This window comes from Paenibacillus sp. FSL M7-0134 (genome assembly GCF_038007865.1).
GTDB lineage: Bacteria > Bacillota > Bacilli > Paenibacillales > Paenibacillaceae > Paenibacillus > Paenibacillus polymyxa_B.
In genome coordinates this window covers 690858-748528 of record NZ_JBBOXV010000001.1, presented here as the reverse complement: position 1 = coordinate 748528, position 57671 = coordinate 690858, and the positions used below count along the sequence as shown (strand labels likewise).

The window sequence follows — 57671 nt, the reverse complement described above, 5'->3', positions numbered from 1 at the left end:
CAGAGCACGACGAAGGATTGTTGGTCCTGGTAGATGATCGTTTTGCCAAGGAACCGTATGCTTCTTTGCTGCCAGACGAATGGAAAAGCTACCGTCTGACGGAACAAGCGGGATTAAGGAAGGAATGGATAGACTATGAACTTTAATTTTCATAATGACTCCATACGCGGGGTGCTGCGTAGCTTTGGACATGAAGATGCCGAAGTGGATAATATAGAGACTTTTGTGACATTTGCGCGCTTGGCTAACGGTATTTTCAGAGAAATGGATACCGATTTTAGCAAGTTGGGGGCTTCTCAGGGCCGGATTATTGTTCTTAGCCTGTTGCATTGCCATTCGCCGCATCGCATGACACCATCAGAGTTGGCGGAAAAAGCTGATGTGACGCGTGGAACCATGACGGGGCTGATCGACGGATTAGAGCGAGATGGCATGATTGAACGTGTGGCTCATGAGAGTGACGGGCGGATGGTGACTGTCGGATTAAAAGAGGCGGGACGAGAACTGTTAAGTAAGATAGTCCCTTATTATACGAAGTTGATTCGGTCGTGTATGTCTGAGTTTACGCCGCAGGATCATAAGATGATGAAGGGTTTACTGGGAAAAATGAAAGGCGGTTTTGAGCGGTCCTTGCCGAAATGCTGAGTTCCTAATATAAGGAATAAGGAATAGGAGAGAGAACATGTTCTTTTATACAGATGAGGTCTATGAAGCCCGTGATTTTGGATCAATGGATGCCAGAGAAGGCGAGTGGAGAAATTGCGAGTTTACCCGATGTCGCTTTCGGGGTGTGGAGATGAATGAGTCCCTCGTGGAGGGCTGTACTTTTGTGGACTGTGATTTTACCGGAGCCATTCTGAATGCATCTCACTACAAGGAGTCGGCTTTTACCAATTGTTTGTTCACCAGCGCCAATCTGTTTGTAGTCCGGTTTGATAACTGCAAGCTAGTAGGTTCAGATTTTGCGGGGGCGAATATGGATGGTATCACAATTACGGGCGGAGACTGGTCTTATACGAATTTGCGTCATGCAGATTTAAGAAAACAAGATTTGCGAAAAATACGATTCAAGGAAGCTGACTTATCCGAATGCAATTTGGAAAAAGCAGATTTGCGGGAGGCGGATCTTACCCGAGTAAGACTGCACAAAGCCCATCTTCAAGGAACAGACCTGCGCGGTGCGAAAATGGATGGTGTGAATTTTAAAGATCTGGACATCACTGGATCCAAGCTGGATATCGAGCAGGCAGTAGCGGTAGCTCGCTCCTATGGAGCCAAGGTGGAAGGCTAAAAAGCACGGGATACAGGAGCTGTCTCGATCTGCAGTACCCCGTGTGGGTGAAATGGATGGTTGACTTGAATTTGAAGGACTTAATCTTTAGTGGATGCTGGCAGTAGTGGAATTGCTGCTTCCGGGTCCCGGTTTGGCAAATGATCAACTCCCACAGGCTCTAGCGGCTGCTGTGGAACCGTCCAGTTGCGCGCGATATCTGCCGCAGTTCGCTGCTCCAGCAAGCGCTTGGCCACTTCATAACATTGATCGACATGCCGATTACCAATGGTTCGCATAGCAGTAAAGCCAATTGCCGCGGCTAGCCCTTGCCCCAGAAGGGGGACAAACTTGCTAACCTGCTTGGTAGCGATACGAATGCCCATTTTTTTCAAAATCTGCACGATGACTTCACGGGTAATGAGTCGCCCGATCAGCTTGCTGCCAATTGAGGTGATAAAACCATACACCATGGATTTTGTTTCTGCGTCCAGACCTTCCAGCTGCTTCTCAGATAATCCGAATTTTCCATTAATAGCTGGCAGTAGCTGCATCAAAATGCCAACATCAGCAAGAACGTCAGCCCCTGGAACTGGAACTAATACCGCCCCACCTGAAGCCGCAGCCCTTTTCGTCACCATGGATTTACATTCTTTACGGATCTGCTCCAACTCTTCTATTGTTCGGGCTGTCATATGCATCTCTCCTTCATACGCTTCCGATTAGGACCCATGATTCTACCCTGTTATTACACACATTTCTACCTTTCTTAAGCATGGAGTAAGCAAAAAATCGCTGATTCACGCACTATCCCACATTTACTCCTGTGAAGCGATCAGGCATAATGAAGGATGGTTGCCGATAAGAACAAGCCTGTTTTACGGGGATAAAGGAAGGAAGAGACAGATGAGTCAGACAAACGTTTATTTTAATCATGATGGTGGAGTGGATGATCTAGTATCCCTTTTTATGCTGCTTCAGATGGAGCAGGTTCATTTGACCGGAGTATCGGTGATTCCAGCAGATGGTTACCTGGAGCCTGCGACGGATGCCAGTCGTAAAATTATTGATCGTTTTGGACAAAATAAAGGGCCTGTGGAAGTCGCAAAGTCTAATTCACGCGGTAAAAATCCGTTTCCTGCCGCTTGGCGTTTACATTCCTTCTATGTGGATGCATTACCCGTACTGAATGAATCGGGGCGTATGGAAGCACCGCTTTCATCCCTGCCAGCTCATCAGCATCTGATCGAAAAGGTACGCGGAGCTGAAGGTAAGACGCTGTTGCTATTCACTGGACCGCTAACCGATCTGGCGCGAGCGCTGGATGAAGCACCGGATATTGAAGCAAAGATTGAAAAGCTGGTATGGATGGGTGGCACCTTTGAAAAAGGGAATGTAGAAGAGCCGGAGCATGACGGTACAGCAGAGTGGAATGTGTTCTGGGACCCGGAAGCGGCATATCGGGTGTGGCAAAGCGGCATTACGATTGATCTGGTAGCGCTGGAAAGCACAAGCAAAGTGCCATTAACTCCAGCAGTACGCAATCGTTGGGCTGCGGAGCGCCGATATGAAGGCGTGGATTTCTTGGGCAATTGCTATGCAGGATGTCCTCCGCTTGTTTATAGCGAAACGAACTCAACCTATTACTTGTGGGATGTACTGACCACTGCATCCGTAGGACGCCCGGACATTGTCAAGAAAAAGACGGTGCATTGCAGCGTTATCGCAGAAGGACCAAGTCAGGGCAGAACGGTGGAACAGGCAGATGGACGTCCTGTGAACCTGGTATATGATACAGATCCAGAGGCCTTTTTTACGTATATGGCGGATTTGGCTAAGCTGGCTGCTCCCAAACGTTACTAAGTCTGGCTATGCACAAACGTGCGGCATAGGGTGATAATACTGCCTAGTGACACGTACCCATAACATAAAGCCCGTGACGTTATGCGTCACGGGCTTCTATTATAGGATATGCCATATCATCACAAGCTAATCTCTGTTTTAGGCAGACTCCTGGTATATTTTCAGGGTGAACTGGAGCGTTATCTCCGTCCCGCTACCAGGTTCACTGCTCCCTATCATCTTACCGTTCATTCGTTTTAATAGATGTTTGGTAATCTGCCAACCCAAGCCTGGATTTCCATATGAGAGAGAGTACCCACGGTCATGTTCAAGCAACAAATTCAATTTATTCGGAGATATACCGATTCCGGTATCCTTCACCTTTAATTCCAGTTCAATCTCAGGTGCATCGGTCACGGATTGGGTGGTTGCAGATAAAGTGACAGCTCCTGTGCTTGTAAACTTCACTGCATTATCTACCAAATTAATCAGCATACGGCGAATTTTAGCTTCATCCCCGATAAAAATAGGCGAGCTGGTGAGATTCCAGTCGAGCTTCAACTCGAGATTCCGCTGCGCGGCTACCTCTGTATACAGGCTCAATACATTTTCCATCATCGTTCTCAGATCAAACGGGTCTTCAATATCATCAATCTGCCTGGATTCCATAGTGCTGTAATCCAAAATATTACTCAATAACGTCATGAGCGAGCGACTGCTCGACTCCATGATGCTCATATATTGCTGTTGTTCCTCTGTTAACTCCGTCGTCAGCATGAGATCGGTGGCTCCCCATATTTCGGTTAGCGAAAACCGAATTTTATTACTCAGGGAAGATATCAAATCCAGCTTGCTCATAGAAGAGATTTCAGCATCTATCTTGTCTTTCTCCAGTTCTACCACATAACCCAGAAACACAGCCATAGCCTGAAGGGCCTTCAGTTCGGATTCTGTCAAATGTACAGATGGCGCGTCCAAGATACAAATGGTTCCGTAAGCCTGACCATTTTTCATGCGAATAGGGATTCCTGTAAATGAGTGGTTTCCAATGGTTTTAGTCACATCTAAATCACATGTGTGCGGGTGAATAGTTGTTTCTGAAATCGTGAGGTGATCGGCAGGATGGTCCAACACCAGACTACAATAGCTAAGCTCAAAAGGGAGCACATCCCCTTCCTTAACGAGCACCTCTTCCCGGTTAAATGAATCTACAATCACATTCGTAATGCCGTCATTAGCGGCAATAAAAATGGTGTTTACATATAAAATACCACTTAGCACATCAATGACATGCGCGGTAGCCTCTTGAATACTATTATAAAAACCTGTAGGTGAAGTAATCATGTATCTCCAATCCTGATGCAAAGTGGTGGTTATCCAAAACTCTAGCAGTTTGTGTATCCCATTCCCGATCCTCTGAATGTGTTTTTGGAGCGTATCATTAATTATACATGATTATTTCATTATAAACCGATCTTTCTACTTCCATTTACCTATTCACTTGCGCAAACCTTCATTTCTTAGGTCTAATGCTAGCCTTTCTTGGAGAGTTTTTGTTTATATCATTACATATTCACGAAAAAATGTGATTATTTTCATTCTATTTTCATAAATTCATATGTAATCTCATGATATGAAAATTGTGTAATAAAATAGGAGGATAGGACCAGTAATATCATGTAAATATTCTATATAATAGGTTCAGAGGTGGAATTATGAATAGACTGGAAGCCCTAGAACACTTCCATAAGACCTATGCGGAAGATGTATTGAACCAGAAATTACATCAAGCAGCGTATTTGTATGAACAAAGAAAAGATGAGCTCATTTTTTCTTTTATTCAATCCTTTCAATCGATCTGTCTGCAAGCCCATTCCGGAGAAGTGGCCAAGACAAGGATCGGATACATTACTTATTCTATGAGGCGCACGTATCTGATGGATCGCAACTATAACTATGTCGTCGAAGCCTATGATAAAAATTGGTTCTTTGATCCTCAACCTTGTTATGGAATCTATGATGCAGGCTGGGTATTCCGCTTTTTAGCAGAAGTGGAGGATGAATTGAATCAGCTTCGAAAACCCTATATGAATAAGATTTTTCAGCCTGATGTCGAGCGATTTGTACTCCAGGCTACAGGGGGATTTCATCAATATATTCTGAAATTAGCGAAAGATGCTATTCAGCAAGCTGTACATTTACCTGAATTCAAGGCGTTGAAATGCGAGGACGATTTGGAAGTAAGAATAGGGGAGTATAAAGGAATCAGTGAGGTGGTGTATTCAACAGCTTATGGAGTACTACATGATTCAACAGGATAATCGTATTACGGAGTATATGTATCCAGTAGAGACGAATCGCAGGCAGTTATTGGAATGGGCAGAAAGCTCATTATGTGCTGATGAAGAATCCATTTTACAATTTTATGTATCAGGTGATGCGGACTATATTGATTTTATAGAGCATCCGGTATCCATCGTTTCTGAACAACTAAAGGAAATATTTGATATATATCAGGCCGGATTAAGCTGGAAGTTGGTTGTTTTTGCCGATATGCAGCGAATGCAGCAAACAAGGTATTGGCTGGTAAATCCGCCTAGCCTGATGTGTTTATCACCATGTAGTGAATATCATAGGGACGGTACACTGAAGAAAATCATTTTAGATGAATATGCAGTGGAGAATCATAAAATATTCAGGGTTCAGGATGCCAATCATCATATCATTGTAGACCTCGATGTGGCTGAATGTATTTTGAAGTTCAATCTGGCAGGCTTGAAATTACAAAAGGTCGATACAGAGGGGCCATCTATACAAAGGAGAGTCTAAGAATGAGTGAGAGCTATGTAGTGGATGGGGCACAGATACATTGCAGCTATGGAAGTCATACGGGAAGATTTAGTGTTTCAGCTAACAGGGGGATTAGTATTGGCGACAAACTGCAAGGGAATATTCAGGATTTTCACCCGCAGACGCATATCCCTTCTTTCGGAATGTGCCGTAGTATGCATAATCCTACAGTCTCTTCTGCTAACAAAGGAAATTCCGGAAAAATCATTCCGCTGCCCTGCAAACCGAGCGTTTCTATGCCTTGGTTGAATGGGAAAAAGGATGTATACGTAGATCAATCTCCGGCTCTTATGAGCTGCTCCACGAACTTATGCATGTGGTGTGGAAAAATCTCGTTCACCACAGACGGGCAGGAATAGTTAACAGATTGTAGGATTTGCATCATATGAAAAGCAAACGGGGGGAGTAAGATGGGACTGGCAGGAACTATGCTGACTTATGGAAATATTAGAGTGAATGCACCGTATGAAATTATCAGGCTGCTTGATTTTGAATTGACACAGAAGATAAATGAGCACGGCAAGGTGTACATCACTGCTCTCATACCGGATGAGGATCATGCAAAGTATGATGGATTAGCTTACGATGAAGATGTGCTAGAGGTATATGAGACGGATAAAGAGCGAGGGACAGTTAGCATCTTTAAAGGAATTGTCACCAATATTAGAATTGCATTCAAAAATGGCGTATATCACATGTACATAGAGGCTGCCTCTTTTACATATCTGATGGATCAACAACGGAAAAATCGTTCGTTTCAAAATAGCAACTTGACGTATTATCAACTGTTCCGCGAACTTATAGATGCCTATCCACACGGGGATTTTATTGACCTGACGGACAGCGATCAAAAGCTGGGCGGCTTTACTATCCAGTATGGGGAGAGTGATTGGGAGTTTCTAAAAAGAATGGCCTCTCATCAGCAAACTGGACTCATTGCCGAGATTACATCCGTATTCCCGAGATTATGGTTAGGTACCTCAAAAGAACAGGTGAAAGGTGAACTGCGTAGCATTAACTTTTCCCTCCAAAAAACAAAGTCAGGTCCAGAATATACATATGCTGAAGTGGAGGATACGAAGCGTTTTGAACTTGGAGATGTCGTCGTGTTTCAACGAAAGCATTGGGTTATTAATCAGATTCATGCAGAGATGAAGCAAGGCATCATGACATATGGCTACGTTCTCGTTCCGGAAGCAGGTATTCCGAGGGAGGTTATACATAACCCGTTAATCAAAGGTACCTCTATTGAAGGGAAAGTCATAGAGTTAGATGGTGAAAACGAATCCGTTAAACTGCACTTGTCCGTGGACTATGTGCAGTCCAAAGTTGAGGGGTGCTGGTTTTCTTACCCCACCATGTATACCAGTGATGGAATCGGTTGGCATTGCATGCCCGAGCTAGGGGACCATGTTCATTTGTATTTTCCATCTAACAAAGAAAAGGAAGCTCGTGTAGTTCAATCCCTGCGTAAGAGAGACTACAAAGAAGATGAAATCAGCAAGCCGTCAAGAAAGCTGTTTCATACCAAAACTCAAAAAGTGGCGAGATTCGACGACAAAGAAGTGGCACTTTCCACCCAAAAAGAAAAGATACTTGTACGCTTAAATCCTGCTTCCGGTATTCACGTGTATAGTCATCACGATCTTACCTTTCACGCTGATACAGACTTGGTGCTGCACGGCAAAAAGGTACAGATGACCGCTACTCGCGAAATAACTCTGACGTGCAAAACCAGCTATATCCGAACCGATGGAACGCTTCATATCAAGGCTAGTAAGCTCATGAAAAATCAGGTGCCTGATGCAGAGCTGAAAGCCTATAAATCCCTAGTTCAAGAATTGAAAGGGAAGGGATATCCGCAATGGGTACAGGACTTGCTGCTTCAATATAAAACGGACTACTACAAGGCCGTGGCAGCCGGGGACAAAAAGGGGGCCAAGGAAGCAGCGGCCAAGGCCAAGCAATTGCGTCAGCAGGTGGCAGAAATAGATCGTATGCCTGCCTGGGCCAGAGCGCAAATGCATGAATACACGTCCCAGTGGTGGGAAGCGCATGGAGCCAACGACAAAGCCAAGCAAAAGCAGATGCATCTTCTCGCGAACCAACTGCGTGACAACGTGCTGATCAACGAGCTGATTCGTGGGCATTCTGCCAACTCCTATCTCGATGCGAATCGGTTGGAGGAGCTGTCCGGACAATACGCAGATGCGGCCCATAAGCTGACCGTTGCTGATCAAAAGGCTCTAGCCAAGGAAGCTGCCGCCTTGCGGAGTAAGTATGGCGTGAACAGCCTGCTTGCCAGAGATAATTTGAACAAGCTTGCCAAGAAGTATCCAGACAGCTTCTCGTACAAGCTACCAACTACAGGCGATTGGGATAAGGAGCTTAACGCCGCTTTGCATGATTTTGCGAAAAAATACGGCCTGGACAATAAGGGCTATGGTCGTGATGTGCTCGCAGTGTACCTGCATCAAGTAGCCAATGGCATTCTTCCATGGCCTAAGGCTAGCAAGGCCGCAACGCCGACTGTTCCAACGACGACAACAACGAAAACGGAACCGGGCAAGAAGCCGCCGACTACTCCTGAAAAACCGACGAAGGAGGAGCCAAAGCCATTAGATCCTAAGGATTATAAAGATGGATTGGTAGCGGTGAAAAAGATTGAAAGCTATATAAGTAGTAAGGGCATAAAAGGTAATCAGGCTCGAGCTCTGTATAGAATAAACGATTACACGAATAACAGTATTGTTCAAAAGAAACTGTCATCGAACCGTAAGGCACCCCTTGTGTTTTTCTTTGAAGGAGACGGTTCGTATAGTTATGCACAAGACGATCATCAGGAAGGACGATATGGGGCAACGGCTATTGTGGTGATAGATGGCGAAATTAAATATACAAGCAATAATGCGAGTACACTTCCAGATTATGAAAATGAGGCTGCCACGGTAAACGAGGGGGTATATGAATTTAAAAGTGGACGTCACCGTGGAACATATCCAGCATTACGCATTAGGAACGGAGGGGGCGTTCCGTCAATTATGCAAAATAAAAAGCATACAGCTACTGGTATCAACATCCATAAGGGTTTCAATAAGGACAGTTCTCAGCCTAAGCACGAGTCTTCAACTGGTTGTATAACGATTCATAAATATGAGTTCACTCAATTTCTTATTGCAGTAGGAGTGGTAAAACACTCATTAGAAGACAAATACATCAACGAAGAAATTTACGGACTTGCTATCATTGACAGAAAAGATAGGACGAAAAAAAGTATAACGAAAAAAAGATAACGAGGAGTTTGACTATTGAAAGGAATATTAATATGCATTGTTGCATTGTTGATTTTATCCGCGTGTTATCAATCTGAAGAAAGTAGTCAAATACAAAGTACGGCATATAAGAGTGAAGTAGTTCAGACAACAAATGATAATAAAAATGTAATGCCAACAAACTGGATACTATTACGGGGTGAAAATGATAACGAACCTATAGAATATTTGGAAAACATGGACGATTTAAGTGGTGATGATATCATTAACACAGATAGTATTATCGATAAGCTGTATGTGAGTGAAAAAGGAGATTATCCAAAAGATGAGCTGTATATAAATAGTATTTCGCATAATGGTAGCCATATTATCTTATGCAGAGAATCACACGATTCGAATTATTTAATGATTAAAATTTTTAATTTATCGACACTCCAGAAGACATTCGAATTTAATATACCAATAACTACTGATTATTTTTTGATTTCTCCTGACCTAAAAAGATGTGTTTACGCAGAAAATGGGGTTTTATATCAATATATTATAAAGGAGAAGTCTGCTAAAAAACTCGCTGATTTGTACAATCGTGTAACAGGCTTTGCTAATCTTAAAAATCCAAAATTTTCTTCTGATAGTATGAAGCTATGTCTTCAGAGTAATAGTGACCTAGTCTTTTATGATTTGATGAATAATAAAAAAACTAAACAAGTCAGCATGGGTACAGAGAGGATTTGGATTGAACAATGGCTTTATAATGATCTACTGCTGTATTCTTCTTCCAGTAATAATAAAACATATCTATTGGATTTGAAGAATGGAAATAAAAGAGTACTGGCAGATGTGACTGGAAGCCTTGCTTTAACTATGGATGGCAAACGAATGGTCTATTTGAACTCTCAAAAAGAGATAGAACAACACCATATCAACACTGGCCAAAGTGTTAAATACTTTGATGTAATGCAGAGGATAGGGTATTCTGTGGCTCCTGTGCAATGGATACAGACTACAACAGACTTGATGAAATATAGAAAAAGCATCCCGGCACAAAAAATCGTTGCTTCTTCTGCACTTCCAGATCAAGCTGGGAATTCCTATGCTGCTAGAAACATTATGGATGGAGATGCGAGTACAGCTTGGTGTGAAGGAGTCAAGGGAGACGGGATTGGGGAGTGGGTCAAGATTGATTTTGGTTCTATGCAAGAACTGAAGGGGTTTGAGCTCATCAATGGCTTGGCAAAGTCATCTGATACTTTCCAAGCAAATAATAGAGTTAAACGAATGAAACTGGAATTCTCGAATGGACAGACCATGATGGTAGATAATGATTTTTTAAATAATGAATTTCCTGATGGCGCCGTTCACACTTCATTTGTGAAAATAACGGTTGAGGCAGTAGAGAAAGGAAGCAAGTACCAAGATACATGTATGTCGGAGATACGATTCTTCTAAGCATCTCTAACAAAGGAGAAGACATATGAAGTGGAAAGAGCCAACGTTTGGTACAACACCTATGTTGAAAGCTTTAGCAACCGCTAATGCGCACAGGAAAGCAAAGGCTTTTGACTTGGTAGCAGAGCAGAAGAAACAGAAACTGAATTACCCCGACTGGGCCCAGTCTTGGCTGCGTAAATACAAAGAGGATTGGTACATCGCTCAAGCCAATGGTGACGAGGTCGGTATGCGTAAAGCGCAAAAGCTGGCAGAGGGACTGCGAAGCAAACTACGCGAAATGGCTACGTTCCCCAAATGGGCTCAAGAGCAAATGCAAAAAGAAACAATTCGTTGGATGGCTGCTGAGGCAAGCGGGAATATCAAAGAAAAGTTAGCTGCTGAGAAGGCAGGACGAGCCATTCGCGAGAAGCTGGGTCTGATTGATACTACTGATAAGATATCACCAGAAATACCCGTTACCAATGAATCGAAAGATGAACCTGCAAAAACGAACGTAAAGACTCCGGCTGGAAAATGGATACCTGCTGAATTCCAGTATAACGGTAATTCTGAAGCTGAGAAATATTTCAAAAAGCGTTCGAAAAAATTTATTAAACAAAAATGGAATCAGGAAAAGCTGCACAGTTTGTGGGAAGCTACAAAAAGCATACAAGAAACATATAATATTCAGATTGATCCACGTCTTTTGTTAGCTATTATTATTCAGGAAGGAACGGGGAGCTTTAATACGAGCAGTACAAATCGAGCAGCCGATGGTCAGCATGGTGTCGAGACTAATTATGCAAAGGATTTGGTGAAGGCACATAATTTAATATTTGGTAAAATGTTGGGATACATTTACTATGGTAAGGAATTTAGACAAGTTGTAGCTAAAAACAACAATTTGGAGGGGATTAAAGGTAAAGGTGATATATATCAATACTGCAATTGGATAACTCCGATTGTAAGAATGAATTCGAAAAGAGTAGATTATGGGCCGTATGCAGGTCATGGTACATGGGGTGAAGATGTAAAATCCATTTATGACAAACTAAGTAATAAAGAGTCCGATAATTATGACTTATATTTATCAAGTATTAGTAAAAGCACAGCTCAAAATATTGCTAGCGCAGAAGGTATAAAACTTCCTGCTATTACCTTCAAGGCACTCCGAAATGCCCAAGATAGTAATGGTCATGAAAATAGAAAGTGGACGGTAACGGGCGAACGATAAGCTGAAATTCGAAAAGAGGAAAAGAATTGTACAAGCCAAGTTACGGATATTTTATTATATTGATTTTTTTGGCTTTAGGAGTAACCGCATGTAGTCTTTCAGACATCAATACTTATAACAATGAGAAAACAGCTACTGCTAAAGCTAAGCAAGAAAGCACTGGCTACTATCCAGAGAAAAGAACAGATAAAGCCAAAAATGTTGTATCTACCGATCCAAAGCTCCTTCAGGAAGAGGACTTTGAAATTTCATATCGATCACACAAGATTGATAAAATAACAGACATTAAAGAACTTATTCATAAGTTGGGTTATGGTGAGGGATATGATAGTTCCAATCGAGGATTTATTAGTGGAAACGGGGCTTACAGAAGGTGGAACTTGTCTTATCCTAACTACGTGGACCCAGAAATAAGATTTGTAGTGTTATCTAAGATTGAGCTTGAAGGTGAGGAATTGGTGGATGGTGAAAGTTATCTAGTAGCTGTGAGCTTGGAAAGTCCCAAGTTTAAAACAAAAAGAGGATTGAAGATCGGTGATACCCTTGGCAAAGTACTACAGCTCTACGGCAAACCGAGTATTGTAACAAATGGGAGTCTGCTCTACTCCAAAAACGGCTTGCATTTGAGGATTCTGTGGGACACTAAAAAGGAAAATGTATATAATATTACCATTGATTACAACATGGAGAAATCCATAAAACAGCAACGTAGCGCAGATTATGTAGAAGAAGATGCTCAGCCCGACCCTAATCTGGAACCATATACTATTCAAGAAGGACAATCTTTTATCACTTCTCTCAATGGCTGGGGAAAAGTAAGGTTTGTATCTACATTAAAAGATGAGGAAACAAATGATCTGATACACGCAAAGTTTTTTTTGGAAGTTAACAGTGACAAATATGTGGAAAAGAAGATACTATACGAATTCCCCGAATTTTTTGGTAACAACGGTAGGATGATTGACAGGATCAAGGCAGTAAGCTTTAAGGATTTAAATCAGGATGGTCGTACGGATATTGTCATAATTGCGGATTATATCACCGGGGTTAATGCACACGGAATAGAAACTCTACCTATCGCGGGGATTTACTTTCAGAAAAAGGACAAAACGTACACTACCCTGCCTGAGTTGGATAAGAGTATCAATCAAACTGGACATAACCGAACACTTCAAAATGTCATTCAATACGTAAGCAAACAACGTATAAACGTTCAATGAACAACGTGAAAAGGGAGTTTTTTGAAATCAACTTTATAAAACAAAATAAAATACTATTTTTAATATTGTTATTTAGTCTGCTATTGAATGGATGTTCTGAACAACCTACGAATGAGAAGCAGCAAGCAGTTGATCCCATCAAACCTAGCACTCAAATGATAGAGAAAAAAGCTGTGACTGAACCAGGGTCTGCTGCTCAAAAACAAGATCGGAATAGCAATATTGTGAATCCGATTAATAAAAGAAATGAAAATTACGCCATAGATTCTAACACATTAGATCAGTTTATAAAGAAAATCCAACCCCCAAATGAGCAGCTTCAGAAAATATTAAAAGAAGATTTGGACCATGATGGAAAGCCGGATTACGTGCTTGCTTTTGGATTAGAAAAAGAGAAAATTGACGCCATATTTGTAGTCCGGGAGGATGCTGGTTATCACATCATTGATAAATTAAAGGACCCAGTTATGGTTGTGCATCTTAATAAAGATGTGAAGATCATGAAGTTGGATCAAACAGAACAAAAATTTATCGTGGTATATTCCACTAGCGAAGTGAATGAGGCAGAAGGCTTCTCTATATTTGCTTTGTACCATAACCAAATTAATAACCTGAATTACAGTTATCCAGAAGCAACAGGGCAAGGGAGCAGGAAGCTAGAGGACATTAATAAAGATGGTGTTTTTGAGGATGTGAGTTACTACCGCTTTCAGGATACTCAGCAACATACGATAATGACTTATCAAGAATTCAACAGGACCGGACCAGAAAAAACAAAAGTACTATATGAGAATGAAAACGAAAAATTTGCATACCCCACGGTTCCCAAAGATATTATTCAAAATTATTTGGAAGATCATTATCTTATGAATCGCTTCTTGATACACTTGCCTGAAATGGCGGAATTCACAGCTTTGTCAGAAAACCCGAAAAATAATTTTTTTGAAGATATCATAGATTTTTCCGCTATGGACTATACGGGATTAGATCTGAATATAAAAGAGATTGCTAATAAGGCTGATCAGCGGGCATTTTTGGTAAAGAGTAACTCAGAAGAAGAGGAATCAAACCAAGGACTTGTATTTACATTAGAAAAACAGTCAGGCAAGTGGAAGATTATGAGCATAGAATTAAACGATAAATTGTAGAAAGCGTGATATCTAGCATGAGTTACTTGAAGCATGGGCGAATTTGTTGCGTCTTGTTACTACTAATTTCCTGTGTAGTACTGAATGGATGTGCGAAGGGAAATGATTCTTCAAAAGTAGCAACAAATCATACGCTTTCTCACCAAAATGAAGCCAAAACGATTTCCTATTCGAAAAAGTTGGAGGCGTTAGTTCAAAAACTTCGAATAATCAACGATGAAAATATGGATTCTGATATCAGACAAAACAAGCTTAAGGAGTTCACACAGGAATTTAATTTGTTGTTAAACGAGCCAAAAAGTGTAGAGATGAAGGATGGAGAATTAGTAGAAAAGTTCGATAACAATCTCACTATCTTAACAAAATCGTTTCAGTTAAAAAGTGGGCAGCTAAACGTTAGGGTTATGAATTATAGAGCACCTAAAACGGTGACAGGTACGATCGGAGATAAATACACATTTATTCAGTGGTGGAGTTCGAGGCAACTTGTACACGCCCAGATAATTGAGGATGGCGGGCCAGAATTGACTACAGACTTTGTGGTTCGAGATTCAGACCAAGGAATACAGTTGTGGTTAGGGGGGCATGTCTCCATATATCACCCAGACCCTGTATTTGTTGATTTGTGGGAGTTGTCTGGACAAAAGTGGACGGAGAAAAGCATAAATGTAGGTAAGATGAAGCTTCCGGATGCGTGGGAACTGAACAAGGATATGAATGAGCCTATTATTTTAGAGAGTCGACAACATGATAGCATGAGTATCGGAGTTTTAGACCACGGCGATGGCTTCTTCATAAACAGTGATGATTCTGAACAGAACATTATCATTGAGTTCTATAAAAGTGGAGAAGTCCGTATTAATTCTGAAGATAGCATCAACTCAAATACTCATATTGAACAGCAAAGCTATGAACTCATTCAAGAGAAATATTCAGAAAATGGGATCGTGATTAAATACCCTCAAATTACAAAACTCAAGGATATTGCAAAGCAAAAATCTTTAAACCAAATTCTTAAGACCGAAGCTTTAGAAGGATTACACGACTATGCGGATTCCAATTCTGGAGTCCATGTTGAAATTGATTATGAGATCAAACAACAAAGTGAACGATTCTTGAGTGTTCAATATACGGGTATTCATTATGTGAAGGACGCAGCCTATCCTAGTCATATGTTTTATACGACGAATCTGGATATGAAGCAGGCTTCAAGAATAAGATTGAGGGATCTGGTAAAGGTCGAGAAACCTTTTATTGAGCTTATAAAAAGCGGGAAGATTACAGCTGTTCAGCCAGAGCAACAAGGGTTAATCGGTGATTTCACAAAAGATGATTTGATTAAACTGTTAGCAAACGCGGATGTAACCAAAGGTTCGCTTGCGGAAGTAGAAATGGAATCGTTTAGTTATCTCACAAATGATTCGGTGGGGATGAGTGTACCTATGGCACATGTGGTAGGGGACCATGCGGAGTATGAAATTCGTTTTGCACAAATTCCAGAGAATATCAGGCAGAATGAGGAACTATGGAGTGAGTTAAGTTCAGTTGTGGATCAGTCTGTTTCCGATGTTGGTGGTAGGAAATTGGATACTGACCAATATGAAGTCGAAGAGTCACAGTCTTTTCAAACTACTCTTGAAGGCTTTGGGAAAGTACGGTTTGTATCCACATATGGTTATCCGGAAGGTCTTCGTAAATTCTTTTTCTTCCTATTGGATGACCAAGGACATATTCTATATCCATTCCCTGATTTCTACGGGAACCGTGAGTGGGTTGCACGTTACGGAGGAGTAGAAGCAGTGGCCTTCAAGGATGTGAATAAGGATGGATTGAAGGATGTTATCCTCATTGCTGATGTCGATAACGGGATTCATGGACCTGGTAGAATTGATGAATTCCCTATAGCGGACATATATTTTCAGAAGAAAAATAAAACCTTTATCAAGCTCCCTGAATTAGATGAGACTCTTAACGATCAGGGACATAATCAAACCATTAAAGATGTCGTTCAATACGTTAGCAAACAACGGATAAACGTAAATTAACCGACAAAAGGGAGCGGTAACATGGGATATCCAATCATAAAGTATAACGGAACGGTTTTATCTCTTAAAAATCCGAAAGTTAAAGTTGTACAGAAAATGAATGAGCATGTGAAAGTCTTTTTGACAGGTGTGTTAACGGGTGCCCAAATGGAAGAGTACACAGATCATATGGAGGCAGGGGCTAAGTTAGTCGTTTCTTATGTGAATGATGATCAAAAGCAGATTGTATTATTTAGGGGATTAGTTACGCAGTTCAGAATCAAGTTGGTGTCCAATGTAGCCCATTTGGTCGTCGAAGCACTCTCCTATACAAGCCAGCTGGATGAAGTGCTTCATAGACAATCTTTTCAAAATGTGAAGATGAAGGTGCAGGCATTACTTGAACATGTACTTAAATCATATCCCAAAGCCAATTGTACGAGCCGCTTAAAAGATCAGCTTTTACAGGAATTTACGATGCAATTCGACGAAACGGACTGGTGGTTTCTGAAACGTATAGCGTCTCGGCTTGGTTGGGGACTAATACCTGATCCGATTGGAGACAAACCTCAGTTTTATTTTGGATTACCGGATGGTGTCAATCAAGGTGAGCTCAAACAGTATAACTACTCGATGACCAGAAAAACCAAGCCAGGGGCCAGCAAGGACGACAATCTTTTGTATTACAAAGTACAAACGACAGGGGCCAAAGATGTTCTGCTGCATATTGGCGCAGAGGTCAAATTCAAAGGAAAAACCTTATATGTCCTGCAGTCTGTTGCGTTTATACGGCATAGTGTCTTGTGGCATGAATATGTGCTGACTACATCGGATGGAATGAAACAGGATTTGATTTTAAATGAGAGCATTCGTGGCATATCATTGAAGTCCAAGGTCATTGGAATCGAGCAGGATCATGTAAAGGTTTTCTTTTATGAAATGGATAAGGTCAAGCCTAACGTCAAGGAAACCTTCGCTTTTCCAACGGCTACATTCTATACATCGGAAGGGAATACGGGATGGTACTGCATGCCAGAGTTGTTTGACTTTGTAGATATCTACTTTCCGACCTCTAAAGAAAAAGACGCCATTGTAACTCACTCGATCCGAAAGAGATCCAAAGGCGGTGACTTTATTAAGGACCCGTCGACGAAAATCTTTATGACCAAGTACCGCAAAGCCATTATATTTGAGAAAAATGAAATTTTAATTACGGGGAACGACGATGAAGTGGTGATTCGACTGCTGGATGACCATGGAATTGAACTGCGAAGCAAAAAGGATATCCGTGTAAAAGCTGACGGGAACCTGGTGTTCAATGCGGGTAACACAATACAGGTCACCGCGAAGGATGCCATCGGCCTAAAATGTAAAACGAGTTTGGTAGAAATGGATGGTAACATCAAAATGACTGGAGAAAAGATAAAGACGCAATAACTAAATCCACCGTGAGAGGATAAAGAGTATGGCTAAAGAAACCACAGGAGCAATCGTAAACGAGAAACCGCCTACCCAAGAAGATATGATTCAAGAATGGAAACGTAAAATAAGCAAAGGCGAATATCCTTTTATTCATGTAACTAAGCATAGCACCAAAGGTGAAGAGCGTTAAATGTGTCAGGCAACGAGTAAATAAGGCTCCTTAGGAGCCTTATTGCTATATCCTTTTGGTCATGTTACATAGTCGTAAAGGTGAACTCTATTAAATGCGTTTTTCTCATTGTCATAATCTTTAGTACCACAATTAAAGATTATTGTCTATCTGCGCAATCTTCCACTAACATACAGTTATAAAGACCTACTCTATAGAAACTATATACTATGACCAGATATACTGTCTCCAATGACTTTATACTTATTTTTCCTCTCGGCTATATCCCTCGTAAATAGGATGCACTATAATGATACTACTTCTTAATCTGGGAAAAATTAGACGTTAATATTTATAATAGTCCTTCTCAGGAAGAAGGGGTCTTGAATTTGGGAACTTCGCTGTCGATAAACCAATCCGGCCCAGAGACGTCGATTACTTCTTTGGTTTTATAATTATAGTAGATGGTAATTTTGCTGTCTTCGTAGCCTTTAATGTACCCATACAGATATATTCTAGAGTGGACAGCAGGATCATCTACAACATAATCCTTTAATATGAAATCGGCATTATAGTGTTCTTTAATGAACTCCACGCCGATAGGGGTGGCAACGTCTACTAATTCTTTTTTATCTTTGTCCGACAAACTGGAACAACCTCCTAAATACATAACAATTAAAATAAGCGCCAGAATCAGCGGGATTTTTCTATTCAAGTTACAATTCTCCTTTTCTGGTAATTACCTTTTTCATAACTCTATAATATATTTACACAATAGACAAGGTGGGAATAACTTGACCTACATTAACGACAAAACATATTGGACCATTGCAGATAAAGTGTATGACCGGGATTTGACTGCTAAAGATTCTAAAAGCAGGATTCTTCCTGACTGGAGGGTTGTTGATTTAGACGAGAAACTATTACATGACACGAATGGTTCTGGATTCGATGCGACCGTTTTTCACAATGAGAATAGCAATCAGGTGATCATAGGGTATAGGGGGACAGAACCAGGAGGAAGACCACTATGGAGTAGAATGATGGACATAGGAACAGACATCAACGACGTCGTGGGCGGACGAGCAAAAACTTTAAATCAAGTTCACGATTATTATGTAAATAATCAAGAAGAGATAAAAAAGCTCCCCCCACAGGTACAAAGCTCATTTCAACATTATGAAGCCCAGTATCAAGATAATCAGTTTACAAAAGCCCAAACACTGTATGAAGAAGTGAAGAAGAAGTACCCCGCTGCCGAAATATCTACGACAGGCCACTCTTTAGGCGGTGCAGAAGCAGAATATATTGCAGTGAAAAATGGTTTATCATCCGTGAGTTTTGCCGCTCCGGACATTGTACATTTATTGCCTGAAGATCTTCAAAAGAGGGTGAAAGCAGGAGAATTCAAGAAGACTAATGTGGCTTTTGCCCATCCCGGAGATAGCGTTGGTGGGGGAGCTACTAAAGCTAATCAACATGTGGGGGAAACGTATCATATTGGGAGTGATTATAAGACTGCCAATGCGGCCAAGTTTACTATTCCTGTTTCAGTTCCACTTAAAAAAAATAATGAATTGAGAGATCTTATTTTTGGTCCTCAATGGTCCCCAATTGTTTTTGTCCCGGTTACGCTGCCTATGATACAGCAAGATGCATTCACCAAATTCTATAATTCTGTATTAGGTGGAGAGCACACTCATAGCATGGAAAACTTTACATTTGATGAAAATGGCAATATCAGCAATCCACTGTACACCATGGACGGTCAATTGGTGGAAGGCAATCCACGGGTGCAGGCGTACGAGCAAATGCTGGCCGCGCGAGCAGAACTCAAGGAAGTCATGGGCGACCTGGTTGAACGCTACGGTGGACAAATGGGTGCTTTCGGGCAGTTTGCTGCTACTACACTGGGAGTGAATCTGATGGGAGAAGGACAGCAAAATGGTCGCACCCATGGTGGGGCATATTTTGTGGGCAACAAAAATGGGGGCACAATTCAATTAACACCTGAGGAGCTAAAGCATGCGGCTAACCAGATGCGTTCCAGCCTGCATGGGTTCTCTAGCGATACCCGAGCATCCATCCAGTTATTTCAGGCTCATATCGGGACAAGTGAAAGTCAGTCTTTGACCCCAATTGCGCATAGTGCAACGGCAACGCTAGATCGGATTAATCGCTGGTATCAAGAATCAATTACGGAGATAGCAGAATATATAGATCGCAAGGGTCAGGAATTCACGATGGTGGATCAGTAAAAGATCAGCTGTAAGAACACAACAGGGGGCAAAAGAGATGGGCAGAATATCTTTGAGTCTGGGGGATCTGCGAAGGGCTGTACAGCAATGCGAACAGCTAAAGCAAAGACTTCAGCATCAGGAGCAGCAGATGAGAAATATATATGGTCGTCTGCAAGACTGGAGGGGCGAATCGGCTGCTGAATTAACACGTAAAATGGAGACGTTTCTCCAAGGCACAACTGTACGAATACAGGAATTGGACGATCATAAAGAGCAGTTGAAACGTTATATTCGGAAAATGGAAGAAGCTGATCGACGTGAGGAGAGACGCAAACGGGCTGCACAATGGTGATACAGGCGGACTGCAATAGTTAGGAGAACATCATGAAAGATCAAAACGCATTTGTCATTTTACTTATATTGAATATCGTTTATGGCTTAACGTTATTTGCCTATCCGGTCATGCTGATGGTGGTCGCATTTTCTTTCGATGCACCAACAGCTGGAGATTATCTCATCAGTTATATTTTTGCCTATGTCATAATGAGCTACCCGATAGGAGTATTTATCTCATGGAGCTGTTGGTATTTTTATCATCGTTATGCTTTTAAGAAGGCGTATATCATAGCTAACTTTATGCTGCTGTGGCCAGCTACTCTTGTCGTGTCCTCGTGGATTCAATCGGCTTTTTCTTGAAGGGTTCCCATCTGGCCAGTCAGCTATATAACATAAAAAAACCGTACAATCGCTAGGGGACTCCCGCGGGGTACGGTTAAATGCGTTTAAATAAAACTACATATATAGTAGTAGAAAAAAATATTCTCCCAGAGTGATGACGATAACGACTTTGTAGTCTACTTTAATTTTCCTGCGGAGAATATAGCAGTGTTCGGAAACTTAAGGGTTAGACGAAAAAGTGTAAAAATGTTGAAAAGCTACAAAGTTCGACATATTGTTCGCTTTTTCGCATCATATGTTATTAGATTAGGGATTTTTGTTTGCTATTTATCGTATATTTATGTATAATCTATCGTGTTGAAAGATTGATTGTACGTAATATGCTGATGAGGGTGGGTTCATTGACGCTGCTCGACAGTAACGAAAGCAAGAAGCGGATGTGCCAGATTTACAATGAAGTTTCAAAGGAACTGTTCGGCTTCGGGACCACGCTGCTGCGGGCCACCGTTGAGAACAACATTGTTACCTTTGTGGCGAAGCACCGGCGTTCTCCACGCTCGGCGGCATTGGAAGTGGAAGCCCCCGGCTTGAAGCTGGAAGTGGATTTCCGAATGTCCATGCTGTACAAGAAGAGACTTCGCGAGAAGCTGATTGAGGATATGGAGCTCGATATAGAAGCTTTACTGCGCGATTATGATGCAGCAACGCAGTGGGCAATTACGAACATCATACTGAAAGAATCCTAATAAAATTGGATATTCGGCTTTTCGCTTCGGATCTATCTGAGGGGAGAACCTGTTATAACGCGCAGCGGGATCAACTTATTCTTTGTTTACGAAGAAAAGTATTCTTGTTTTACAAGAGTACTTTTCTTTTTTGTGTCATAAGGTGTGCAGAATAAAAAAACAGGGGGAGTTTCATATGAAAAAATGGTTTAAAGGATTTATGGCTGTGACCTTGGCATCTGTGGTACTGGCAGGTTGCGGCAGCAATGCTACTGGCGGTCAGACAGATGGAAAAGATGGTTCAGCTGATGGGAAAAAGAAACTAGTTATTTCAACATGGGGCTTTTCCGAGGACTTTTTTAACAAAGAAGTGTACGAGCCTTTTGAAAAGGAACATAACGTTGACATCGTGGTCGAAATTGGGAATAACGCAGAACGGCTGAACAAAATCAGTCAAGGTAGTACAGACGTCGATCTGATTTATCTGTCTGATTATTATGCTCAACAGGGAATTCAACAGGGATTGTTTGAGAAGCTGGATCGCAGCAAGGTGCCGAACCTGAACCAAATTTATGACATTGCCAAAGCACCGCTGGGTGAGGAGTATGGTCCTGCTTATACAGTTGGGCGTCTCGGTATTGCCTATAATCCGGAGCTGGTGAAAAAGAATGTGACCTCTTGGGCTGACCTGTGGGGCAATGAGTTCAAAGGAAACGTGACTCTGCCGAACATTACGGCGACTGCCGGACCAATGATGGTAGATGCAGCCTCCAAAGTAGCGGGTAGTAAGGAGTTTAATGAAGACCAAGCCTTCGGAAAACTGAAAGAGCTGAGTCCGAATATCGTTAAGTTTTATAGTAAAACGTCCGAGTTCGTGAACATGTTTAGTCAACAAGAAATTGCGGGCGGTCCGATCATGGAAATGTACTTCAAAGATTTGCAGGCGGCTGTGCCAGGAGCGAAATTTGTAGCTCCTAATGAAGGTGCTTACGCAGTAATGAACACGATTAATGTAGTGAAAGGCTCCGACCAGAAGGAGCTGGCTGAGGAATTTATCAACTGGCAGCTGAGCAAGGAAGTTCAAGAAAAATCTGCCAAGGCAAAGGTTGATTCCCCGGTGAATACGCAGGTGGTACTATCCGGTGCGGATACAGAGGGAATTACGTACGGTGCGGATGTAGTGAACAAGCTGACCAAGCTGGATATGAAGTTCGTTAACGATCATATCAAGGCATGGACAGATCGCTGGAACCGGGAAGTTGCACAATAATGAAAAAGGTCATATTAGATGTAGATACGGGCATTGATGATGCGTTGGGTATTTTACTAGCGGCCAAAAGTGGTCAGCTGGATATCCAAGCGATTACTACAGTATGCGGTAATGTTTCACTTAAACAAGCAACATTGAACACATGCAAAATCCTCGACCTTTTGGATAGACCGGATATTCCGGTTTATCGGGGGGCAGAGGCTCCCTTAATACGTAAAGGTCTGCACGAGCACCGTGTCCATGGAGAAGACGGCATTGGAGGTGCATTGAGTGGAGTAGTACCAGCCATGTCTGCGTCCGAAGGTTTTGCACCGGATATCATCATTGATACCGTGATGGCTCACCCGGGGGAAGTGACGCTCATTTGCACCGGCCCACTCACCAATCTGGCACTGGCGCTGCTCAAGTGTCCCGAGCTGACGGATCACGTCAATGAGGTCATTTTTATGGGCGGTGTTATTCACGGATGCGGCAATATTACACCTGTAGCGGAGTACAACATGTATGCTGACCCTGAAGCCGCACGAATCGTATTTCATGCAGGATTTGGTCGATTGATACAGGTGGGACTGGATGTAACACGGAAGGCTCTGCTGACTGCGGATCATATTGCTCGTCTGACCCGCCCAGCAATTCGTAATTATGTAGCTGAAAGCACGGCCGTTTATACCAAGCGTTATGAAGAACGCAACGGGGTAAAAGCGTGTGCGCTTCATGACCCGCTTGCCGTGGGTGTCGCGTTGAATTCGAGGTTAGTAGATACCTCGCTGTTGTATGTCGACGTGGAAACCTCGAGTCGCATATGTGATGGACAAACAGTGGGCGATGTACAGAACCGCCTCAATCATAGCCCCAATATGAATGTGTGCGAACAGGTGGACAGCGAAGCTTTTCTGGAGCTGTTTATCCAGGTGCTGAATAAGGAATAACATTTTGATAACCGCAAGGAGCTACCCATGAAGAAAACATACTTGTATTGGCTGCTGCTGCCAGGTCTGCTCTTTCTGGCGGTGTTCATGGTCATTCCGATTGTGTTGACGATCGGTTCGACCTTCGTACAGAACAGCTCATTCACCCTAGAAGGCTATCTCCATTTCTTCAAGGACCCTTATTTTTTGAAAATATTGCTGACTACGCTGGAAGTCAGTGTCGTAACGACACTTGTGTGCGTATTACTCGGCTTCCCGACGGCTTATTATATTTCGCAAAAGGCCCCGCGTCGTAAAGGGATTTTGCTAGCGCTGGCTATCTTTCCCTTGTTGACGAGTCCGGTGGTGCGGTCATTCAGCTGGATGGTCATTCTGGGTCGCAAGGGGCTGTTAAATAACGTGCTCATCGGTTTAGGACTCGTGGATGAACCGCTGAATATTTTATACACCCCGGCAGCGATGATTATTGGTCTGGTTCATTTGTTTTTACCACTGATGATTATTTCACTGATTGGTGTACTCGAAAATATCGACGGTGATCTTGTTCATGCTGCTCAGAGCCTCGGGGCCTCCAGATTCAGCGCATTTCGTAAAATCGTATTTCCGCTGTCTGTGCCGGGCCTGATCATTGGAAGCATTCTCGTTTTCGTGGGCAGTCTGACTGCATATACGACACCAGCACTACTTGGAGGAAAACAGCGGGTTATCGCTACATTTTTGTATCAGAACGCGATGACGCTAAACGACTGGTTTTTAGCTTCTGTTATTGCAACAATTATGATTGTTATTACATTTATCGTGGTCGGTCTCTTAAATAAGGCGGCCCATAAACTCAATCCGAAGGGGTAGGTGGATATGCGGGAGAAACATTACGGACTAGGCTTCTTTAGCCTGCTGGTCTTCATCTTTCTGCTCGGTCCGCTGTTGATCATATCGGTCACTTCTTTCGAGCCGGGCACGGTGTTAAAATTTCCTCCGCAGGGCTTTTCTTTGCGCTGGTATGAAAATATTTTTGAAGTGGATTTGTTTATGTCCACGTTCAAAACGTCCATTGTCGTTTCTCTGCTAGGCAACATCTTGGCACTGTTGATCGGTATGCCTGCCGCCTATGCGCTTAGTCGTTTTTCGTTTCGCGGGAAGGATGCGCTGAATGCTTTGTTCCTTTCCCCGTTGCTTATACCAGGTATTGTTCTTGGTTTTACACTGTTGCGCTATCTGATCATTGTTTACCATTTACCAGTATATGCTGGACTATTGATCGGACATACGGTGATTATGCTGCCGTTCATTATTAGAGTCATTGCATCCAGTTTGTCTAACTTTGATTTCGCAATTGAGGAAGCAGCGCTTAGTTTGGGGGCTGGACGGCTGGAAACCTTTTTCAAGGTGGTTCTGCCCAACATCCGCTCAGGTATTATTGCGGCTATCCTGATTGCCTTTCTGGAATCATTCAACAATGTCGACATTTCCGTCTTTATGACAGGACCGGGCTTCAGCACCCTGCCCATTCAAATGCTGACTTACGTCGAAAATTATTTTGACCCGACGATTGCGGCGATTTCGGTTATGCTGATGATTTTGACCGGTATCCTGATGTTCTTGATTGAACGACTGATGGGATTGTCTTACTTCACTAAAAGGTAATGGAGGCTTCAACCTTATGGCACTGCTTACTCTGGATCGCGTATCGGTCGCTTATGACAACCAACTGATCTTGCAGGATTTCGATTTGCAGCTCGAACGGGGGCAATTGCTCTCGCTACTCGGACCGAGTGGTTGTGGCAAAACGACCACACTTCGTCTCATTGCAGGATTTCTCGAAGCTAAACAAGGAACATTTTTGTTTGACGATAAGGATTATACTCGGGTTCCGGTAAATAAACGGAACTTCGGCTTTGTATTCCAAAGTTATGCACTCTTCCCGCATTTGTCCGTTTTTGATAATGTTGCCTTTGGTCTGCGGTTACGCAAGGTAAAGGAAGATGATGTAAAGCGCCGCGTTATGACCATGCTGGATACGGTTAGCCTAGGGGGATTTGAAAAACGTTTCCCCGGTGAATTGTCAGGCGGACAGCGTCAACGTGTTGCGATTGCGCGAGCGCTTGTGATTGAACCCGATCTGCTGTTGTTTGATGAACCTCTGAGTAACTTGGATGCTAACCTGCGTGTAAATATGCGTGTGGAAATCCGCCGTATTCAACAGGAACTGGGCATCACTACCGTATATGTATCGCATGATCAGGAGGAATGTTTTTCGATTTCTGACCAGGTTGCGATTATGAATAAGGGGAACATCGAACAATTAGATGCTCCATCGACCATTTTTAAATATCCGACGACCGAATTTGTCGCCCGTTTTATTGGGTTTAATAATTTTCTGAGTTTTGACGAGCGTACTGAAGAAGGGGATCGTATTCGACTAAATACAGGCGATCTTTCGTTCGGTGTAGCGCGTAATCAGGGTACTGCCCAGCCAGGTGCTCGTCAGGGCGCTATTCGCCCGGATGATTTGGTCATTCGAACAGAAGGCAACGAGACAGGGGAAAATGAGCTTCCCGGTATTATTAAGGTAAGTACTTACCTGGGGCGTAGCTATCAGTATGTGGTAGAAACGGCGAAAGGCAACTTTACGGCTAATCAGGAAATGGATACGCCTTACCTGAGTGGTCAGCGGGTTACCCTGCATTTTCCGGCAGATAAAATGGTGCTGGTCCAATAATCAGCGGGTTCGATGAAGGAGATACATCATGCGTGCAGACAAAATGATTTTACAAGTTAAGGTGTATAACAGTTACTATAAGACGTTCGAAGAAGGTAATGTAGCTATACTTGACGGTAAGTTTATGTATATCGGTCAGCGTGGTCTGGAGTCTTTTGAGGTGGCTGAGATTGTAGAGGGGCATGGGAAATATATGATTCCCGGCCTGATTGACATCCATCTGCATATCGAAAGCACAATGGTGACACCGGCAACCTTTTCCTATGGGCTGATTCGCAATGGGGTAACGACGATTGTACCGGAACCGCACGAAATGGCGAATGTTTTCGGATTGGAAGGCATTCAGGAAATGATGGAAGCCAGCAAAGATTGCGTGGCTGATATGTTCTACGGTATTCCAAGCTCTGTCCCGGCAACGCCGCTCGAAACCTCAGGAGGCGAGATCGGTATTCCCGAGATTGATGCGCTACTGCAAACCGGCGAAATGATCTGCCTGGGTGAAATTATGAACTATGTGGATGTCATTCGTGATCCGGAAAGCAAGACGAATCGCATCTTACGCCATGTTCGTGAGCATTACCCGGAGCTGATCATTGAAGGCCATACGCCGCAGCTGCTTGATCTGGACCTGCATCAGTTGATCTATGCGGGAATAGGCTCGGACCATACTCACCAAAGTATTGAAGGTATGAAGGCGCGAATGGCTGCCGGAATGTTTATTGAAATCCAGGAAAAATCGATGACCCCTGAAGTGATGGACTATCTTATTCAGGAAGATGTGGCACAACATTTTTGCTTCGTAACGGATGATGTGATGCCAGACTCTTTCGTAGAACGAGGGCATCTGAACCATATTGTAAGTAAAGCTATCGGAATGGGCATGAAGCCTGAGGATGCCATTTATGCAGCTACGTTTACTCCTGCTGCACGGATGCGAATGCATGACCGCGGAACAATTGCACCGGGAAAAATAGCTGACTTTGTACTGCTATCCGATCTTGGTCAGTTTGATGTGGAGCAAGTCTATAAGGACGGACTCAAGGTATTCGATAAGTTCGAGGAATACCATCAAGCACCGATAAAAAGCCGCTTCCCCGCCCATTTTTATCAAAGTGTGAAGCTCAATCCGCTCACGGAGCAGGATTTTACGGTAAAGATGGATGTAGCTGATGGCACACATCAATGTCGTATTATGATGGTCAAGGATGGCTCAACTTTTACGAGCGAACGGATTGCACCTGCACATGTGGAGCAGGGTGAACTGGTATGGGAACATGGTGAACATGGACTCATCGCTACGTTTGAACGGTATGGAAAGAATGGCAACCGTGCTTACGGTTTGATCGGGGGAGATACGATTAAACGTGGGGCAGTGGCAACCACCTATTCGCACGATAACCATAACTTGCTGGTCGTAGGGCATAACAAGCAAGATATGATATTGGCTGCGAATACGGTTTTATCCAGCCAAGGTGGCTTTTGCGTAGTTGAAAATGGCAAGGTGCTGTCCCATTTGCCGTTAACCGTAGGCGGGATTTTAACAGAAGGACCGCTGGAAATGGTTGCAGCCCATGTGAAGGAGCTGCGTTCAGCCTTGTTGTCGCTGGGTTACCGCCATTACAATCCAATCATGTCGCTGAGTACGCATTCTTTGCCGGTCAGCCCGGCCCTGAAAATTACCGATCATGGTCTGATTGATGTAAATGCTGGCAAGGTTGTATCCTTAATCGTGGAACCTTCAGAGATGCAAGAATAATAAAAGAGCCGACCCTCTTACGGGCCGGCTCTTTTTTGTCGTGGCTAGGTATGAGGTAGTAGGTTATGGACTTTGGACTTTGTCTACAATACAGATACTTTAGCAGACAAAATTAACATCTTCTTTACTCCTATTGATGTAACCTATGTATAAAAGATAAATAAGTCTTGATTGTGGATGTCCTATTGCATATAGAGTTTGATTTACAATCAATTCACGTAATCTTCATGATTAAAACCGAATAAAGACTTGAAAAACATCGACACAGTGTTATAATTAAAACAGGATTTAGATTAAGTCTAAATTAATTAATAAATATTTATTGGATTCACGCATGGGATTTTGAAGAAAATCAGACACTACTGTTAACGAGTATCCAAGCTTTACACCAACTATATTTTGAATGAAAACGAGAGGGGATTTTAACATGAGTACATTAAATCATACGAACGCACCTACACAAGAGGCCATTCAAGAATTGCACAAGGCATTGAATCGTCAGGTAGCTACCTGGTCTGTATTGTACACGAAATTGCATTATTTTCACTGGTATGTGAAAGGACCTAAATTCTTCACACTGCATGCTAAATTTGAAGAACTTTACAATGAAGCAACAGCTAATCTAGATACGATTGCTGAACGTTTGTTGGCTATTGGTGGTCGTCCGGCTGCGACCTTGAAGGAGCATTTGCAACTTTCAGCTATTCAGGAGTCCGCAGGTGAGCAGACAGCTGACGATATGGTGAAGTCCGTTGTTGCTGATTTTAAAACCATCACTGTTGAACTGGCTAATGGGATGGAAGCAGCGGAAGCAGCACAGGATAAAGCGACAGAGGATCTTCTTAACGGCTTGAGAGAAGCAATGGATAAACATATCTGGATGCTGAGTGCGTATTTGGGATAAGATATTGGGATATATTTCCACGTATATGGAGATCAGGTGAACAAGATACACATCCCGTTGGTTCCACTCTGCCACTGGAGTATAATAACGTGAAGGCGTGGAAGACCACAGGCTCTTGAGTCATAGAGTTGCCGGGATGGGGTGTGTGTTATGGAAGTGAAACAACAGCTTTTGCATGAAGCGGAGCAGTTTATATATACATGTTATGAGGAGCTGGGCCGAAGCCGCGATGAAGCGGAAGCCCGGCTTCTTCATATTCGTCACGACATAGAGACAACTGGAACGTATGATCATACGTACGAAGAGCTGGAGCACGGAGCACTCATGGCTTGGCGCAATAGCAATCGTTGCATCGGGCGCTTATTTTGGGACAAGCTTTTGGTCAGGGATGCGCGGGGCGCGTCAGATGCGACGGAGGTGGTCTGCGAGCTCCTGGAGCATATGCGCATAGGAACGAATGGCGGTAAAATTAAGCCAACGCTTACTGTATTTCGCGCCTCCAAGCCGGGGCAGCCGAATATCCGCATCTGGAACCATCAACTCATTCGTTACGCTGGATATGAAACCGATCAAGGGATCATCGGGGACCCGATCTCGGTGGATTTTACCAATGTTTGTAAAGATATGGGCTGGCAAGGAGCGATGACTCCTTTTGATATTTTGCCACTGGTTGTGGAAGCAGGCGGGCGGCCTCCCGAGCTATTTGATATTCCTGAGCATTTGGTGATGGAGGTAGCCATTGAGCATCCAGAACTTTCGGGTTTCGCTTCCTTGGGATTACGTTGGTATGCCGTGCCTATGATTTCGGACATGACGCTGGAAATTGGCGGTATCATCTATACGGCGGCTCCCTTTAACGGCTGGTATATGGGAACAGAAATCGGCGCCCGTAATTTTGCGGATACCTTCCGCTATAATATGTTGCCACAGGTGGCTAAGCTGATGGGGCTGGATACGACGAGTGAAACAACGCTTTGGCGTGATCGGGCGCTGGTGGAATTGAATATTGCTGTGCTGCATTCTTTTAAAAAAGCGGGAGTCAGCATTGTCGACCACCATACCGCAGCGGCACAATTCAAGCTGTTTGAGGAACGGGAGGCCAAGGCTGGGCGCGCACTGACAGGCAATTGGACATGGCTGATCCCTCCGCTATCCCCGGCGACAACGCATATTTTTCATAGTTCCTACGATAATCGGCTTGTGAAGCCGAATTTCGGAGTTCAAGAGAAGCCGTATATGTCGAGACAGGCTAATACAGCATCAGATGCAGTGCTTCAGCAGAAGCGCCAAGGTTGCCCTTTTCATTCCGGATAATGATGGGAATGACCTAATGGCTGGATTAGGATTCCAGCTTATCCCATGCAACGATAAAAAGGGTAGCCAGTGGCCCTATTAATAGGGAGAGCAGAAACCAATTTAGCCCGCTCCGATTTTTGGATTGTGCCAAACCGGCATTAATAAGGGCAAGCGTTCCCCAGCCTATATAATAATCTTCTGACATGGTATTCTCCTTTGTAAAAAGGTATAATATCGTACTGTGTATGGTATGAACACATCCATGATTTCATAAGTTTAAAGTAAATATAACTTTATATATCCTGGTTTGAGGAGCGAAGCTAAGTTGGAAAGATATCAGGCAGAGCGCGTTGTCGCTGAGCTTTTGGAACGGGCTGCTATAGGTGTGACAGTTAAGCTGGAGAAACGTTTTCCTGGTGGAAGGCTGATTGGGGGCAAATATGCCATGAATGCTCACGCCATTACCATGTATACGGACGTTATTGAAACACAGTGTTTACAAATGTTCGGCAGCGTTGATCAAGTTGAGGAGTATTTTACGGTTGTGCTTGCACATGAGATCGGGCACGCCGCCGATACGGAATTAGTGGACCTCTCCGATGCTTTGGAGCAAGAGAGCGGGATAGGGACCCGGCAACGACTTGCGCTGCAAATTGAAGAAAACGCATGGAATTATGCGCTTAGATTGGTGCCTGAAATAGAAGCAACGTTTATTTCTGCCGTAATAGACGAGTCCTTGCTGGCCTATCGAGTCCCGGTTATGGAGCATTCTGACATTGCGTAACGATGATGATCCGAGAGCCGTCAGGCTCTTTTTTTTGTTGATAATAACAGACGGATCGGCAGGATCATTTAAAGGAGTAGCTTTTTAAGCTGTGACACGCGTCCCTGGGATAGTTCGAGCATTTCGGCTAATTCTTTTTGAGATACATTAGGATGCTCCTGCATGAGCTGTTTTAGTTTATTCAGGAGATCATTCTGATTTCTGTAACTCCTTCTTTTCTTGGGCTGGACAGGACGGGATTCACTCAAATGACTGGAAGGATTATCGCTCTTCAGATTTTCAATACAACTTTTACATATCAGATGATCCCTAAAATAGCTCAAATGATCTACGGCACCACAAAAATAGCAAGAAACCCCCGTATACTTGCGAATCATCAGTCCCTCTGGGGTAATAAAAAAATCGAGGGCATCTCCAATATTAATATTCATAGAATTGCGCAGCTCCTTGGGCAGCACAATGCGGCCCAAATGGTCTAATGGCCGTGTCATTCCTGTGTTCTTCATCATTTTTCCCCTTTCCTGAAATGCGCTTATAGTTGTAGGAATTGTATGTATATATGCTGGAAGTAAAAAGCGCTTATATTACAGTTTGTTTTGGTATAGCTATGCTGAAAAAAAGCTCCGGCATGACGAACAATTACGTCTGCCGGAGCATTGTACAGCCAATGAATCTAAGATGTCATGTCGAATTACTGTGGGTTGGTTGTCCAAATACCGGCTACTTTTAATTGAACCCGTGGAGGCAGTTTCAATGCGGCTAATGTCAGATCGGCCAAATCCTGCGGTTGAAGCATGCGATCCTCATCACCAATAGGCAATCCTGCGTTTGCCGCCAGTTCTGTATTGACAGTACTTGGAGTCAGCGCGGTGACGCGAATGTTAGATTTGCGAACTTCCTGCATCAGTGCTTCCGTGAAGCCCATCAAAGCAAACTTGGATGCGCAATATGCCGAGCCTGTTGCAAAACCTCGTTCTCCTGCCGTCGAGGAAATATTAATAATGTTCCCGCTCTTTTGTGCCAGCATGCTTGGAAGAACAGCATGTGTGACATAATAGGTTCCCATCAGGTTTACGCGAATAATACGTTCCCACTCTTCGGGGTCCATATCTGCGACTGTGCCAAAGGTAGCAATGCCTGCATTATTGATCAAAATATCGACAGCGCTCAACTCGTGTTCCAGTGAAGCTACAGCGGCAGCGGCCTGTGCGCGATCCGATATATCTGCAACAGCACTCACCACTTTCACACCGTATGTACTCCCCAGCGAATCCTGCAGCTTTTGCAGGTCAGTCAATGTTCGTGAGATTAATCCCAGGTTGACGCCTTCCTTAGCTAAAGTTTCGGCAATTGCTTTACCGATTCCTTTGCTGGCTCCTGTAATAATGGCTGTTTTATTCTTAAGTTCCATCCAGTCTCCTCCTTTTCACTCCATAACGTGGTTGTGCATGTGAGCACATGGTTACATTATACAAGGTTAAACTCATTGAACCAAACTTCGCCTCTGATGAGGTATTCATCTAGAGGTCTCCTATTTGGAAATATTAATATCCCCTGAGGTGGTTTCTGCCTTTATCACGTTCACACTACCGGGAACAGATTCGGGAGTATCTATACTCCCAGAGTCAGAGTGGACATTATAAACACCTTTAAAATCGGGAGCTTGTTTAATCTTCACGTCACCAGAATCAGCATTCACTTCCAAGTTGGCTACGGCACGTTGCGTAATATTTGTCTCCCCTGAGGTTAGGGAAATAAGGCCATTACCGCTATAATCGCGGATGGTAACATCGCCAGAAGTAAGCTTCAACTCCATATCTGCTGCAAGCTGACTGGCTGTAAAATTGCCGGATGTTAAATTTGCGATCAGGTGGGTACTTTGGAGGTTTGTAATCTCGGCAGTGCCTGAAGTAGCGGTGATGGAAGTATTCTGCACGGAGGCATCTTGAAGTTTTACATTCCCTGAATGTGCATCTATCTGTAGGTCAGTTAGTGTTTCGCCGGAGGGCATCTCTACGGTAATCGTTTGATCCACATCAGGGGTGATCGAAAGAAATGACAAGGAAGCGGCCGGCTCCGATTGAATCGTAAGCTTACCGTTCTCAATTCGGGCATTATGAATTTGGTCGGCTACCTTTGTCTGAACTTCTCCACTAATGCGTATCGTACCTTGGTCGCCAGAGCCGGGAGTAAACAAAATAGAGACATCATCAGAACTGTCCACTTTCAGCTTCTGTAGCTGACCACGTGTGAACGTCCATTTTTTGTTAATCGCAGTTGTTTCCTTCATGACTTGTTGACTCCATGGGGCACCGTAAGCCACCATTCCGGCTACACCGATCACAATGCACAGACCTGCTGCAATAAACCACTTTTTATTCATGTTGTTAGTAAGCTCCCCTCAGGGTAGTCTGATTCCATTTCCAGTATCGTACTGTGCCTTTGACCATAAGGAGTAAGAGATAACGTACTCCAGGCAGCAGCAATAGACCTATACCCGTCATCGTGATAGAGAAAAAGAATTTGGCCGGGTAAAAGGTGCTGTTTAGTGCATAATCAGTAACGGCGAGAAGGGGGGCTGCAATGAAGCTGACCGATACCACGGTCAATGAAGCCCATACTGCCCATAGGGTAGCCATAATAGGGATGGAGATTAGCAAATTGAGAAACAGCAGCCCTAAGAAAGTAAAAAGATTGCGTGCGAAGCTTCCCTGACGAAGCGGAGGAGAATCGTTCCAGGCTGCATTGGGATCATCCAACGCTTCTCGGGCAATATCCTCCGGGTTACCCAGCTCATTGGCAATCTCACTTTCGCTTTTGCCATTGACCAACCCGTAGTCAAAATGCTGGCTCAAATCACTAAGCAGCTCATTGCGTACCTCTGCAGGGAGAGGAGAAAGACGCTGCTCTACCTCTGTAAGAAACTGTTTTCTATTCATCGGAATTCCCTTCCTCCAGTAGGCTTGCGACATGATGGACAAAATCATTCCATTCCCGCGTAAGTATTCTTGTATAATGGCTTCCAGTATCAGTCAGCCGATAATATTTGCGGGGAGGCCCCTCGGTCGATTCCTGTAAATACGTTGTGCAGTATCCTTCTGATACCAGACGGCGGAGCAATGGATATAGGGCTCCCTCAGCTACTTCAATATGACGGGAGACGGCTTGAGCCAACTCGTAGCCATAACGGTCTCTGCGTCCAATTAGAACTAGAACGCACAGTTCCAGTACCCCTTTTTTGAATTGGATGTTCACATTCACGAGCGGTGCTCCCTTCCTGGATGTTATCAATAATTCATAGGTGTCGTTCGGAATAAGGGGAAGAAACGTGTGTTTGTGCATAATTTGTCACGGGTACTAATTATAGAACAGTAGTCAGGTATAATTTAACATCATGTACTGATTAATGCAAGGTACTAAATTTTTAATAATAAAATATTTGTGCCAAAATGGGCAGATTTTCTTTCTTGAAGGCTTTATTGAATAGCGAATGTTGTAGAAAAAAGTATTTTTATTTGGAAATTACTCGAAATATGGCTGGAAGCACAAATAGGATGCTACTTTAATTTCATTCATTAAAATGATAGATTGTAAAGTATTCAATAGGGTTAAATATTACTTTTTATGAAGAGGTGGGTAAAGGGTGGATTGGAAAAATTGGTATATGGAACTGGAACAGGATGATGAGTCTTGGGATGTATCTGAGGAGATTGTTCTGCGTGGTGTAGTACATCTTAATTTTTGCGGGCAGCCCTCGGAAGTAGAAGTCGAATTTATCGTGGGGGCTGACTCCGAAGAACAGGCACAGACTATAGAAGAACCTACACAGTTGCAAAAAAACACATGGGAGCAGTATATGGAATATTCGTCAGCTATTCATCCTCAAGTGTTGGAGTCCATACACCATCATTATGCTGGCATAGTGGAAAAGTACCGGAATGCTTACAGTATATGGGGAGAGGACCCAGATGAATATGCGCCTTATGTGGAGCGGCCGGAACAATTGCTGGATCGAATACAGCTTGTGTCTATACTGATTTCCGACTCATCGGCAAAGGATGAACTGTATTTGAATTTTAGTTGCTCCTGGGATCAAGAACATGGCTTAGGCGTACATATGAAGCAGATGAAAATGGAGCATATTCAAGGCGTTTATACATTATATGACCTAGAATAAATCCCCCTTCCCGGCTTTTACCAAAAAGGGCCGGAAAGGGGAATAGGATATGGTGAAAATGATGGTGCGATTCGATACGATAAAAAGATTAGTTGGATACAGCCAATGCAGCCCGGGCTGCTTGAGCCGCTTGTACCATTAGTCGCAAGGCGGCGATAGATTCCTCCTTGGTGCGGGTTTTCAGACCACAGTCCGGATTAACCCAGAACAAATCTGATGGCAGTACGCGCAGAGCACGCTGGATCATGCTTAGCATTTCAGATACATCGGGGATGCGCGGACTGTGGATATCGTACACGCCCAGACCGATGCCCTTGTCGTATACCTGATCTTCAAAGCTGACAATCAGTTCTCCGTGACTTCGCGAAGTTTCAATAGATATAACGTCGGCATCCATATCGGAGATGGACTGAATCATATGCTGAAATTCGGAATAGCACATGTGCGTATGGATTTGGGTCGCAGGCTCAACGGTGGCCGTGGTCACAAGGAAGGCTTGAACCGCCCAGTCCAGATAGGCTTGCTGTTGTTCTTTTTTCAGTGGAAGCCCTTCACGAATTGCAGGCTCATCGACCTGAATCATGCCGATGCCCGCTTGTTCCAGTGCCTCTACCTCTGCCCGTAATGCCAGAGCCAACTGTAAAGCAACTTGACTACGAGGAATATCGTTACGTTCAAAAGACCAGTTCAAAATGGTCACAGGGCCTGTAAGCATTCCCTTAACAGGCTTGGAAGTTAACGATTGGGCGAATGCCGTTTCTTCCACGGTCATGGGCTGATCAAAGGAAACGTCTCCGTATATAATCGGCGGTTTGACACAGCGGGAGCCGTAGGACTGCACCCATCCGTTTTGCGTAAAAGCAAAGCCGTTCAGCTTTTCGCCAAAAAATTCAACCATATCGGTCCGCTCAAATTCCCCATGAACAAGCACGTCAATGCCAATGTCCTCTTGAATATCAATCCATTCCTTAATTTGCTGTTGGATGAACGCCCGGTATTGCTCGGCTGACCATTCTCCTTTGCGATAGTGCAGGCGGGCCTTGCGGATCTCGGCGGTTTGCGGGAAGCTACCAATGGTCGTCGTAGGCAGTGGAGGCAACTTCAGCTTATTTTGCTGAATCTCACGACGCTCGGCGAAAGGAACGCTGCGTGACAGAGGCTCTTTTGCCAACAGGTCGGCCAGATCGGCAGCTGTCTGTACGCGTGCCGCTGAACTGTTGAAACGGGCTACCGCATCCGCACTTTGCTCAAGCTTGGCGAGTGCGGAAGGATCGTGTTTGCCAAGTGCAGCCGTCAGGACGGCGATTTCCTCCAGCTTTTCATCGGCAAAGGCCAGCGCTTGCACCAGCTCCTTGTCCAGCTTGTGCTCTGCCTCCAGACTGACTGGCACATGCAGCAGACTGCATGATGGCTGTACGATAAGCTGTGCGGCAGTGGTTTGTTCTGCTAACTGACCCAGCAGGGCAGCCACAGCGTTCAGGTCGCTTCGCCATATATTGCGCCCGTCAATAACCCCAGCGCCCAGCGTTTTTCCTTTAGGGAAGCCATGCTGCAATATATGCTGAAGATTTTCGCCATCATCATACACAAAATCAAGACCCAATCCCTGTACCGGAAGTGCGGACAGACGCTCATAATGGTCCAGGCTGCCAAAGTAGGTTTGCAGCATTATATTCAAGGAGGGCGCAGCTTGAGTCAAAGCTTCATAGACTTCCTGAATAATGTCCAAATCCTCTGCCGGGAATGAGGTGGTTAGGACAGGTTCATCGATTTGGACCCACTGAACGCCTTCTGCCGCTAGTTCAGACAGGATACGGGTGTACAGTGGCAGGAAGCTTCGTACGATGGTGGCCAAATCCTTACGATCATAGCCTTTGGATAAGGTAACGAATGAATAGGGGCCGATGAGGACCGGTTTCCCATCAATGCCTAGTTCTCGTTTTGCTTCACGATAAGCCTGTAAGGGTTTATTTTCAGTGAACACCGGGACTGCGTTTGCCAATTCAGGAACGATGTAGTGATAATTGGTATTCATCCATTTGGTCATTTCACTGGCGGTTGCTCCCTTCTGTCCACGAGCGATCCCAAAATACACGGACAGAGGAACCGGACCTGCGGGACGATGGTTGAACCGTTCGGGTACCAGACCGAACATTACAGATGTATCCAGCATGTGATCGTAATAGGAGAAGTCTCCGACAGGAATGCGATCAATCCCCTTGTCACGCTGCTTGCTCAGATGCTCCAACCGTAATCTTTTCATCTCCGTCTGCAGTTCGCTTTCGTTAATGCTGCCGTTCCAGAAGCGTTCCAGTGCTTTCTTCCATTCCCGGTTTTCGCCGATACGCGGATATCCCAGATTACTGCTAATCAAGCCGGACAATTCAGGCCATTCAATAATGGACATGTACTTTTCCTCCTAGTGGGTAGCTGTTTTATTTTTACGTACCAAAAAAGGCATTCTTCCCCCAGAGTTAAAAATAAGTAGGGGAAAGAATGCCTCCGTGATTAAAAAATCAAAAATACGGCGACTGCTCTTAACACCTCCCTATCTTCCGTAGGTACTTGCGATGTTGTTAAAATAGGCAGGTCTCCTGACTTACGGATCATGACTCTCAGCATTCCTTCCCGGTCTGTGGACCAGTGGATATATGAACAGCTGAAAGTTCCCCGTTTACAGTGGCGGGACCGTGCCGGATTTGCACCGGCTTCCCTTTTAAGCCTGATCTGAATAGAACAGACACCTATCTCCAAGCTATGCGGTTAAGGTATGACGAATAATTATGCACTCGTATACTTGTTCACCATCATAAGTGAAACTTACAGGATGCGCAATAGAAACTCCAATGGAAACAGTTAGCTATATGAAAAAAAGACAAGCCTTACCCATGATGGGGACTTGTCTTAGATATATAGCATCTTGCCGGGTAAACTTCGCGTTAAGCCAATGAAACGGTATAGCCTGCCTGAATACTGGCTTTTACATCTACCAGACGCTGGTTGCGACTGCCCCGGAAGGGAAGGGTCAGGTCCTTTTGCTGTTCTACAAAACGACCATCCACAATCACATCGCACAAAAGCGCTAGCTCCTGTCGCTCCTGATCTGTGAGTAAATCTTCATAGACAAAGCCAGTATAAGCCCACACGGTTCGGTCGGGACAGGCCTCGCGGAAGTCACGCACAAATTGCGAGCATTCTGCTGCTGAGAAAAACGGATCTCCCCCGCAGAGAGTCAGTCCGTCCAACAACGGATTATCCATGATGTCACGAATGACTTCCTGTTGTCGTTGGGGTGTAAATGGCTCACCTGCACGGAAGCTCCACGACGCTGGATTAAAGCATCCGGGACAGGCATGACGGCAACCGCTAATAAACACGACAGTGCGCAGGCCGTATCCTTCGTTCAGAGATTCCGGAATGTAGCCACACAAATTCACTTATGTTTCACCCGGTCTCGAACTTCTGCCTGTTTTGCAGCATTAAAGCGAACGGTATAATCTCCTGTCAGATATCCGGTTACCCGACGTAAGCGCTGAAAGTGTGTATGCTCCTCATCTGTGCCGCATTGGGGGCAGCTTGTCCCGATAATCCCTTCATAACCACATTCCGTACAACGATCCACCGGGTGGTTGATAGAGAAATAGCCGATGTTCTGATGCAGTGCGTACTGAACAATTTTAAGAAACGCATCCGGGTTATTCCGCGCGTTACCATCCAGCTCGATGTATGAAATCGCACCAGCGTTGCAGAGGTTATGGAACGGAGCTTCCAAGCTGATTTTACGAGCAGCCGGGAGCGTATAATACACGGGAATATGAAAAGAATTCGTGTAATATTCTCGATCATTTACCTCAGGGATAATCCCGAAATCACGTTGATCCAGCAATGTGAACTTGCCCGACAGACCTTCGGCAGGCGTAGCGAACAATGTAATATTTAAATTGTGATATTCACTCATTCGATCGCAATACACGCGCATGGAAGTGATGATTCGCTGTGCCTCGCGGTATACGAAATCATCCTCCCCGTGGTGTTTCCCGTATAGTGCCTTCATGCACTCAGCCAGCCCGATGAACCCGATCGAAAGCGTACCGTGCTTTAGTACGCTTCCCACCTTATCATCTGGCGCCAGTTGTTCTCCACCTTCCCATACCCCTTCGCGCATCATAAAGTCCGAGGCTTTGGCCGGTTGGCTGGTCTGGATTTGATAGCGATGGATTAGGCCATCCACCGCAATGCGCATAACTTCTTCCAGTCTCGCATCAAAGCGATCACGGTCAGGTGTCAGGCGTTTGCCTGTGCAAATACCATACTCAATGCCAAGCCGCACCAGATTAATGGTATTGAAGGAGAGATTTCCCTTGCCACTCTGCCGGTTTCTACCGAAACGGTCAGAAATGGTGCGGGTACGGCAACCCATTGTCGCTATAATGGTATCCGGGTCATCAGCACGGTAAAAAGGCAAGTTGAAGGTGGCATCCACATTCACAAAATTGGGATACATCCGTCTGCTAGAGCATTCTACTGCCCGTAAGAACAAATCATAATTGATGTCGCCTTCTGCCTGGTTGATTCCCTCTTTGCATTGGAAAATATGCTGCGGAAAAATAGGAGTTTCCCCGCTGCCCAAGCCGCGAATAGTGGCCTCCAGCAGCGATTGAGTAACAAGCCGTCCTTCAGCAGACGTGCACATTCCGTAATTCAGTGAAGTGAATGGAATCTGTCCACCCGCCCGACTGCTCATGGTGTTCAGGTTATGAATGAGCGATTCAGCAGCCTGCCGGGTTTCCGTTTCCGTTTCTTCGCGTGCGAATGCGTATGAACGAGGGCAGACTTCTTGCAAATGGGGATTGGCCATATGTAGTTCGTCGTCAGACAGATGGGATTCTATCTCTTCCTCGAACAACCGAAGTCCCTTGCGCAGATGCTTGCGGAAGGACCGGGCAACGTATGGGGCAAGGTCCCAATCTATTTTATTGGCGGAGACACCTCCGAATTGGCTATTTTGCTGAGATTGGAAAATAATGGCGACCAGTGCCATAGCGGACATAATCGTTTGCGGTGTGCGCACAGAGCCGTTGCCTGTATTGAAGCCGTCTCGCAGTAAACGACCAAACGGGATAAAGATACAATTTGTAGTTCCGAGCGCATATTGGTCCAAATCGTGAACATATACATATCCGTGGTCAATCGCGTTCGTCAGTTCAGGCGGAAGTACCCGCAGGCGCGCATACCATTTGGCATACTCGGACCCAAGCTTGCTCATTTTGCCGCTGAACGATTCTCCATTCAAATTCGCATTCTCCCGCAGCATGTCCAGATCTTGTGCCCCAATGACCCGCTCGCCGATGTCGTATAATTGATGTTCCTCCAGCACCTTCATCGTAAAACCCTCCATATAGTAAAATATATATATTTTTCACAAAAACAACATATTGATGATATCTTGTGTTAACCAATTGTTTCGATCTATATATTGTATATACGTAAACATTGAGAGTATGTGACTATTGTCACATTGATAGGAGTGGGCGGTATAAAAAAGCCAGATACAGAGTAAGGGACACATCCACGGATATGTATCTTACTCTATATCTGGCCATCGTAGTTGCGATGAAAATGATAGGCTTGCGAGTACATAGTATATGATCTTGGGATATTGTTTTGGGAAGGTTTAGAGTAGCTTTTTCAACTGGGACACCCGGCCTTGGGAAATATCTAGCATTTCGGCATATACTTTTTGTGGCAGATTCGGGTGTTCCTGAATCAGCTTGCGTAGCTTTTTTACCATTTCACCTTGCTGCACTCTAGATTGCTTGGGTTGCCAGGTTGTATTGGTTCGGGTCGGCTTAGAATCTTCTTGAGCCTGGATAGCATCGGTGCTTGTGGCATGCACATTTTCATCGGTCTTTAATACCTGGATGCACTCTGCGCAAATAAAGCTGTCGCGAAAATAAGTTAAATGATCCACTGCGCCGCAAAATTTGCAGGAGACACCGGTGTATTTTCTTAGTACAAACCCTTCTTCATCTACGAAAAATTCAAGTGAATCACCGATATTGATATCCATTGTAGTGCGCATTTCCTTAGGGAGTACAATCCGCCCCAATTGATCCAGAGGCCTTGTCATTCCGGTATTTTTCATTAGCGCTTCCTCCTTCAGTGATATATCCTGATTATACCAAAAAATATTATTTTTAGCTTTGTATATTGAAGGTAAAATACAACTTTTTTTGTCTTTATGCTGCGGTCTCTCTTTCAAACAGTATAGGATGTTTTCGGTATTGTTGCCGGGGTACCCCTTTTTAGCTATGATATATTAAAACGCTTTCATAAAAGTACTTTTTATCATCTTAATTAAGCTAAGGAGATGACGGATATGAGTCATGAAACAACGGGTATCGAATATTTATTTCAAGATCCGAAGATTCATCTGGATGAGCGTGTACGGGATCTCGTTTCGCGACTAACCTTGGAGGAAAAGGTTGAATCCATGTTGCAATACCAGCCGGCCATTGACCGATTGGGAGTCGCAGCTTATAAGCACGGTACGGAAGCGGCACACGGGATAGCGTGGTTAGGTGAGGCGACTTCATTTCCTCAGCCTGTAGGATTGGCATGTACTTGGGATACGGAATTAATGCGCCTCATCGGCTCTGTTATCGCAGATGAGGCACGTGTTTACTATCGTCGTGATCCAAAATTAAACGGTCTGACCCTGTGGGCACCTACGGTGGATATGGAGCGTGACCCGAGATGGGGACGCAATGAGGAAGCTTACGGCGAAGATCCGTATTTGACGGGAGAGTTGTCAAAGGAGTTAGTCAAGGGGATACAGGGGGATCATCCGGTATATTTGAAAGCGGTTGCCACTTTAAAACATTTTCTGGGTAACAACAATGAAGTGGACCGGGGAATCGGCTCCTCCAGTATAGACCCACGAAATCTGCGAGAATATTACTTAAGAGCCTTTGAGAAGCCTTTTACAGAAGGCGGCGCCCAGTCGATGATGACTTCTTACAACCTGATTAATGGAACGCCTGCTACGTTATATCATGGGGTTAACGATATTGTCAGGGGCGAATGGGGGATGGACGGCTTTGTCGTAAGTGATGCGGGTGATGTCATGGGGATTGTCAACGATCATCAGTATTACGATTCCCATACGCCTGGCGTGGCCGAATCTATTCGGGCGGGAATTGACAGCATTACAGATGATGCAGAGCTCTCCAAGCAGGCGATTCGAGAAGCTTTGGCGCAAGGAACGCTACAAGAAGAAGACCTGGATCGGGCATTGTTCCATACGTTCCGTGTCCGTTTTCGTTTGGGGGAATTTGATCCGGCGGCAGACAATCCTTATGCCTCAATCGGAGAGGAAGCTCTCCTGACAGAGCAAGCCCGTGAATTGTCGTTGCGTGCGGCGAGGGAGCAGATCGTATTGCTTAAAAATGAGCATGAACTCTTGCCTTTGAACCCTGCCCGGTGCGGCAAAGTAGCGGTCATTGGTACGCATGGCAATGAGGTGTACCGCGACTGGTATTCCGGTACGCTGCCCTACCGGGTTACACCGCTGGAGGCGATTCGTGCCAAGCTGGAAGGCAAGGACGCAAAGGAACGCGTCGTGTACCGTGACGGTAAGAAACGCGTGATCTTGACGGCGGTGAATGACGGAGCGAAGCTCACAGTCGATTCTTCCGGTGAGATGCGCCTGTCCCAGGATGGAGAGCCCACAGTATTGACCATGACGGATTGGGGCTATGGCAGTGTGACGTTACATGATGAGCATCTGGGTACTTACGTGACGAGTGATGAGGAAACGCTCCGTGTTACAGCTGATGAAGCGTATGGCTGGTATGTCAAAGAGGTCTTTGGGCTGACTCCTGTTGGACAAGGAGAGCATCTGTGGACAACATGGAATGGCAAACCAGTGATTGCCGGAACGGAGGGCTCATTAAAGGTAGTGGAGGCTGAAAAATTTGCACTTAACGCTGTAGAGAGTAACGCCTCGACAGTTTTAGGACAGAGCCAAACATTCCAGGTAGAGACGGTGTCAGATGGTTTAGCGGAAGCGATAGCCGCTGCGCAAGCGGCAGATACAGCAATTGTATTTGTTGGAAATCACCCGCTCATCAATGGAAAGGAAGAGAATGACCGTCCAGGCTTGGAACTGGCAGCTTCCCAGCAACGGCTTATCGAGGAAGTGTATCGCGTCAATCCGAATACGATTGTGGTTCTGACGGGCAGCTATTCATTTGCCATCCCTTGGGTTCAGGAGCATATTCCAGCGATCGTATACACGTCTCATGCGGGACAAGAGCAGGGTACAGCAATAGCGGATGTGTTATTTGGAGACTACGCGCCAGCGGGGCGTTTGAACATGACCTGGGTTCAGAGCGAGGATCAATTGGGCGACATCAAAGATTACGATATTATTCGCGGCGGTCGTACCTATCAATATTTTGAAGGTGAATCCTTGTATCCGTTTGGCCATGGATTGACGTATTCGCCTTTTGAATATAATGACCTGCGTACGGATGTCCCAAAGGATAGCGTAAAATCTATTGCTGCACTGGATGCTGTGGATACGCTCCAGGTGTGGGTAGAGGTGACGAATAGGGGCGTAGCTGCTGGTGAAGAGGTTGTACAACTCTATGTACGGCCTGGTGCCTCACGAGTAAAGCGACCATTGAAGACATTGTGCGGTTTTCAACGTATTCGCTTAGAGGCAGGTGAGACGCGAACGGTTTCCTTTACGATTCGGATGAAGGATTGGGCGATTTGGGATGTTACACGGGATTGCTATTGCGTTGAATCGGGTGAATATACACTGCTGGCAGGCGCTTCCTCAGCGGATATCCGGTTGGAGCACCCTGTGTACGTTCGTGGCGAAGTTATTCCACCACGCCAAGCTGGACGAAGTATCCGCGCTGAAAACTTTGATAATTGCTCCGACATCGTACTGGATGAAAGCAAGGAGCAAAGGGAGGCCTGTGTACGTCCGCGCACACCTCAACGTTCCGGTTGGATTGCCTTTCATGGCGTAGACATGGATACGGTGAGTGTGGTCGAGCTTCAGTGTCGCGTGTCATGCAACAGTAGCGATGCCACAATTGAGTTGCGTTTGGATGCACCGGACAGCGAAGCTGTGGCACGTGTGAACGTGGGCAATACAGGAGGGGCGCAAGCATGGGTTACGCTTTCGGAAGCGGTACATTCAGTCTCTGGCACACGTGATGTATACCTGTTGTTGAGCGGGGAAGTGCGGCTAGCTCATTTTACTTTGGGCGCTAATGCTACAGAGGATTCCGGCTTTCAGGCTTGAACTTACTTCTGACATCACGTACAATGCATTCAACGAAGTTTCTACAGCTTAGGGGTGTCATCTCATTTGAATAGTGAAAAACGACTACGCACCGCAACGCCCAAATGGCTTGGGGTGGCGGTAAAGGCGCTTGTCTATTTGGAAAAGCACGGAGAACTCTGTGCCAGCGGTTCTATTGCCCGTTCCATTGACTGCGAAGTCACTTTGGTGCGCAGGGTGCTGACGCGACTTGTACAGGCAGATTTGATTGCAGCACGCGAAGGTCGTGAGGGAGGCTATGTGCTTACCCGTTCGGCCGACCATATTACACTTGCTGATATATACCACGCCATTGAAATATGTGATCCGATTTTCCCGGGTATGATGCATGAACCGGAAACCAATCCTTTTTGTGAGGAGTTGGCGATAGCCGTATCCGAAATTTTAGCCGAGAGCGAACGATGTATGCTGGAAGTATGGGGGTCCCATACGCTGGCTTCGCTTGCCAATCGTACATCACTCGTGGTGGGAAAATGCAATCATAATGAAGATTCAAAATGATAATAGCCGATACGACTCTCAAAAGAGGGTTGTATCGGCTATTTCTATGAAATGGTCATGCCTCAAATTATGTTTCATATGAGCAAACCCGGTTACGTCCTGCATTTTTAGCTTCGTATAGTGCTTTATCTGCCTGCTCCAACAGGGCTGCCCCGGACATATCTTCCCCGGTACCAGGAAATGTCGTCACACCGATGGACACCGTGACCTTAAGAACAAGACCATCCGCTAAAATAAACTCGTGCTGATTTACTCCACTAAGAATCTGATTAGCTATTCGCAACGCTTGCCGAAAAGCACAATTTGGCAAAAGCACGGTGAATTCTTCCCCCCCGCTGCGGGTGACTACATCATTAGGACGACATTTTTCCATTAGAATCTGCCCAAGCTGGCGCAGCACTGCATCTCCTGCCGCATGCCCATAGGTGTCGTTGACTTCCTTGAAGTGATCAATATCCAACACCAGTACAGATAAGTGCTCATGACGTTGACGAGCTTGAGGGAGCTTCTCTTCCAATGAAAACTCAAGCTGTCTTCTGTTGCTTAAATTAGTGAGATGGTCTGTGTAGGAGGTATGCTCCAGTCGAAGTAATAGCTCATTGGATGTGTTGATAGATTCAGCAATGAGGTACAGAAGACATCCGCCGATCATGGATATGAATAATTGGAGCGGATAAACGTGCAGAACATCATCAAGATTCTTCAAATTAATCATAAGGGAACAGAATATAATGCCCATAGCAAAAACGTTCATAATCATCAGCTTGGGTAAACGTGACCAGGACAGATGTGACAATAAAGCGCACCCCAGCCCAACGAGCATCATAAAAATAGCGCCTACGATGGCTTGAGTGTTGATACCAAACAGCAATAATCTACCTACACATATAAATAGGGTAGCCATGAGCGTTGCTGGGGCGCCGATGTACGTTGCGGTAGCTACGATGGCCAAATGACGAAGATCGGCAATCGTATTAAATCCTACTGGAATTGAATAGTACATCATAACAATTCCATAGCACCCAAAAAGGCCGCCTCCGATCCAATGTATCTTACGCTTCAAGGTGTGCAGACGGATTTTATATCTTTGTGATATGAGGCCAGTTATGTACAAAAAGGTGACAAGGATACAGGTATTTACAAAAAACGTACTGAACAAGATGCTAACCCTCCCGAGAGGCATATTTCTTCATTTTATCAAAAAAACTGACATTAAGCTTGAAAATGAAGAATTTATTGAAATTTATTACGCTGATGCGCTTATAACGTTTCGTTCATGTGTTTGGTGCATAACTGGGAATAGATTGAGCATACTCCAAAGATACAAGAATAAGGAAAAATGGGCGGTATCTATTGCTGCCTTACTGGAGATGAGGTTTGCTCATGATTCGCTATCCCTATCGCAAACATAATAAAAAGTCGGGTGCGGGCAAGAACAATGAAAATTCTCCGCGCTATTTAAAAATCGATACTTGTTTGGAAACCAACTTGCAGCAAATTAAGAAATTGACATCAGATAGCCCAGACTTTCTGATTCGCCGCTTTAAATTAGGGCTGAGGGCGGATGTTCCCGCCGCTATTGTGTTTCTGGATAGTATGGCTAAAACGGATACGGTGAATGAACTCATCATGAGATCCATGCTTAGCCGCCCATCTGCTGAAGTGGCTGCTGAGGCGGAGAATGCAGAAGCGCTGTACGCAAGAATACAGAGTCATGCGCTTGCACTAGGAGAAGTGAAGGACTGCGATGATTGGAATTCCATGATGGAACAACTGTTAGTGGGGGACACGATCATCCTATTGGAAGGCTGCGAAAAAGCCATTGCGTGCGGCACACGTGGGGGAGAGACACGCGCAGTCAGCGAGCCAACAACACAGACAGTCGTCAGAGGACCGAAAGAGGGATTTGTAGAATCCCTGTTCACGAATATTTCTCTCGTCCGGCGACGGATTAAAAGCTCCGATCTTACACTGGAGATGTTCCAAGTGGGAAGCACGTCCCTCACAAATGTGGCCATGCTCTACATGAAAAATATTGCAAATCCACGTGTCGTAGATGAGGTTCGTAAACGGGTAGAAAGCATCAATATTGACGCTGTATTTGAGTCCGGCATGGTTGAGGAGATGATACAGGAAAATCACTTTACACCATTCCCGACGATTTTTAACACGGAAAGACCGGACACCATTAGCAGCAATATTATGGAGGGTCGAGTGGCTCTCATTGTAGACGGGACTCCGTTTGTACTGGTGATGCCTACAATATTTGCCCAATTTTTTCAGAGTTCTTCGGATTATGAAGAGCGTTACGATATGGCGACTGTTGTTCGGCTCATTAGATATATCAGCTTCATTATTCTTATTCTGGGGCCTTCTCTCTACATTGCCTTAACAACATACCATTATGAAATGATACCGACTCCACTACTGATCAGCATATTGGCTCAGCGGGAATCCGTTCCTTTTCCGGCATTTCTAGAGGCGTTTATTTTGGAGATTACCTTTGAGATTTTGCGTGAGGCGGGTATTCGAATGCCGCGTGCGGGTGGTCAAACGGTATCCGTTATTGGTGCGCTTGTGTTGGGTCAAGCGGCCGTGGAAGCCGGAGTCGTCACCCCGCTGCTCACAATTATAGTAGCCCTGACAGGAATAGCCAGTTTCGCAATCCCAGCCTATAACATGGCAGTGGCCGGGAGATTGTGCCGGTTTATTTTCATGATACTGTCAGCGTTTATGGGGCTATACGGCATTACATTGGGGCTGATTGCGTTGATTGCTCATATGAACAGTCTAAGTTCCTTCGGGGTGCCCTACATGGCGCCTTTCAGTCCTTTTGTGCTGGAGAGTCAAAAGGATGCCGTATTGCGACTCCCATTTTGGATGATGAAGAAACGTCCTAAAAGCATAACGTCTAAGAACCAGAAACGAATGAAGGATGGAAGCGGGAATTCCCCTTCTGATAAAACCACACCGATGCAGGAGGGGGGCAATCAGGGTGTATCAAGGGAAGAGGAATGAACAAAGGGCAGTAACCTTTAAGGGGAGTATAGGGAGACTGTGTTTGGTCCTGTTACTGTTCGCTCCCTTGTTATCCGGTTGCTGGGATTCTGTGGAGTTAAACCAGAGAGCAGTAGTAGCGGGGATAGGAATTGATATGGTTGGGGAGTCAGATTACGAAGTTTCCCTACAGGTGATCGTGGCAGATGAAATCGCCGGAGCCAAAGCGAGAGGAGATACTCCTGTCGTTTTGTATCGGGAAAAGGGAAAAAATCTGTTTCAAGCGCTCCGCAGAGCCTCACAAAAGGTTCCGAGGATCATTTCTTTGGCGCACACCAAACTGGTCGTTATTGGTGAAAAGCTGGCACGGGCTGGAATCGGCGATATGATGGATTCTTTGGAAAGGTCTACAGAAATCCGGTTGCCGGTGAAAATGCTGGTGGCACGCGGTAATACTGGGAAGGATGTACTGGCAATCATGACCGCGATCGGCCGTATTCCGGCCAATGATATTTCAGGAAAGCTGGAAACATCGGAGCGTTTGTATGCCGGGGATTACGCGGTGACTATCGACGATGTCATTCGCAGCATGTCTCATAAGGGTGGCGGTCCTGTGCTGACGGGCATAGGGGTCAATGGGAATTTGGAGCAGGCTGCAAGCAAGAACAATGTGGACAATATTTTACCGAAAGCCATTGTTCATATTAACGGAATGGGGGTGTTCAAAAAGGATCGGCTTGTCCACTGGTTGGACGATGACCAGGCCATTGGACTGTCTATGATCAACAACAAGGTGAAAGGTGCCCAAACAACACTGAGCTGCGGTAAGAATAGGGAAACCATTGGCATCGAAACCTTGTTTTCTGCAACCAAGATACACACTCGGATGGAGCAAGGAGAGCCTATTTTTGTGATTAACTTAAAACAGACCGGGGCAGTACAGGAAGCCGAGTGCTCGATTAACTTACAGAGTCCGGAGGCGATGAAAAGACTGCAGGAGCAATGGACAGAGGAGACGAAAAAAGTAATCGCTTCAACAGTCAGAGACATTCAGCGTACCCGCAGCGATGTAATAGGCTTTGGCCTTGCGCTGGAGAGGAGCCATCCCCAACAATGGAAGAGGCTCTCTCACGATTGGAGCCGTTATTTTGCGGAAAGTACCGTTCGTATTCAAGTGACTTCTATACTGAAACACACTCAGTCGCGGACTAACCCATATTCCAAGGGGGAATCAGACTAGTGAAAAACAGAACAAGGAGGGAAGGCCATGAAAAAAAGGGTACAGATAGGTGCAAAAGAGATGATCTCTCTTATGGTGTTGTTTGAGATGGGTACATCCATGATGTCTATTCCCGGAAGGAATGCGGGCAAGGATGCGTGGATCGCCATCCTCATTTCCACAGTTTTGGGGGCAATGCTTTTTGTATGCTATGGCAGCCTTCACCGACGCTTTCCCGACTTGCTCATGACACAGTACTACAGAGCCCTTTTGGGCAAGAAAGCAGGGAGTGCGCTTGCTTTTATATATATCGTGTTTTTTCTTTACGGCGGAGCACGGGATCTTCGGGACACGGGGATCCTGATTGCCGACCGGACACTTCAGCATACGCCGTTGACAGTCATTTGTGCCTTAATGATTGGACTTGTAATGTATGTGGTGTATTTGGGAATCGAGGTTGCAGGCCGGACGGCCATCATCATGTTGATTTTGCTACTGTTGCTGGGCCTAGCCACGAATATATTAATTTTGTTGGCAGGCATTGTAGATGTGGGCAATATATTGCCCATAGCCGAGCATGGCTGGCAGCCGATATGGCAAGTTGTTTATTCGCAAGCCGTGATGCTACCGTACGGCGAGATGGTTACGTTTGCGATGATTCTTCCCACATTAAAAAAGGGCTATCGTGCCAATGGGGTAGGGGTCTCTGCTATATTGTTCGGAGGGCTGCTCCTATCTATTGTTACACTGTCCAATGTGCTTGCACTGGGCGAGGATGTGTTTAAACGGGCGACTTACCCGCTACTCTCGATGATCAGCAAGGTCGAAATATCTGATTTTATCGACAGAGTCGATGTCATCGGCGTTATGAGCGTTATTATCTTTGATTTTTTTAAAATTTTCATCTTCTATTATGCCGCGGTTAAAGCCGCAGAGGATGTATTGAGAATGTCATACCATAAACTGATCCTGCCATTTGGGATTATCATGTTAGTCTCTTGTGTATTGATGACACTGAGCTATCAAGATCACCTTCAAACAGGCGAGTTAGTGCTGAAATGGCTGTTTCCGATATTTGCCGTGTTTTTTCCTATCTTGCTGCTAATCGTGTCGTGGCTGAGAAAGACCCGGAATAAAAAAGGAGAGGAAAATGTCTCATGAGACATCGTCTTGCCGACAAAACATACATCAGTACCGGTAAAATGCTCATTTTGATGTTCGATTTTATTCTTGGAAATGCGGTCATTATTAATATGGATAATGAATATGAACGGAATACATGGATTGCCACTTTGAATTTGGACGAATGTCCCTCATCTATGTCCATCCATTATTTGCTTGCGTTTTCCCTTGTTTGTTCTTTCTGATGACTCTCTTGCGGAGAATCAGAGGAAGAAGTAGAAACTTTGAGGAAACGTGACCATTGTGAGAACAGGAAGCGAAATGCGTTTCCTATTGGCTTTTTGCCCACATTTATAAAGAACACTATAAGCATTCCTGCCAGGACGACATATTCCGATGGTCGCATAGTGCGAAAAGCCAATGAAATAGGCTCCCAAGGATGATGAGCGCCGAAAAGCCATTTTATCGATATACTTGTTCCGAGCGTAAGCATCATAAAGAGAATGAATATCCACAGTATTTTCATAAAATATTCCTCCAATGTGTATGGGCTGAGATGTACCATGTATACATTGTGTTGCAAAGCCGTTCAATTTATCCGATTCCATTGACTTGAAATAAATTAAGATTTATACTTATTCTAAGTTGATCTTTATTGTGATTGTAATTTTGTAATTAATATAATCTGCGTTGGTTAAGGGAGATGCGGTATGAGAACTTTAAATTTAACTTCGCAGCGCCAAGCGGTATATGATGTGGTTCGTGAAGCCCACGATCATCCTACTGCGGCTGATGTTATGAATCGGTTGATGGAGCGCGGATATAATCTGGCCTATGGAACAGTATATAATTCCCTACGTTATTTGACGGATAAGGAATTAATCCGTGAATTGAAGCTGGGGGAAGCTGCTAGTCGTTATGATGGACGGATGGACGATCATCAGCATATTATTTGTCAGGTATGCGGCCGAGTAGATGAAGTAATGAGTGAAGTCCCACATGATTGGATTGACACGGTTGCGCATGAAACGGGGTATAATATTGCCCATGCCCATGTCGTATTCGGAGGAGTGTGTAAGGAATGTCAAAGCAAGCGAATCAGATAACGAATCGTTTCAAAGTGGCTGACATGCCTAGACGGGTGAAGGGCAGTTGGACATCGATGTTAGCAGCTCCCTCTACACCTACGTTGCAGACCGTTCCCTCCAATGAGCCTTTGTATTGTCCGACTACACGTCGTATCATTCTGATCAGTTCGGTACCGGGTGTAGTTCATGGGTTGGTGCGTACGTTGTCAGATGCGTGTTTTGATGTGATGGTTTTTCATCGCTGGGAGCCTGAAGTGCAGCGTCATCTGGGAAGCGATTTGTTGATTTACGATTTGACCGCCACCGAACCACAGAGTGAATTACTGGATATCCGCAATCGTCTCGAGGTAGAACACATGAAAGACACACCGGTTATGTATGTGGTTCAGGATCGGGTGTCTGTACATGCGCATGAGCTGCTTCCTTCGGAAGAGGTGCTGGTGTGGCCGCTGGCTGCCAATCATATGGTGCATGACATTGAACGGATGATTGTACGCCATCCTGCCGCTTCCCGTCAGGTAGCGCAAGCCAGCCGTCGTACGGCATTCAAGGACATCTGGATTGACCGAGATAAAATGCTGGTATATAAAGAAGAGAGTCAATTGAATCTGACTAAAACAGAATACGATTTGCTGCTGAAGCTGATTGATGCTCAAGGCAAAGTGATCTCCCGCGAGCAAATGATGCACGATATCTGGGAGACGGATTTTGTAGGAGGCAGCAACGTTGTAGATGTGCATGTCAAAAGTTTGCGCAAGAAGCTGGATGATCGACCTGCGGAACCTGAATATATTGCAACCGTAAGAGGTGTAGGATACAGATTGGCAGATTGAACTAAAAGCTATGAATACCGATGAATTTCCGCCGGATGGAGACATTCGGCGGTTTGTATATGATTCCATGAAGAAACTGACATTAGGTGTGACGGTTGACTTTATCCGGATATATACACTACAATCGGTAGTGTGAGGTGCTTCTTATGAAACGACTGAATTTTAAAGCTGGCGAAACCGGGCTTAACCGATTTTTCGGGCCTCTGGAAGCCAAAATTATGGATATTTTATGGTCCACTTCGGATCGGAGTATCAAAGAAGTGCAGACCGCGTTGGAGGGGGATCGGGACTTTAACTTCAATACGGTAATGACCGTGATGAACCGTTTAGTGGAAAAGGGAATACTGAGTAAGAGTATACGTGGGAGAACGTCTTTATATCGTCCAGTATTAAGCAGGGATGAGTTCATGGATGAGCAATCCAAGGGACTGAGTCACGAATTGGTTGATGAATTTGGTCCGCTTGCTGTCAATCATATGATTGATGCTCTGGAGGTGGCCGATCCGAAGTTGATCGAACGTCTGGAACAAAAAATTAAACAATGGAAAAAGGATATGTAGACGATGTGGAAAACACGTTCTAAATTACTGTTTACAGCAGGCGCCTTGATTTCGGGTTTCGCCCTTATACAGATGGGTATGTACGCCGGGCAGCATGTTTTCGGCTGGAAATTGAATTATAACGTGTTTCAAATATGCAGAAGCTTGTTGCAGCACTACGGAATCGGCTACATGGTGGATGCGCTCAGCGGGCTGGTTCTCGTTACCTTCACTATCGCCGGAGGAGAAGCAGTCAGACAGTGTATGGCTACCAGGGCAGCTTTTCGCAGACTGCACCGAATGCGTGACCTGCCGCTGACCGAAGCACTGGGTGAGCGATATCGTGAACTCGGGACCGATCGGATATGGGTCATTGATTATCCTAAGCCAGCCGCCTTCACCATGGGATTATGGAAGCCACGTATTGTATTGTCCTCTGCACTATTATCCGTACTGGACAAGCACGAGGAAGAAGCGGTCATATACCATGAAGCCTATCATATGAAACATTATGATCCGTTGAAGACCTGGTTGCTGCAAGTGTGTGCTAAACAGCTATTTTACTTGCCGGTTCTGCGTCACATTACCAATCATTATAAGACGGCCCGTGAAATTTTGGCTGATAACGAAGCGATTCATCGAGCCGGTTCACCAGTTGGGATTGGGAGCGCATTGCTCAAGCTTCTGAGTATGACGCCTGCCAATACTCGCCTGGTAAACTCCGCCGCTTGTTCCTCGTTTGCAGAAACGTCCATTAATTATCGTATCTCACGTATTTTAGACCCTCAGCAAGAACCTGTCATTCAAATGCCTTGGCGTTCGATTATGTTTTCCAGCTATGTGCTAGTGATGCTGACACTTATGTTCGCACTGGCGCTAATCTAGTTGGATAAGATGTTTCCTACGGGTGGCGCTTTTCGCGCTCCCGATTCTCGATGTACAATACACTACATTATGTAGTTTGTTACAGGATTTTTATACAACTTAAAAGGAGATGAGCAAATGAATCAAACGCTTATGAATATTGGATTGTTGTTGGTACGAATCTTTACAGGGGTTATTTTTATCGTTCACGGTGCACAAAAGTTTCAGGGATTAGACGGAACCTCTGGCTTCTTCCAAAGTATCGGACTCCCTGGTTGGATGGCCCCTGTGGTCGCTACGGTTGAGCTGGTTGGAGGAATTGCACTGGTTCTGGGTATCGGAACACGAGTGGCTGGAGCGGCATTGACCATTGTTATGATTGGTGTATTGCTAACCGCTAAAAAAGGACAGCCTTTTGGCTCGATTGAATTTGATCTGCTGATTCTGTTCACCAGCCTTCAGCAAGCGCTTGTCGGTGGACGTTTTCTGGCAGTGGATCAGTTATTTGGCCGTAAAAAGGCTGAAAACAGTAACGTACAGGTCTAAATGTTCATATAACCGCGTCCTTAGTCTCATAGGGCGCGGTTTTTGTTTTTCTCCTTTGTGAAATTTTATTGTAAATCATTTGTTACTTTCAACCGATATAACTAACACTGAATGTAATTCAAATATATCGTTTTATGAGCAAAGGGGAAAAAACATGGGAACAACGCGAAAGAGAAAAACTATATGGACACTCAGGAACAAGCTAAGTTTAGGCTTTTTGCTTGTTTTGCTGATTCCGAGCTTAAGTATTTCCATTGCGACCTATAAATCATCATATAATGCTATGGAAAAACAGCTCTACAGCAGTGCAAATCAGGGTGTAGCGACGGCTAACTCGATTATTGAATATGCAATCGCCAGTAAAATTAAAGATGCGAAGTATTTGGCGGAGCGTCTGGACGCCTCAATGATAGATGGTCGAAACAGCCCATTGATTCAGCCCAAACTGATTCAATACAAGGGCTTGCACGAAGATGCGACGGATATTTTTGTTGGAACACCGGACGGGCTGATGATTCGGGGGGTGCCCAAGGAGGACGAAGGGACATTTGATCCTCGCACACGGCCATGGTACATCGAAGCGATGAAGCAACCCGGTAAGGTAGCGATCACCCCTGTTATCATAAATTCATCGGGTATTCCTGTTGTGGTGGTATCTCAGACGCTTTCCGACCAGTCCGGGGTTATCGGGATTTCTCTAAATCTGGAAAGTGTACGCAAACTGGCCTCCATCAAAGTCGGCCAGGAGGGGTATATCATCATTTTGGATCATACGAAAAAATTTGTAGTCCACCCTACGGCTAAGCCGGGTACATCTCTTGATGCAAGCTTTATAAATGATATGTATGCTGCGCAGAGCGGGCAGTATACATATGTGTATGAAGGCCAAGAGAAGTACCTGAACTATGTAACGAATAAAGATACCGGCTGGAAAATAGCAGGTACCTTCTATCAATCCGAGATTAGTGATGCCACCGCTGCCATACGTTATGTAACCATTTTTGTGTTGGCTGCCTCATTGGTGATTGCGCTTATCGCGATTTTCCTGATCACCCGTTCTGTTCTGGTACCGATTCGTAAGCTGCAAAAATCAGCAGAACGAATCAGTGAAGGAGATTTGACGGGCGATTTGGAAACTGGAAAAACGGATGAGGTAGGCGAATTGTCTTCTCACTTCCAAACTATGGTCGATAGTTTGCGCACGATGATTCGAAGCGTACACGAAACGACAGATCGGGTAAGTTCTTCAGCGGAGGAGCTGGCTGCGGGTGCAGATCAGACGACCCAAGCGATTGAGCATGTCACCATTGCTATCCAGGAAGTAGCTGTAGGCAGCGAACGTCAGGTGCAGAGCGTCAAGCACGGCTCTGTACATATGGAGGAGCTTGCTCAGCAAGCAGCGAACGTATCCGAGCGTATGCTGGGCGTATCTGAACATGTGAAGATGAACGCCGAGTCGGCTCAGGAGGGTAGCAAGGCTGCTACGCAGGCTGTACAGAAGATGCATGACATCGACGAGACCGTTAACGATCTCGGACAGGCCATGGACTCCCTCAATGAGCGCTCCGGTGAAATCGTGAATATTATCAGCGTTATATCCGGTATCGCTAAACAGACCAATCTGTTAGCTCTGAATGCGTCCATTGAGGCCGCACGCGCTGGGGATCATGGTAAGGGATTTGCCGTGGTCGCTACGGAGGTGCGTAAGCTAGCTGAGGAATCCGCCAAATCGGCTACCTTGATCTCGGAGCGCATTGAAGCGATGCAGGTGGATATGAATCATGCTCTGGGTGCTATGCATCAAGCGCGGACACGGGTGACGGAAGGCATTGATTCGGTAACCACGTCTGAGCAATCCTTTGCGGAAATCAGCCAGGCCGTGGAACGAGCTATGGAGCATATCAATGACATTACCGGAGTGACTCAGGAAATGGCACGGGGGACTGTAGGTGTCGTAGATATTATGAGCGATATCTCCCACATTTCGGACGAGGCAGCGAGCAACACCGAGTCGATCTCAGCGGCAGCTGAGCAACAGCTCGCTTCTATAGAGGAAATTGCTTCATCTACAGCGGACCTGAGCCAAATGGCAGAGGAGCTACGCGAACTGGTTGGACGGTTTCAGGTTGAAGGAAAATCTTAAAATGATAAAAAGCGCCCGGATACAGGAGATTGTACTCTGTATCCAGGCGCTTTTTTTAAATGTTTTAGCATAATTTTTGGTTTGCAGAGTTAGAAGTTAACGTTGGAAGGACTTGCGGCGATCCAGGCGGAAACGGACATCCCGTGAGCTGTCGGAAGGACGCAGCGAACTTCTCTGAAACATATTGTTCAGAATCAGTGCGAAAATGACTAACACTGTACCATATAGTTCAAAACGGCTAATAGCATAACCTTGGAAGTACATGAGTACCAGCGTGGTAATCGGTACAAAGTTAATAAATAGAATTCCGTTCAGTGGAGACAGCTTTCGGATTCCGGCATTCCAGCTAAGCAGGGCGGCTAGCCCTGGAAGCAGGATCATAAAGCTCATTTCGTATTTAACTGACCACACAGCCTGCCAGTCCGGTACCACAATCCAGTTGAACGCAGAGGCAAATGTGACGACTACGAAGGAGACGAGAGTTCCGAGCAGGCAGGTTAGAGTTGAATACCGAAGAGTAGACCATCCTGCAAAATGGCTGCCTCCCATGGAATATACGACCCATCCGACGACGCCTACGAAAATAAGCAGCAGCGGCAGTAAATGTTGTCCGGCAAGCGTGAAAAAGGTCCATTTTCCGTTCGTGATCACTAGTAAAGCCCCAGCCAGCGCAATCACCATGCTGATTAGTGTATATTTCGGAGGCATTTTACGGGTCATGATCCACACCATCGCAATGGAAATCATCGGCATTAGAACTTCCATTATAGAGGCTACGAGAGTACCTGCTGCCCCCATCGCGTGCTGCCCCTGGAAAACGGCCATATTATAAATGGTGAATCCCATGGTCCCGAAGAATAACAACGTCTTACCCTTGCCCTCAAAGCGAAATGCAGTCCGTCCCTCTTTGAGCCACAATAGCACGACTAAAATGAGTGTAACCGATAAATAGCGCAAAAATGAAAAGTACAGTGGATTGATATGTTGTAATGCAATGTGCGAAACCGGAAACATCGCCCCCCAGGACATACTGGCGATTAGGCATAATAAAGATCCGGTCATGATTTGTCTGTTCATGGTGTACAAAAGCTCCTCCTT

56 protein-coding genes and 1 riboswitch (1 of these 57 only partly in view) are annotated in these 57671 nt (G+C 44.8%); of the genes, 40 read left to right on the top strand and 16 right to left on the bottom strand.

What is annotated here, in order from left to right; all coding sequences use genetic code 11:
- The 3 genes in view from NSQ58_RS03220 to NSQ58_RS03210 are tightly spaced (at most 37 nt apart) and all read left to right on the top strand, a layout consistent with a single transcriptional unit that may run on beyond the window.
- On the top strand, nt 1–146 hold the 3' end of the coding sequence (locus NSQ58_RS03220) for an ATP-dependent DNA helicase (RefSeq protein WP_341057736.1). 2227 nt of this gene lie to the left of the window's left edge; 146 of the gene's 2373 nt are visible here — the last part of the coding sequence; its start codon lies beyond the left edge, outside the window; the stop codon is at nt 144–146.
- Nucleotides 136–645, top strand: coding sequence for a MarR family winged helix-turn-helix transcriptional regulator (locus NSQ58_RS03215; RefSeq protein ID WP_013312480.1), 510 nt, complete (start codon nt 136–138; stop codon nt 643–645). Before NSQ58_RS03220 ends, NSQ58_RS03215 begins: the two co-directional genes overlap by 11 nt.
- 37 nt (nt 646–682) lie before the next feature.
- Nucleotides 683–1291, top strand: a complete 609-nt coding sequence (locus NSQ58_RS03210) for a pentapeptide repeat-containing protein (RefSeq protein WP_341056888.1) — start codon at nt 683–685, stop codon at nt 1289–1291.
- An 80-nt stretch (nt 1292–1371) separates the two neighbouring features.
- On the opposite strand, the gene NSQ58_RS03205 is transcribed toward NSQ58_RS03210, so the two are convergent.
- Entirely contained in the window at nt 1372–1965 is a 594-nt protein-coding gene (locus NSQ58_RS03205; protein ID WP_028540784.1) for a hypothetical protein, read from the bottom strand.
- A gap of 211 nt (nt 1966–2176) precedes the next feature.
- On the opposite strand from NSQ58_RS03205, the gene NSQ58_RS03200 reads away from it, so the two are divergent.
- Complete coding sequence (locus tag NSQ58_RS03200; RefSeq protein ID WP_013312477.1) at nt 2177–3133, top strand: nucleoside hydrolase; 957 nt, start codon at nt 2177–2179, stop codon at nt 3131–3133.
- Nucleotides 3134–3271: 138 nt separating this feature from the next.
- Here the strand turns inward: NSQ58_RS03200 and NSQ58_RS03195 are convergent, their stop codons facing one another.
- The gene (locus NSQ58_RS03195) at nt 3272–4456 is read right to left on the bottom strand and encodes a sensor histidine kinase (RefSeq protein WP_023990848.1); all 1185 of its coding nucleotides are present in this window, start codon (nt 4454–4456) and stop codon (nt 3272–3274) included.
- A 371-nt stretch (nt 4457–4827) separates the two neighbouring features.
- Here NSQ58_RS03195 and NSQ58_RS03190 point away from each other — a divergent pair, with 371 nt between their 5' ends.
- Genes NSQ58_RS03190 through NSQ58_RS03140 form a run of 11 tightly spaced genes read left to right on the top strand, consistent with a single transcriptional unit; the run spans nt 4828 to nt 17903 of the window.
- The gene (locus NSQ58_RS03190; RefSeq protein ID WP_341056886.1) at nt 4828–5433 is read left to right on the top strand and encodes a hypothetical protein; all 606 of its coding nucleotides are present in this window, start codon (nt 4828–4830) and stop codon (nt 5431–5433) included.
- A complete protein-coding gene (locus tag NSQ58_RS03185; RefSeq protein WP_341056885.1) occupies nt 5417–5941 on the top strand; it encodes a hypothetical protein in 525 nt (174 codons plus the stop codon). Before NSQ58_RS03190 ends, NSQ58_RS03185 begins: the two co-directional genes overlap by 17 nt.
- Before the next feature lie 2 nt (nt 5942–5943).
- Nucleotides 5944–6321 (top strand): DUF4280 domain-containing protein, encoded by a 378-nt coding sequence (locus NSQ58_RS03180; RefSeq protein WP_028540779.1) that lies wholly within the window; start codon nt 5944–5946, stop codon nt 6319–6321.
- Between the two features lie 51 nt (nt 6322–6372).
- Nucleotides 6373–9255, top strand: coding sequence for a contractile injection system protein, VgrG/Pvc8 family (locus NSQ58_RS03175; protein WP_341056884.1), 2883 nt, complete (start codon nt 6373–6375; stop codon nt 9253–9255).
- Between the two features lie 15 nt (nt 9256–9270).
- On the top strand, nt 9271–10683 hold the full coding sequence (locus tag NSQ58_RS03170; protein ID WP_341056883.1) for an NADase-type glycan-binding domain-containing protein: 1413 nt from the start codon (nt 9271–9273) through the stop codon (nt 10681–10683).
- Between the two features lie 25 nt (nt 10684–10708).
- Nucleotides 10709–11899 carry a hypothetical protein gene (locus NSQ58_RS03165; RefSeq protein WP_341056882.1) on the top strand — a complete coding sequence of 397 codons (1191 nt, stop codon included), beginning with the start codon at nt 10709–10711 and terminating at the stop codon, nt 11897–11899.
- 26 nt (nt 11900–11925) lie between these two features.
- Nucleotides 11926–13119 carry a hypothetical protein gene (locus tag NSQ58_RS03160; RefSeq protein WP_341056881.1) on the top strand — a complete coding sequence of 398 codons (1194 nt, stop codon included), beginning with the start codon at nt 11926–11928 and terminating at the stop codon, nt 13117–13119.
- Nucleotides 13116–14267, top strand: a complete 1152-nt coding sequence (locus NSQ58_RS03155; protein WP_341056880.1) for a hypothetical protein — start codon at nt 13116–13118, stop codon at nt 14265–14267. The genes NSQ58_RS03160 and NSQ58_RS03155 overlap by 4 nt, the downstream gene beginning before the upstream one ends.
- 17 nt (nt 14268–14284) lie before the next feature.
- Nucleotides 14285–16312, top strand: a complete 2028-nt coding sequence (locus NSQ58_RS03150; RefSeq protein WP_341056878.1) for a DUF4163 domain-containing protein — start codon at nt 14285–14287, stop codon at nt 16310–16312.
- Between the two features lie 21 nt (nt 16313–16333).
- Entirely contained in the window at nt 16334–17728 is a 1395-nt protein-coding gene (locus tag NSQ58_RS03145) for a hypothetical protein (RefSeq protein ID WP_341056876.1), read from the top strand.
- A gap of 28 nt (nt 17729–17756) precedes the next feature.
- Entirely contained in the window at nt 17757–17903 is a 147-nt protein-coding gene (locus tag NSQ58_RS03140; RefSeq protein WP_341056875.1) for a hypothetical protein, read from the top strand.
- A gap of 346 nt (nt 17904–18249) precedes the next feature.
- On the opposite strand, the gene NSQ58_RS03135 is transcribed toward NSQ58_RS03140, so the two are convergent.
- Complete coding sequence (locus NSQ58_RS03135) at nt 18250–18597, bottom strand: hypothetical protein (RefSeq protein ID WP_341056874.1); 348 nt, start codon at nt 18595–18597, stop codon at nt 18250–18252.
- Nucleotides 18598–18676: 79 nt separating this feature from the next.
- On the opposite strand from NSQ58_RS03135, the gene NSQ58_RS03130 reads away from it, so the two are divergent.
- From NSQ58_RS03130 to NSQ58_RS03075, 12 genes are all read left to right on the top strand, one after another.
- Nucleotides 18677–20140 carry a lipase family protein gene (locus NSQ58_RS03130; RefSeq protein ID WP_341056872.1) on the top strand — a complete coding sequence of 488 codons (1464 nt, stop codon included), beginning with the start codon at nt 18677–18679 and terminating at the stop codon, nt 20138–20140.
- Nucleotides 20141–20177: 37 nt separating this feature from the next.
- On the top strand, nt 20178–20474 hold the full coding sequence (locus NSQ58_RS03125) for a WXG100 family type VII secretion target (RefSeq protein ID WP_028540769.1): 297 nt from the start codon (nt 20178–20180) through the stop codon (nt 20472–20474).
- A gap of 32 nt (nt 20475–20506) precedes the next feature.
- Nucleotides 20507–20818, top strand: a complete 312-nt coding sequence (locus NSQ58_RS03120; protein ID WP_028540768.1) for a hypothetical protein — start codon at nt 20507–20509, stop codon at nt 20816–20818.
- A 383-nt stretch (nt 20819–21201) separates the two neighbouring features.
- Nucleotides 21202–21546 (top strand): hypothetical protein, encoded by a 345-nt coding sequence (locus NSQ58_RS03115; protein WP_023990832.1) that lies wholly within the window; start codon nt 21202–21204, stop codon nt 21544–21546.
- Nucleotides 21547–21721: 175 nt separating this feature from the next.
- Nucleotides 21722–22795: an ABC transporter substrate-binding protein gene (locus NSQ58_RS03110; protein ID WP_071558095.1), complete on the top strand. Its 1074-nt coding sequence runs from the start codon at nt 21722–21724 to the stop codon at nt 22793–22795.
- Nucleotides 22795–23724: a nucleoside hydrolase gene (locus NSQ58_RS03105; RefSeq protein WP_076264526.1), complete on the top strand. Its 930-nt coding sequence runs from the start codon at nt 22795–22797 to the stop codon at nt 23722–23724. Before NSQ58_RS03110 ends, NSQ58_RS03105 begins: the two co-directional genes overlap by 1 nt.
- Nucleotides 23725–23751: 27 nt before the next feature.
- Nucleotides 23752–24573, top strand: coding sequence for an ABC transporter permease (locus tag NSQ58_RS03100; protein ID WP_013312457.1), 822 nt, complete (start codon nt 23752–23754; stop codon nt 24571–24573).
- Between the two features lie 6 nt (nt 24574–24579).
- Nucleotides 24580–25368, top strand: coding sequence for an ABC transporter permease (locus tag NSQ58_RS03095; protein WP_013312456.1), 789 nt, complete (start codon nt 24580–24582; stop codon nt 25366–25368).
- Between the two features lie 16 nt (nt 25369–25384).
- Entirely contained in the window at nt 25385–26443 is a 1059-nt protein-coding gene (locus NSQ58_RS03090) for an ABC transporter ATP-binding protein (RefSeq protein ID WP_023990829.1), read from the top strand.
- A gap of 28 nt (nt 26444–26471) precedes the next feature.
- Complete coding sequence (locus NSQ58_RS03085) at nt 26472–28199, top strand: adenine deaminase C-terminal domain-containing protein (protein ID WP_023990828.1); 1728 nt, start codon at nt 26472–26474, stop codon at nt 28197–28199.
- Between the two features lie 427 nt (nt 28200–28626).
- Nucleotides 28627–29103, top strand: a complete 477-nt coding sequence (locus tag NSQ58_RS03080) for a Dps family protein (protein WP_023990827.1) — start codon at nt 28627–28629, stop codon at nt 29101–29103.
- 150 nt (nt 29104–29253) lie between these two features.
- Nucleotides 29254–30417 (top strand): nitric oxide synthase oxygenase, encoded by a 1164-nt coding sequence (locus NSQ58_RS03075; RefSeq protein ID WP_023990826.1) that lies wholly within the window; start codon nt 29254–29256, stop codon nt 30415–30417.
- Nucleotides 30418–30442: 25 nt separating this feature from the next.
- On the opposite strand, the gene NSQ58_RS03070 is transcribed toward NSQ58_RS03075, so the two are convergent.
- Complete coding sequence (locus NSQ58_RS03070) at nt 30443–30604, bottom strand: hypothetical protein (RefSeq protein ID WP_013312451.1); 162 nt, start codon at nt 30602–30604, stop codon at nt 30443–30445.
- A 120-nt stretch (nt 30605–30724) separates the two neighbouring features.
- Here NSQ58_RS03070 and NSQ58_RS03065 point away from each other — a divergent pair, with 120 nt between their 5' ends.
- Nucleotides 30725–31183 (top strand): hypothetical protein, encoded by a 459-nt coding sequence (locus NSQ58_RS03065; RefSeq protein WP_023990825.1) that lies wholly within the window; start codon nt 30725–30727, stop codon nt 31181–31183.
- Between the two features lie 68 nt (nt 31184–31251).
- Here the strand turns inward: NSQ58_RS03065 and NSQ58_RS03060 are convergent, their stop codons facing one another.
- The 5 genes from NSQ58_RS03060 to NSQ58_RS03040 form a co-directional block, all read right to left on the bottom strand.
- Complete coding sequence (locus NSQ58_RS03060; protein ID WP_013312449.1) at nt 31252–31689, bottom strand: AbrB/MazE/SpoVT family DNA-binding domain-containing protein; 438 nt, start codon at nt 31687–31689, stop codon at nt 31252–31254.
- 185 nt (nt 31690–31874) lie between these two features.
- Nucleotides 31875–32594 carry a 3-ketoacyl-ACP reductase gene (locus NSQ58_RS03055; protein ID WP_341056870.1) on the bottom strand — a complete coding sequence of 240 codons (720 nt, stop codon included), beginning with the start codon at nt 32592–32594 and terminating at the stop codon, nt 31875–31877.
- A gap of 120 nt (nt 32595–32714) precedes the next feature.
- Nucleotides 32715–33566, bottom strand: a complete 852-nt coding sequence (locus NSQ58_RS03050; protein WP_341056869.1) for a DUF4097 family beta strand repeat-containing protein — start codon at nt 33564–33566, stop codon at nt 32715–32717.
- A gap of 4 nt (nt 33567–33570) precedes the next feature.
- Complete coding sequence (locus NSQ58_RS03045; protein ID WP_023990822.1) at nt 33571–34122, bottom strand: DUF1700 domain-containing protein; 552 nt, start codon at nt 34120–34122, stop codon at nt 33571–33573.
- Entirely contained in the window at nt 34115–34444 is a 330-nt protein-coding gene (locus NSQ58_RS03040) for a PadR family transcriptional regulator (protein ID WP_023990821.1), read from the bottom strand. Before NSQ58_RS03040 ends, NSQ58_RS03045 begins: the two co-directional genes overlap by 8 nt.
- Nucleotides 34445–34826: 382 nt before the next feature.
- Between NSQ58_RS03040 and NSQ58_RS03035 the strand changes: the two genes are divergently transcribed.
- The gene (locus NSQ58_RS03035; RefSeq protein ID WP_023990820.1) at nt 34827–35360 is read left to right on the top strand and encodes a DUF6985 domain-containing protein; all 534 of its coding nucleotides are present in this window, start codon (nt 34827–34829) and stop codon (nt 35358–35360) included.
- An 88-nt stretch (nt 35361–35448) separates the two neighbouring features.
- On the opposite strand, the gene metE is transcribed toward NSQ58_RS03035, so the two are convergent.
- The 4 genes from metE to NSQ58_RS03015 form a co-directional block, all read right to left on the bottom strand.
- Entirely contained in the window at nt 35449–37767 is a 2319-nt protein-coding gene (gene metE / locus NSQ58_RS03030; RefSeq protein ID WP_053326322.1) for a 5-methyltetrahydropteroyltriglutamate--homocysteine S-methyltransferase, read from the bottom strand.
- 160 nt (nt 37768–37927) lie between these two features.
- Nucleotides 37928–38123: riboswitch (cobalamin riboswitch) on the bottom strand.
- A gap of 176 nt (nt 38124–38299) precedes the next feature.
- A complete protein-coding gene (gene nrdG / locus NSQ58_RS03025) occupies nt 38300–38797 on the bottom strand; it encodes an anaerobic ribonucleoside-triphosphate reductase activating protein (protein ID WP_023990818.1) in 498 nt (165 codons plus the stop codon).
- A complete protein-coding gene (locus NSQ58_RS03020; protein ID WP_023990817.1) occupies nt 38794–40743 on the bottom strand; it encodes an anaerobic ribonucleoside triphosphate reductase in 1950 nt (649 codons plus the stop codon). Before NSQ58_RS03020 ends, nrdG begins: the two co-directional genes overlap by 4 nt.
- 291 nt (nt 40744–41034) lie before the next feature.
- Entirely contained in the window at nt 41035–41505 is a 471-nt protein-coding gene (locus NSQ58_RS03015) for an AbrB/MazE/SpoVT family DNA-binding domain-containing protein (RefSeq protein ID WP_023990816.1), read from the bottom strand.
- Between the two features lie 234 nt (nt 41506–41739).
- Here NSQ58_RS03015 and NSQ58_RS03010 point away from each other — a divergent pair, with 234 nt between their 5' ends.
- Both NSQ58_RS03010 and NSQ58_RS03005 read left to right on the top strand, forming a co-directional pair.
- Nucleotides 41740–44682 carry a glycoside hydrolase family 3 C-terminal domain-containing protein gene (locus tag NSQ58_RS03010; protein ID WP_341056868.1) on the top strand — a complete coding sequence of 981 codons (2943 nt, stop codon included), beginning with the start codon at nt 41740–41742 and terminating at the stop codon, nt 44680–44682.
- Nucleotides 44683–44748: 66 nt separating this feature from the next.
- Complete coding sequence (locus tag NSQ58_RS03005; RefSeq protein ID WP_069080094.1) at nt 44749–45222, top strand: Rrf2 family transcriptional regulator; 474 nt, start codon at nt 44749–44751, stop codon at nt 45220–45222.
- A gap of 67 nt (nt 45223–45289) precedes the next feature.
- Here NSQ58_RS03005 and NSQ58_RS03000 read toward each other — a convergent pair whose 3' ends face one another.
- The gene (locus NSQ58_RS03000) at nt 45290–46381 is read right to left on the bottom strand and encodes a GGDEF domain-containing protein (RefSeq protein ID WP_023990814.1); all 1092 of its coding nucleotides are present in this window, start codon (nt 46379–46381) and stop codon (nt 45290–45292) included.
- Nucleotides 46382–46605: 224 nt separating this feature from the next.
- Between NSQ58_RS03000 and NSQ58_RS02995 the strand changes: the two genes are divergently transcribed.
- Genes NSQ58_RS02995 through NSQ58_RS02985 form a run of 3 tightly spaced genes read left to right on the top strand, consistent with a single transcriptional unit; the run spans nt 46606 to nt 50599 of the window.
- A complete protein-coding gene (locus tag NSQ58_RS02995) occupies nt 46606–48240 on the top strand; it encodes a spore germination protein (RefSeq protein WP_341056867.1) in 1635 nt (544 codons plus the stop codon).
- Nucleotides 48241–48283: 43 nt separating this feature from the next.
- On the top strand, nt 48284–49459 hold the full coding sequence (locus tag NSQ58_RS02990; RefSeq protein ID WP_028540755.1) for a Ger(x)C family spore germination protein: 1176 nt from the start codon (nt 48284–48286) through the stop codon (nt 49457–49459).
- 27 nt (nt 49460–49486) lie between these two features.
- Entirely contained in the window at nt 49487–50599 is a 1113-nt protein-coding gene (locus NSQ58_RS02985; RefSeq protein WP_341056866.1) for a GerAB/ArcD/ProY family transporter, read from the top strand.
- Between the two features lie 169 nt (nt 50600–50768).
- Here NSQ58_RS02985 and NSQ58_RS02980 read toward each other — a convergent pair whose 3' ends face one another.
- A complete protein-coding gene (locus tag NSQ58_RS02980; RefSeq protein WP_080751662.1) occupies nt 50769–51086 on the bottom strand; it encodes a hypothetical protein in 318 nt (105 codons plus the stop codon).
- Between the two features lie 184 nt (nt 51087–51270).
- Between NSQ58_RS02980 and NSQ58_RS02975 the strand changes: the two genes are divergently transcribed.
- The 6 genes from NSQ58_RS02975 (at nt 51271) to NSQ58_RS02950 (ending at nt 56573) form a co-directional block, all read left to right on the top strand.
- Complete coding sequence (locus NSQ58_RS02975; protein ID WP_023990809.1) at nt 51271–51666, top strand: Fur family transcriptional regulator; 396 nt, start codon at nt 51271–51273, stop codon at nt 51664–51666.
- The gene (locus NSQ58_RS02970) at nt 51642–52481 is read left to right on the top strand and encodes a winged-helix domain-containing protein (protein ID WP_341056864.1); all 840 of its coding nucleotides are present in this window, start codon (nt 51642–51644) and stop codon (nt 52479–52481) included. Before NSQ58_RS02975 ends, NSQ58_RS02970 begins: the two co-directional genes overlap by 25 nt.
- 146 nt (nt 52482–52627) lie before the next feature.
- Nucleotides 52628–53041, top strand: a complete 414-nt coding sequence (locus tag NSQ58_RS02965; RefSeq protein WP_023990807.1) for a BlaI/MecI/CopY family transcriptional regulator — start codon at nt 52628–52630, stop codon at nt 53039–53041.
- 3 nt (nt 53042–53044) lie between these two features.
- On the top strand, nt 53045–53905 hold the full coding sequence (locus NSQ58_RS02960; protein WP_023990806.1) for a M56 family metallopeptidase: 861 nt from the start codon (nt 53045–53047) through the stop codon (nt 53903–53905).
- A gap of 117 nt (nt 53906–54022) precedes the next feature.
- Nucleotides 54023–54430 carry a DoxX family protein gene (locus NSQ58_RS02955; protein WP_023990805.1) on the top strand — a complete coding sequence of 136 codons (408 nt, stop codon included), beginning with the start codon at nt 54023–54025 and terminating at the stop codon, nt 54428–54430.
- A gap of 154 nt (nt 54431–54584) precedes the next feature.
- Nucleotides 54585–56573, top strand: a complete 1989-nt coding sequence (locus NSQ58_RS02950; RefSeq protein ID WP_023990804.1) for a methyl-accepting chemotaxis protein — start codon at nt 54585–54587, stop codon at nt 56571–56573.
- 96 nt (nt 56574–56669) lie between these two features.
- Here NSQ58_RS02950 and NSQ58_RS02945 read toward each other — a convergent pair whose 3' ends face one another.
- Complete coding sequence (locus NSQ58_RS02945; RefSeq protein WP_226887718.1) at nt 56670–57650, bottom strand: DMT family transporter; 981 nt, start codon at nt 57648–57650, stop codon at nt 56670–56672.
- Between the last annotated feature and the right edge of the window lie 21 nt (nt 57651–57671).

Bases quoted from the DNA above. Each gene is read 5' to 3' on its own strand.
- NSQ58_RS03055 (WP_341056870.1), bottom strand. From the start codon at position 32,594: ATGGAACTTAAGAATAAAACAGCCATTATTACAGGAGCCAGCAAAGGA.
- NSQ58_RS03155 (WP_341056880.1), top strand. From the start codon at position 13,116: ATGAACAACGTGAAAAGGGAGTTTTTTGAAATCAACTTTATAAAACAA.
- NSQ58_RS02980 (WP_080751662.1), bottom strand. From the start codon at position 51,086: ATGAAAATACTGTGGATATTCATTCTCTTTATGATGCTTACGCTCGGA.
- NSQ58_RS03165 (WP_341056882.1), top strand. From the start codon at position 10,709: ATGAAGTGGAAAGAGCCAACGTTTGGTACAACACCTATGTTGAAAGCT.
- NSQ58_RS03200 (WP_013312477.1), top strand. From the start codon at position 2,177: ATGAGTCAGACAAACGTTTATTTTAATCATGATGGTGGAGTGGATGAT.
- NSQ58_RS02950 (WP_023990804.1), top strand. From the start codon at position 54,585: ATGGGAACAACGCGAAAGAGAAAAACTATATGGACACTCAGGAACAAG.
- NSQ58_RS03150 (WP_341056878.1), top strand. From the start codon at position 14,285: ATGAGTTACTTGAAGCATGGGCGAATTTGTTGCGTCTTGTTACTACTA.
- NSQ58_RS03010 (WP_341056868.1), top strand. From the start codon at position 41,740: ATGAGTCATGAAACAACGGGTATCGAATATTTATTTCAAGATCCGAAG.
- NSQ58_RS03145 (WP_341056876.1), top strand. From the start codon at position 16,334: ATGGGATATCCAATCATAAAGTATAACGGAACGGTTTTATCTCTTAAA.
- NSQ58_RS03140 (WP_341056875.1), top strand. From the start codon at position 17,757: ATGGCTAAAGAAACCACAGGAGCAATCGTAAACGAGAAACCGCCTACC.
- NSQ58_RS03210 (WP_341056888.1), top strand. From the start codon at position 683: ATGTTCTTTTATACAGATGAGGTCTATGAAGCCCGTGATTTTGGATCA.
- NSQ58_RS03175 (WP_341056884.1), top strand. From the start codon at position 6,373: ATGGGACTGGCAGGAACTATGCTGACTTATGGAAATATTAGAGTGAAT.
- NSQ58_RS03095 (WP_013312456.1), top strand. From the start codon at position 24,580: ATGCGGGAGAAACATTACGGACTAGGCTTCTTTAGCCTGCTGGTCTTC.
- NSQ58_RS03100 (WP_013312457.1), top strand. From the start codon at position 23,752: ATGAAGAAAACATACTTGTATTGGCTGCTGCTGCCAGGTCTGCTCTTT.
- NSQ58_RS03120 (WP_028540768.1), top strand. From the start codon at position 20,507: ATGAAAGATCAAAACGCATTTGTCATTTTACTTATATTGAATATCGTT.
- NSQ58_RS03045 (WP_023990822.1), bottom strand. From the start codon at position 34,122: ATGAATAGAAAACAGTTTCTTACAGAGGTAGAGCAGCGTCTTTCTCCT.
- NSQ58_RS02995 (WP_341056867.1), top strand. From the start codon at position 46,606: ATGATTCGCTATCCCTATCGCAAACATAATAAAAAGTCGGGTGCGGGC.
- NSQ58_RS03185 (WP_341056885.1), top strand. From the start codon at position 5,417: ATGATTCAACAGGATAATCGTATTACGGAGTATATGTATCCAGTAGAG.
- NSQ58_RS02975 (WP_023990809.1), top strand. From the start codon at position 51,271: ATGAGAACTTTAAATTTAACTTCGCAGCGCCAAGCGGTATATGATGTG.
- NSQ58_RS03080 (WP_023990827.1), top strand. From the start codon at position 28,627: ATGAGTACATTAAATCATACGAACGCACCTACACAAGAGGCCATTCAA.
- metE (WP_053326322.1), bottom strand. From the start codon at position 37,767: ATGTCCATTATTGAATGGCCTGAATTGTCCGGCTTGATTAGCAGTAAT.
- NSQ58_RS03110 (WP_071558095.1), top strand. From the start codon at position 21,722: ATGAAAAAATGGTTTAAAGGATTTATGGCTGTGACCTTGGCATCTGTG.
- NSQ58_RS02965 (WP_023990807.1), top strand. From the start codon at position 52,628: ATGAAACGACTGAATTTTAAAGCTGGCGAAACCGGGCTTAACCGATTT.
- NSQ58_RS03205 (WP_028540784.1), bottom strand. From the start codon at position 1,965: ATGACAGCCCGAACAATAGAAGAGTTGGAGCAGATCCGTAAAGAATGT.
- NSQ58_RS03050 (WP_341056869.1), bottom strand. From the start codon at position 33,566: ATGAATAAAAAGTGGTTTATTGCAGCAGGTCTGTGCATTGTGATCGGT.
- NSQ58_RS02970 (WP_341056864.1), top strand. From the start codon at position 51,642: ATGTCAAAGCAAGCGAATCAGATAACGAATCGTTTCAAAGTGGCTGAC.
- NSQ58_RS03190 (WP_341056886.1), top strand. From the start codon at position 4,828: ATGAATAGACTGGAAGCCCTAGAACACTTCCATAAGACCTATGCGGAA.
- NSQ58_RS03105 (WP_076264526.1), top strand. From the start codon at position 22,795: ATGAAAAAGGTCATATTAGATGTAGATACGGGCATTGATGATGCGTTG.
- NSQ58_RS03070 (WP_013312451.1), bottom strand. From the start codon at position 30,604: ATGTCAGAAGATTATTATATAGGCTGGGGAACGCTTGCCCTTATTAAT.
- NSQ58_RS03180 (WP_028540779.1), top strand. From the start codon at position 5,944: ATGAGTGAGAGCTATGTAGTGGATGGGGCACAGATACATTGCAGCTAT.
- NSQ58_RS03060 (WP_013312449.1), bottom strand. From the start codon at position 31,689: ATGAAGAACACAGGAATGACACGGCCATTAGACCATTTGGGCCGCATT.
- NSQ58_RS03215 (WP_013312480.1), top strand. From the start codon at position 136: ATGAACTTTAATTTTCATAATGACTCCATACGCGGGGTGCTGCGTAGC.
- NSQ58_RS02960 (WP_023990806.1), top strand. From the start codon at position 53,045: ATGTGGAAAACACGTTCTAAATTACTGTTTACAGCAGGCGCCTTGATT.
- NSQ58_RS03125 (WP_028540769.1), top strand. From the start codon at position 20,178: ATGGGCAGAATATCTTTGAGTCTGGGGGATCTGCGAAGGGCTGTACAG.
- NSQ58_RS03015 (WP_023990816.1), bottom strand. From the start codon at position 41,505: ATGAAAAATACCGGAATGACAAGGCCTCTGGATCAATTGGGGCGGATT.
- NSQ58_RS02985 (WP_341056866.1), top strand. From the start codon at position 49,487: ATGAAAAAAAGGGTACAGATAGGTGCAAAAGAGATGATCTCTCTTATG.
- NSQ58_RS02955 (WP_023990805.1), top strand. From the start codon at position 54,023: ATGAATCAAACGCTTATGAATATTGGATTGTTGTTGGTACGAATCTTT.
- NSQ58_RS03090 (WP_023990829.1), top strand. From the start codon at position 25,385: ATGGCACTGCTTACTCTGGATCGCGTATCGGTCGCTTATGACAACCAA.
- NSQ58_RS03195 (WP_023990848.1), bottom strand. From the start codon at position 4,456: ATGATTACTTCACCTACAGGTTTTTATAATAGTATTCAAGAGGCTACC.
- NSQ58_RS03075 (WP_023990826.1), top strand. From the start codon at position 29,254: ATGGAAGTGAAACAACAGCTTTTGCATGAAGCGGAGCAGTTTATATAT.
- NSQ58_RS02945 (WP_226887718.1), bottom strand. From the start codon at position 57,650: ATGAACAGACAAATCATGACCGGATCTTTATTATGCCTAATCGCCAGT.
- NSQ58_RS03085 (WP_023990828.1), top strand. From the start codon at position 26,472: ATGCGTGCAGACAAAATGATTTTACAAGTTAAGGTGTATAACAGTTAC.
- NSQ58_RS03020 (WP_023990817.1), bottom strand. From the start codon at position 40,743: ATGAAGGTGCTGGAGGAACATCAATTATACGACATCGGCGAGCGGGTC.